The organism is Acidicapsa borealis, from assembly GCF_059115245.1.
The window spans coordinates 400,842-458,512 of sequence record NZ_JCACNY010000001.1 but is presented as its reverse complement, the minus strand read 5'-3'; the positions used below and the strand labels follow the sequence as shown (position 1 = coordinate 458,512).

At 56.0% G+C, this 57,671-nt stretch carries 37 protein-coding genes and 2 pseudogenes (2 of these 39 cut by a window edge); 18 read left to right on the top strand and 21 right to left on the bottom strand.

All coding sequences use genetic code 11. The annotated features are described in order from the left end of the window. The 3 genes in view from hisD to AC5S27_RS01785 are tightly spaced (at most 39 nt apart) and all read left to right on the top strand, a layout consistent with a single transcriptional unit that may run on beyond the window. Positions 1-873 carry the 3' portion of a histidinol dehydrogenase gene (hisD, locus tag AC5S27_RS01795; RefSeq protein ID WP_493932870.1) on the top strand. Its footprint begins 402 nt before the window's first position, so only the last 873 of its 1,275 coding nucleotides appear in the window; its start codon lies beyond the left edge, outside the window; it ends in the stop codon at positions 871-873. Between the two features lie 39 nt (positions 874-912). Further along, on the top strand, positions 913-2,076 hold the full coding sequence (locus AC5S27_RS01790) for a nuclear transport factor 2 family protein (protein ID WP_493932869.1): 1,164 nt from the start codon (positions 913-915) through the stop codon (positions 2,074-2,076). Between the two features lie 2 nt (positions 2,077-2,078). Beyond that, on the top strand, positions 2,079-3,329 hold the full coding sequence (locus AC5S27_RS01785) for an MFS transporter (protein WP_493932868.1): 1,251 nt from the start codon (positions 2,079-2,081) through the stop codon (positions 3,327-3,329). A gap of 53 nt (positions 3,330-3,382) precedes the next feature. Here the strand turns inward: AC5S27_RS01785 and AC5S27_RS01780 are convergent, their stop codons facing one another. Continuing rightward, positions 3,383-4,987: an amidase gene (locus tag AC5S27_RS01780; RefSeq protein WP_493932867.1), complete on the bottom strand. Its 1,605-nt coding sequence runs from the start codon at positions 4,985-4,987 to the stop codon at positions 3,383-3,385. A 286-nt stretch (positions 4,988-5,273) separates the two neighbouring features. On the opposite strand from AC5S27_RS01780, the pseudogene AC5S27_RS01775 reads away from it, so the two are divergent. The 6 genes and pseudogenes from AC5S27_RS01775 to AC5S27_RS01750 form a co-directional block, all read left to right on the top strand. Then, a pseudogene (locus AC5S27_RS01775) lies at positions 5,274-5,432 on the top strand (transposase); the annotation flags it as partial. 575 nt (positions 5,433-6,007) lie between these two features. Next, positions 6,008-7,345 carry an epoxide hydrolase family protein gene (locus AC5S27_RS01770; RefSeq protein ID WP_493932866.1) on the top strand — a complete coding sequence of 446 codons (1,338 nt, stop codon included), beginning with the start codon at positions 6,008-6,010 and terminating at the stop codon, positions 7,343-7,345. A gap of 103 nt (positions 7,346-7,448) precedes the next feature. Further along, a complete protein-coding gene (locus AC5S27_RS01765; protein WP_493932865.1) occupies positions 7,449-7,874 on the top strand; it encodes a hypothetical protein in 426 nt (141 codons plus the stop codon). A 211-nt stretch (positions 7,875-8,085) separates the two neighbouring features. Continuing rightward, positions 8,086-8,607 carry a cytochrome P460 family protein gene (locus AC5S27_RS01760; RefSeq protein ID WP_493932864.1) on the top strand — a complete coding sequence of 174 codons (522 nt, stop codon included), beginning with the start codon at positions 8,086-8,088 and terminating at the stop codon, positions 8,605-8,607. Positions 8,608-8,705: 98 nt separating this feature from the next. Beyond that, the gene (locus tag AC5S27_RS01755; RefSeq protein ID WP_493932863.1) at positions 8,706-8,996 is read left to right on the top strand and encodes a hypothetical protein; all 291 of its coding nucleotides are present in this window, start codon (positions 8,706-8,708) and stop codon (positions 8,994-8,996) included. A 46-nt stretch (positions 8,997-9,042) separates the two neighbouring features. Continuing rightward, positions 9,043-9,444, top strand: coding sequence for a response regulator (locus tag AC5S27_RS01750; RefSeq protein ID WP_493932862.1), 402 nt, complete (start codon positions 9,043-9,045; stop codon positions 9,442-9,444). Positions 9,445-10,057: 613 nt separating this feature from the next. Here the strand turns inward: AC5S27_RS01750 and AC5S27_RS01745 are convergent. The 8 genes from AC5S27_RS01745 to AC5S27_RS01710 form a co-directional block, all read right to left on the bottom strand. Next, a complete protein-coding gene (locus tag AC5S27_RS01745) occupies positions 10,058-10,855 on the bottom strand; it encodes a hypothetical protein (RefSeq protein WP_493932861.1) in 798 nt (265 codons plus the stop codon). Further along, positions 10,852-11,556: a class D sortase, LPxTATN-specific gene (srtD, locus tag AC5S27_RS01740; protein ID WP_493932860.1), complete on the bottom strand. Its 705-nt coding sequence runs from the start codon at positions 11,554-11,556 to the stop codon at positions 10,852-10,854. Before srtD ends, AC5S27_RS01745 begins: the two co-directional genes overlap by 4 nt. A gap of 28 nt (positions 11,557-11,584) precedes the next feature. Continuing rightward, the gene (locus AC5S27_RS01735; protein ID WP_493932859.1) at positions 11,585-12,541 is read right to left on the bottom strand and encodes a vWA domain-containing protein; all 957 of its coding nucleotides are present in this window, start codon (positions 12,539-12,541) and stop codon (positions 11,585-11,587) included. Positions 12,542-12,663: 122 nt separating this feature from the next. Beyond that, on the bottom strand, positions 12,664-13,338 hold the full coding sequence (locus AC5S27_RS01730) for a response regulator transcription factor (protein ID WP_493932858.1): 675 nt from the start codon (positions 13,336-13,338) through the stop codon (positions 12,664-12,666). A gap of 31 nt (positions 13,339-13,369) precedes the next feature. Then, positions 13,370-13,750, bottom strand: coding sequence for a response regulator (locus AC5S27_RS01725; RefSeq protein ID WP_493932857.1), 381 nt, complete (start codon positions 13,748-13,750; stop codon positions 13,370-13,372). Then, the gene (locus AC5S27_RS01720) at positions 13,750-15,702 is read right to left on the bottom strand and encodes a PAS domain-containing sensor histidine kinase (RefSeq protein WP_493932856.1); all 1,953 of its coding nucleotides are present in this window, start codon (positions 15,700-15,702) and stop codon (positions 13,750-13,752) included. The genes AC5S27_RS01725 and AC5S27_RS01720 overlap by 1 nt, the downstream gene beginning before the upstream one ends. A 6-nt stretch (positions 15,703-15,708) precedes the next feature. Then, positions 15,709-16,164: a response regulator gene (locus AC5S27_RS01715; RefSeq protein WP_493932855.1), complete on the bottom strand. Its 456-nt coding sequence runs from the start codon at positions 16,162-16,164 to the stop codon at positions 15,709-15,711. 12 nt (positions 16,165-16,176) lie between these two features. Continuing rightward, complete coding sequence (locus AC5S27_RS01710; protein ID WP_493932854.1) at positions 16,177-17,814, bottom strand: sensor histidine kinase; 1,638 nt, start codon at positions 17,812-17,814, stop codon at positions 16,177-16,179. A gap of 246 nt (positions 17,815-18,060) precedes the next feature. Here AC5S27_RS01710 and AC5S27_RS01705 point away from each other — a divergent pair, with 246 nt between their 5' ends. After that, positions 18,061-18,243 (top strand): hypothetical protein, encoded by a 183-nt coding sequence (locus tag AC5S27_RS01705; protein WP_493932853.1) that lies wholly within the window; start codon positions 18,061-18,063, stop codon positions 18,241-18,243. 230 nt (positions 18,244-18,473) lie between these two features. Here AC5S27_RS01705 and AC5S27_RS01700 read toward each other — a convergent pair whose 3' ends face one another. The 7 genes and pseudogenes from AC5S27_RS01700 to AC5S27_RS01670 form a co-directional block, all read right to left on the bottom strand. Then, on the bottom strand, positions 18,474-19,946 hold the full coding sequence (locus AC5S27_RS01700) for a hypothetical protein (protein WP_493932852.1): 1,473 nt from the start codon (positions 19,944-19,946) through the stop codon (positions 18,474-18,476). Positions 19,947-20,097: 151 nt separating this feature from the next. Further along, entirely contained in the window at positions 20,098-21,117 is a 1,020-nt protein-coding gene (locus AC5S27_RS01695) for a DUF6807 domain-containing protein (protein ID WP_493932851.1), read from the bottom strand. Beyond that, on the bottom strand, positions 21,110-22,453 hold the full coding sequence (locus AC5S27_RS01690; protein ID WP_493932850.1) for a Gfo/Idh/MocA family protein: 1,344 nt from the start codon (positions 22,451-22,453) through the stop codon (positions 21,110-21,112). The genes AC5S27_RS01695 and AC5S27_RS01690 overlap by 8 nt, the downstream gene beginning before the upstream one ends. Before the next feature lie 949 nt (positions 22,454-23,402). Beyond that, a complete protein-coding gene (gene dnaE, locus AC5S27_RS01685) occupies positions 23,403-26,729 on the bottom strand; it encodes a DNA polymerase III subunit alpha (protein WP_493932849.1) in 3,327 nt (1,108 codons plus the stop codon). Then, the gene (locus AC5S27_RS01680) at positions 26,722-27,498 is read right to left on the bottom strand and encodes a hypothetical protein (protein ID WP_493937357.1); all 777 of its coding nucleotides are present in this window, start codon (positions 27,496-27,498) and stop codon (positions 26,722-26,724) included. Before AC5S27_RS01680 ends, dnaE begins: the two co-directional genes overlap by 8 nt. A 351-nt stretch (positions 27,499-27,849) precedes the next feature. Further along, positions 27,850-28,170: pseudogene (locus AC5S27_RS01675) on the bottom strand (Y-family DNA polymerase); the annotation flags it as partial. An 82-nt stretch (positions 28,171-28,252) separates the two neighbouring features. Further along, on the bottom strand, positions 28,253-29,302 hold the full coding sequence (locus AC5S27_RS01670; RefSeq protein ID WP_493932848.1) for an ImuA'/RecA-like NTPase: 1,050 nt from the start codon (positions 29,300-29,302) through the stop codon (positions 28,253-28,255). A 384-nt stretch (positions 29,303-29,686) separates the two neighbouring features. Here AC5S27_RS01670 and AC5S27_RS01665 point away from each other — a divergent pair, with 384 nt between their 5' ends. From AC5S27_RS01665 to AC5S27_RS01640, 6 genes are read left to right on the top strand one after another with little or no spacing between them, the layout of a single operon-like run. Beyond that, entirely contained in the window at positions 29,687-30,256 is a 570-nt protein-coding gene (locus tag AC5S27_RS01665; RefSeq protein ID WP_493932847.1) for an RNA polymerase sigma factor, read from the top strand. Further along, a complete protein-coding gene (locus tag AC5S27_RS01660) occupies positions 30,253-32,862 on the top strand; it encodes a FecR domain-containing protein (RefSeq protein WP_493932846.1) in 2,610 nt (869 codons plus the stop codon). Before AC5S27_RS01665 ends, AC5S27_RS01660 begins: the two co-directional genes overlap by 4 nt. Positions 32,863-32,902: 40 nt before the next feature. Then, the gene (locus tag AC5S27_RS01655) at positions 32,903-33,844 is read left to right on the top strand and encodes an ABC transporter ATP-binding protein (protein WP_493932845.1); all 942 of its coding nucleotides are present in this window, start codon (positions 32,903-32,905) and stop codon (positions 33,842-33,844) included. Beyond that, complete coding sequence (locus tag AC5S27_RS01650; RefSeq protein ID WP_493932844.1) at positions 33,831-34,706, top strand: ABC transporter permease; 876 nt, start codon at positions 33,831-33,833, stop codon at positions 34,704-34,706. The genes AC5S27_RS01655 and AC5S27_RS01650 overlap by 14 nt, the downstream gene beginning before the upstream one ends. Continuing rightward, positions 34,703-35,653, top strand: coding sequence for an ABC transporter ATP-binding protein (locus tag AC5S27_RS01645; RefSeq protein WP_493932843.1), 951 nt, complete (start codon positions 34,703-34,705; stop codon positions 35,651-35,653). Before AC5S27_RS01650 ends, AC5S27_RS01645 begins: the two co-directional genes overlap by 4 nt. Next, a complete protein-coding gene (locus AC5S27_RS01640; RefSeq protein WP_493932842.1) occupies positions 35,650-36,516 on the top strand; it encodes an ABC transporter permease in 867 nt (288 codons plus the stop codon). Before AC5S27_RS01645 ends, AC5S27_RS01640 begins: the two co-directional genes overlap by 4 nt. Positions 36,517-36,550: 34 nt before the next feature. Here AC5S27_RS01640 and AC5S27_RS01635 read toward each other — a convergent pair whose 3' ends face one another. Both AC5S27_RS01635 and AC5S27_RS01630 read right to left on the bottom strand, forming a co-directional pair. Continuing rightward, positions 36,551-36,985, bottom strand: coding sequence for a thioredoxin family protein (locus AC5S27_RS01635; protein ID WP_493932841.1), 435 nt, complete (start codon positions 36,983-36,985; stop codon positions 36,551-36,553). Positions 36,986-36,997: 12 nt separating this feature from the next. Then, positions 36,998-38,149: an NADH:flavin oxidoreductase/NADH oxidase gene (locus tag AC5S27_RS01630; RefSeq protein WP_493932840.1), complete on the bottom strand. Its 1,152-nt coding sequence runs from the start codon at positions 38,147-38,149 to the stop codon at positions 36,998-37,000. A gap of 84 nt (positions 38,150-38,233) precedes the next feature. Between AC5S27_RS01630 and AC5S27_RS01625 the strand changes: the two genes are divergently transcribed. Continuing rightward, the gene (locus tag AC5S27_RS01625) at positions 38,234-39,325 is read left to right on the top strand and encodes an alpha/beta fold hydrolase (RefSeq protein ID WP_493932839.1); all 1,092 of its coding nucleotides are present in this window, start codon (positions 38,234-38,236) and stop codon (positions 39,323-39,325) included. Positions 39,326-39,383: 58 nt separating this feature from the next. Here AC5S27_RS01625 and AC5S27_RS01620 read toward each other — a convergent pair whose 3' ends face one another. Then, positions 39,384-41,351, bottom strand: coding sequence for a winged helix-turn-helix domain-containing protein (locus AC5S27_RS01620; RefSeq protein ID WP_493932838.1), 1,968 nt, complete (start codon positions 41,349-41,351; stop codon positions 39,384-39,386). 406 nt (positions 41,352-41,757) lie between these two features. Between AC5S27_RS01620 and AC5S27_RS01615 the strand changes: the two genes are divergently transcribed. Continuing rightward, entirely contained in the window at positions 41,758-46,173 is a 4,416-nt protein-coding gene (locus tag AC5S27_RS01615; protein ID WP_493932837.1) for an Ig-like domain repeat protein, read from the top strand. 105 nt (positions 46,174-46,278) lie between these two features. On the opposite strand, the gene AC5S27_RS01610 is transcribed toward AC5S27_RS01615, so the two are convergent. Continuing rightward, positions 46,279-52,401: an MG2 domain-containing protein gene (locus AC5S27_RS01610; protein WP_493932836.1), complete on the bottom strand. Its 6,123-nt coding sequence runs from the start codon at positions 52,399-52,401 to the stop codon at positions 46,279-46,281. 165 nt (positions 52,402-52,566) lie between these two features. Further along, positions 52,567-57,671: the 3' portion of a beta strand repeat-containing protein gene (locus tag AC5S27_RS01605; RefSeq protein WP_493932835.1), read on the bottom strand. It continues 343 nt past the right edge of the window; 5,105 of the gene's 5,448 nt are visible here — the last part of the coding sequence; its start codon lies off the right edge, out of view; its stop codon occupies positions 52,567-52,569.

Genomic DNA, 57,671 nt, shown 5'->3' with positions numbered 1-57,671 from the left:
GCACCCATTATGACCATTGTTCCAGGCAAGGTTGCGGGTTGCGATCAGGTTGTCGCTTGCCTTCCCCCAAATGCACATCCAGCCATGATCGCGGGCTGCCATCTATCGGGCGCGGACCGAATCTTTCGCATTGGCGGGGCACAGGCCATCGCAGCCATGGCTTTCGGGACGGAGAGCGTTCCAAAAGTGGACAAGATCGTCGGCCCCGGAAACGCTTTCGTCAATGAAGCAAAGCGACAGGTCTTCGGTACGGTGGGCATTGATCAGCTAGCCGGCCCATCCGAGATCTTCGTTCTGGCCGATGCGACTGGCGATGCCGAACTGATCGCGACCGATCTCCTGGCCCAGGCGGAGCACGACGTCCGCACACGTGTTGGCCTGATTACGACCGACCGGCGGCTGGCAGAGGAGACCGCGCGTGAAGTTACTCGGCAGTTGAGCTCACTTTCCACAGCTGCGACCGCCGGCGAAAGCTGGGCCAATTATGGTGAGATTGTACTCTGCTCCGACGAAGCTGCGATGTTCCGCTACTCAGACCACGTGGCAGCCGAGCACCTGCAAGTGCACACCGCCGATCCCCATTCAACTGCGACAAAACTGCGCAATTACGGCTCGCTATTCATCGGAGAGAATGCCAGCGTCGTCTACTCCGACAAGTGCGTCGGTACCAACCATACGCTGCCAACGCTTGGCGCCGGACGCTACACAGGCGGCCTTTGGGTCGGTTCCTTTGTGAAGATTGCCACCCATCAATGGCTGGAAGATTCCGCGATCGACCTCGTTGCGCCCGCGGCGACCCGCCAAAGCAAGAGTGAGGGACTCGAAGGACATCGGCGCGCCGCGTCCATCCGCTTCCAGCGCAGGCATGCATAGGTTCCGGCCAGTGATAGATAAGGGGCATCAGGAGTGACTATGAGTGAAGAACACAGCAGGTTAATCAAGGTGAGTCGATCGGAATCCGGGCACGATGCGCAGCAAAAGACGGAGGCTGGTGCTGCCGAGGTGCTACAGGTGGAACGCCGCGACTTCACCGAGCTCGTGCCCACCAATCGAGCGCGCGTGCAAAGCATGCGCGGTTTCGATGAATGCTACACCGATATCGTCGACTACATCGTGCGTTGCACGCACAAGATTTGGGATGAGCGCGATGTGGGCCTGATCTACACACATTACACTCACAACTGTGTGCTCTATGGGGTGCTTGGCACCATGTACGATCGTGAGTCGGTGGTCCGTGAGACCGTTCAGCGAATCGTTGAATTTCCTGATCGCCGCGGCATGGCCATCGGCGTAATCTGGCGCGGCAATGACGTCGATGGGTTTTACACCTCACATATGACGCACGGAACCGGCCGCCACACGGAGTACGGGTCGCTAGGCAAACCGACGGGCCGCACCTATGTCACTCGGACTCTGGTTGACTGCATGATTATTAACAACAAGATCTACCGCGAGTGGGTCGTTCGCGACAACATGGCGCAGCTCCAGCAGCTAAGAATCGATGTGCATGAGTATGCCGCCACGCTGGCGCGCCAGAAGTTTGAACGCGGCGAATCAGTGGTCGAAATCTCCGAGAACAGACGTCTTCTCGGACAGTACCCGCCTGAGACAGAACCCGATCTCACCCTCGCACACAACGATAGCGAGGCCCAGGTCCTTCGCTGGCTGCACCACATCTATAACAAGCGCATGTTCGGCAAGATCCATGAGATCTATGCGTCGAATTGTCATTGGCACGGCCCGCTCATGCGCGATTTAAACGGCATCGCCGCAGTGCTGCAGCAGACGATGCGTCTGGTAGCCCTGATACCCGACGGTGCCTTTGTCCCGCAGCATATTTGTTCCAATGTGAGCGAGGAAGGCGGTGAGAAGATCGCCATCCGCTGGATTCTCGAAGGGCATCATCTTGGCTACAGTTCCGGCGCACTCGGCACACCCACCGGACACAAACTCGTGGTCATGGGGATCACGCACCTGCACCTTCGCAATGGGAAGATCGTCGAAGAGTGGGTGCTCTACGACGAGCTCTCCATGCTCGTTCAGTTGAAGCTTGCCGCGATGCAGCAGGTGGCGTAGCTTTGCCGCCCCCGGCCGGTGAAGATCCGAATGCCTCTTCGGGGATGCAGCGCGGCTTGCAACTCAGTCTGGCGCGTCGTGTGTTTGCCTTCGGGTTTCTGTTGTCCGCGGAATTCTTCTACAGCTGGGCCTGGAATACCGTAGACATTCTCCGGCCCTACCTGCGCGAAAGTTTGAGACTCACCCTAACCCAGGCTGGATCTGCTTATTCAGCGCAGGGTGCGGGCGCGCTCGCCGGCGCAATGCTGATCGGTCAGCTTGCTGATCGGCTAGGACGCAGGAACATGCTGGTGGCTGTGATGCTCGGCTACGGCAGCTTGCTGCTTGCCGGTGTCTTCGTCTCCAGCTACTGGGAACTTCTGCTGCAACGGCTTTGTCTCGGGGTCTTCCTCGGCGGAAGCTTCCCGGTCGTGGTGGGGATCTATGTGGGCCTCTTCGAGCCTGGAGTGCGAGGCCGGCTCGCAAGCATGGTGAGTGCGGTATTCAGCGCATCGATCATCACCCAGGGATACGCCTTTGGGCATCTCGCGGGTCACGATTGGCGGTTGCTTTTGTGGCTTGGCGGCGTTCCGCCCATCCTCTTGGCGTTGTTCGCCTACGCGGTTGTGCCTGCGGGGGTTCGTCAAACGTTCGGACCCGGCAAACAGCGTCTGCCCATGGGCGAGCTCTTCGCCCCATCCCTGCGGCGTCAGACGCTCCTGCTCGCCTCGTTGACGGGACTCAACTTCTTTGCCTATCAGGCCTTCAGCGGGTGGCTCACCGTATATCTCAAAGACGACCGTCATCTGGCGGCATCGGTGATCGGCCAACTCGTCTCAGGGCAATTCGCCGGAAACATGCTGGGATGCTTCTTCTGGGGTTGGGTCGGAGACCGTTTTGGCCGGCGGGCCAGTGCTGTCGGTTTCTTCGTGGCTGCGGCGGCAATCGCGGTGTTCCTTGGTGTGCCATCCAAACCTCTCGTACTCATCGCAGTTGGCTCCCTCTACGGCTTCTGCCTTTCGGCGAGCGTAGTCTGGGGCCCTTGGCTGGCAGAGCTTTACCCTGAACATCTGCGTTCGACCGCGGCCTCCATCTTCAACTGGGGAAGGCTGATCAGCTTCTTCGCTCCGTTGATTACGGGTGCCATGGCGGGAATGTTTGGCTTACGCCTCAGCATGCTCTCGTCAAGCCTTGCGTTCTGCGCAGCCGCTGCAATCTGGCTGAGTCTGCCGGAGACACTGCGCCGGAATAAAACAGTTTCAGCGATTTCTTGAGTTACAGCGATTCCTAGACTTGATCCTCGTGCATGTTGCAAAGAAACAACGGTTCAGGACTTCTTGGGCTCCTCGATCTCATCCTCCACGATCGGCGGCACCGGCATACCGGGTGTGAGGTTCGGCCTGCGCTTGTGCCAATCAGTCGCCTGCTGGAAAGCGTAGGCAAGTGCCAGCACTTTACCCTCGGAAAAGTGCGGTCCGGCGATCATCAGACCAATAGGCAGACCGCTCTTCGAGAAGCCACATGGCAAGGTAAGCGCCGGAAGGCCATAAACGTCGAACGCCGAGGTGTTGCTGCAGCCCGACGTTGGATCGAAGAAGTCATAAGCCTTCCTCGGCTTGCGATCGCTCATTTCGACTTTGAGAGCATCCCTAATGGGCTTCGGGAGGCTGGTCGTCGTAGGAACCACCACCAGATCCATATCCTTGAAAGCCGCGTCAATCTGACGCCGGATCATCACGAGGGTATCACGAGACCTGGCGCTGTCGGCCGCAGTGGCCGGCGTCATAATCGCTTTCATATCGTTGATCGTGGGCGGCATGTAGTCCATGCCGGATTGTTTGATCAGCGGCTCATGGTAAGCAGCAGTATCCCCGAGTGCATTAAAAAAGTTCTCGCCTTCAGGGATCGCAGGCAGAGTAGCCCGTGAGGTTACGCCTTGGGTTAGGCGGCTAAGAACCGTTGTCGCCGCGGCCACTAACTCGGCAACTTCGGGCTCCAGGTGGTCGTAGAACTCCACTGGTGCGCCCAGCCTGAAATCAGAGACGGGCTGTTTCATCAGCTTGAAGTAGTCCTGCGGCGGATGTTCAACGCTGAAGATATCCAGATTGTCGTAGCCAGCAAGTTGCGTCAACATGAGAGCCACATCTTCCACGGTGCGGGCCATCGGTCCGCAGTGGTCGAGCGATGCCAGGCAGGGAATGATGCCGCGGATGGACACCAGCCCAGTGGTCGGCTTGATTCCAACGATACCGCACCATGAGGAAGGGACTCGGATGCTGCCGCCAGTATCCGTGCCCAGCGCTCCGTAGCAAAGGTTCGCCGCAACCGCTGCACCCGAGCCGCCCGAGCTTCCACCGGTCACGAGTTGCAGATCCCAGGGGTTGCGCGAAGGGCCAAAATAGGAGACGTCGCCCGTACAGCCAAGCGCAAACTCGTGAAGGTTGACCTTGCCAAGGATCACCGCGCCCGAGGCCTTGAGCCTCTTCACCACCTCCGCGTCCTCCGTTGGCACACGAGTCTTAAACATGGGGCTTGCGGCCGTGGTGCGAGTGCCGGCGGTGTCGATGTTATCCTTCAGCGCAATCGGAATACCATGCAGCGGGCTGCGAAACTTGCCGGCCTTTGCCTCTTGGTCCAGCTGCGCCGCCTGCTTGAGCGCCTCCGTTGCCATCACGGTAATGTACGAGTTCAGCTTCGGGTCATAGACACCAATGCGGTTCAACAGAGCCTTGGTTAACTGAACGGAAGTGACGGATCGATTCTGGATACGGTTCGACGCTTCCAGCAAGGTCAGCCCGGCAAGTTCGTCGTCATTGGCATTGGCCGTAGTCGGCGACGCCGCCAACACAATTGGCCAACCGGCTGTAAGCCCACCCGCGGTAAGTGCAGCACCGCACATCGTCGTAAAGTCACGCCTGGAGATTTTTCCCATCAGAAGCCTCGGAGGAATCTACCTAAGAGTCGCCGCTCTACCCTAGAAAAGACAAGCGAAATTCAGCGAGATTGGCTTTCGGCGAACATTCTTCAAAGCCACCGCGCAGCCATCGGCAGAGCAGGAACTCGCCAGAACGCAGCGTCTACTATCCTTGAAGCGATGACAGCAGATGTCCGGTTGAATGACACGTAACACAGATCACTTGTAGCGGGGCTCTGCACTGGCATGCCCGGCAGCTTTTGTACAGCATCAATGAGACAAACTGGCATGAGAGGAACCGTTGATGGCGCGAGAAAAGAAACATAGTCCGGAGCAGATCGTAAGCTTGCCGCGGCAGATTGAAGTAGCGGTGGCAAACGGAAAGACGACGGCACAAGTGAGCAAAGATGCGTTGGTCAAGGAGCAGACCTACTATGGCTGGCGCAGGGAGTTCGGCTATCTGGCGAATGTTCGGACGCTGGAAGACATACTCCAATTCCGGCAGATTTAGCGAAGTCAGTTACCGTGTCAACTGAAGCCGAAGCGGTAACTAACAGAACATAAAGGGCAAGGACGGCTACCGAAGTTCCTTTTAGAGCCCAGAGGAGTCGTTATTGGACCCAATGGAACCCCAATTCGACCTCCGCTCATGCGTCTTTATTCCCACCTTGCGATAGATCTGTACCCATCCTGTCGTTGGAAATGCACACCGCAGCCTCCACGCAAATCCGGCGCGTCAGGATTCGATGAATGCGTTGGCCTGAAGTCGTCACGCCATGATCAGGCTGTTGTCGTATCCAATTCCGAGGGGAACTGATGCACATGAACTGTCCTATCTTGATAATTCATAATCCAGAGGCCTAGCCGTCTACTCGTTAATCTTGCCCTCGATTCGAAGTTCGCCCATTCTGATGCGAAGGTATCGATCGATACGTTGGTCGAATAGCTTCGTCTCCATGCTTCTGGTGTGATCGCAACTGTGCCACACGTCCGGGGAGCCGGATATATGCTGCACAGTCTTTTTGAGGAGAACACACCATGACACACTACGATCAATCGTTATCGTCCACCCGCAGAAGCTTTCTTGCCACCACGGCGGCAGGAGCAATCGGCCTCCTGGGGCTCTCTGCCTCCGGTTACGCGGAGGCACCTGATATGAGTCCAGTTGCTAAAGAGCCGCTCACAACGGGAGAAGGCGATGGGATTCGACGGTTCAGCTTCCATGCCTCGAAGTCGGAACTCGTTGACCTGCGCCTGCGCATCCTTGCGACACGATGGCCTGACCGTGAGACGGTCAGCGACGCAACGCAGGGCGTTCAACTGGCGACGATGCGGAAGCTCGCTCACTATTGGGCGAACGATTATGACTGGCGTAAGGTGGAGGCGCGACTGAACGCTCTGCCGCAATTTGTCACGACGATCGATGGGCTCGATATCCATTTCATTCACGTCCGTTCGAAACATGCGAACGCGTTGCCAGTCATCATCACGCACGGCTGGCCAGGATCGATCATTGAGCAGTTGAAGATCATTGGCCCACTTACCGACCCTGTGGCCTACGGCGGATCAGCCGAAGACGCATTTGATGTGGTCATTCCTTCGCTGCCCGGCTACGGGTTTTCAGGAAAGCCGGCTACGACCGGGTGGGATCCCGCACGAATCGCGCTCTGCTGGACCGTGCTGATGAAGCGTCTGGGATACACCAAGTTTGTAGCTCAAGGCGGCGACTGGGGAAACGCTATTACCGAGCAGATGGCTCTGCAGGCACCTCCTGAATTGATAGGCATGCATACCAACATGGCGGCCACGGTTCCGGCAGACATTCAGAAGGCTGTCCAATTCGGCGAAGAGCCTCCCTATGTTCTGTCCGGAGATGAAAAGGGCGCGTGGGATCAGCTCGAGTTCTTCTATAAGCACGGGCTTGGTTACGCTACGGAGATGGGGAGCCGCCCGCAGTCGCTCTATGCGCTTGAGGATTCGCCCATCGGCCTGGCAGCCTGGATGCTTGACCACGACGAGCGTAGTCGGGTGCTCATCGAACGAGTCTTCGACGGTCAGACCGAGGGCCTGACACGCGACGACATCCTGGACAACATCACGCTCTACTGGTTGACGAAGACTGCGGTCTCTTCGGGTCGTCTTTTCTGGGAGAGCAAGCTCGCCTTCTTCGCTGTTAAAGGCGTTGCGATCCCAATTGCTGTGAGTGCCTTTCCCGACGAAATCTACGCTGCTCCGAAAAGCTGGGCAGAGAAGGCTTATCCCAAGCTGATCTATTACAACCGGCCCCCAAAGGGTGGTCACTTTGCAGCCTGGGAGCAGCCTGCAGTCTTCTCTGAGGAGATTCGCGCGGCTTTCAAATCTCTACGCAATTCCTAGGCCGGTGTGGGTTGCCATCGAGTGCCAGCCCTTGAGGCGAGACATGCTCAGCCATCGCCAAGAGGTCTGGCACATTGTTATCCATTCAGAAAGGAAATGAGAGATGAAGAAAGCAGGAGAGGCTATCGTAGTCAAGGACAAATCCGGATCTCCGACCGCACTGTCAGAGTTATTCAGTAGGGCTAGGTTTGTGTCGACCACACTGGGACTGACCAATATCCTGTTGCTCTTGATTGCACTGTCATTGCTTGCGATCGCTCTGCAACCCATCTTTCATCCTGTGTCTGTGGGCGCGGAGCCGATTTCGGAGCACAGATTCTTCGTTGAACCCGGAGTGAAGGTGTTGCAGACTCCAGATCTTAGTAGAAGTGTCTACGGCAGAGTGGTTGTCGATCTTCGGACAGGCAATGTCTGGGGATTCCCTACATCCAGAGAAACTCCTTATCCATTCCATCCAACTAGTAACAAGCCCGAAACGTCCCATCCTTTCTTGCTCGGGCGCTTCGCTCTGGAAGAGATGTACAAGTAAGAAGCGTGTGAAAGGGCTTTGCTTTGGATAGGTTCACTACCCGGCTTAGTCACACTCAAGAGCCCTCTGGAACGCTGCTGACACGCTCCAACAGCTGCGGACTGTGTACAGTCCGCATTGCAGAAAGAGGAGAAGATTCAATGGACACGAATGTCGCAATGGATAGAACGCGGACCCTCTCGGGAGAACGCATCCTTGATGGAGGTGCAATTTGAAGCGGATCACCTTGTTACTGGTTGCAGTTGCAGCGGTGGCAGCTGTCGTTGCCCTGACAGCAAACGCTAACGGCAATATCGATGAAAAGGCTGCCCCCGTCTTCGGAGTCAAGCTTCCATCGGGCTACCGCGACTGGAAGCTAATCTCCATAGCCCACGAAGCAGGCGACCTCAACGATCTTCGCGCTATTCTCGGCAACGAGACGGCGATCAAAGCTTATCGGGACAGAGTACTGCCTTTCCCGGACGGAACAATCATTGCCCGGCTGTCCTGGAGTCATATCTCATCTGAGGTAAACAATAAAGCGTTTGGCCGTTTCCAATCCTTCGTCGCCGGGCCACCTATTAATGTTCAGTTCATGGTCAAGGACTCGCGAAAATACGCAGAAACGGGGGGCTGGGGATTTGCCCAATTCAAAGAAGGCAAATCTGCAGACGAGGATGTGCATAAGACTTGCTTTGCTTGCCACCAATCGAACAAAGCTCAGGACTATCTCTTCACCCATTACGCACCTTGAAGCCAAGAGCCCTAAACTCACGCACATGTTGTATACGGCAGTACAGCAGCCTTCATGTTGGCCATCTCACCATACGCTGAAAGACAGGAGACAATGCTATGACCGCGCTCGACCAGTTTCCCGCACGGTGCGCCGGAGATCCAAGCCACGTTACCAGCTGTCAGGAATGTGGACTACAGTTCATCACCGCCGAGATCGAAATGTGCGCGTTTGTCAAAGCGGTAGACCTCTTGTTTGGAAGGCTTGAGTCGTTGAGAGCCGAGGAGTATTGGCTCGCGCTTGCGGAAAGCGGAGATGTGCCCTTGGTCGCTGGATACCCGGTCTGGAGGGATATCACGATTCGCGCCGCGGACCGGTTCGCATCGACGATCGTTCAGGCCGCCCGTTAGGGCCGGCCCAAGGAGGACAGCTCTGTCTCCTAATGTAAGCGACGTTGTGATCGTCTACGATAGTACTGCCATCCTTACCGTGCTTCCACTGATCTTCAGGCAGCGCAGCTATTCCGTCCGTACCGCATCCGACGGATTGGCGGCGCTTGTGCTGCTGCACGATCGCGTGTTGGATGTTCTGCTTTCGGAACTCAACATTCCAGGCATCTCGGCGGTCGGACTTATGTCACTAGTACACGCCCAATTCGCAGTGATCTTCGTCATCGCAATCAGCGGAGCGGACTACGGCACCGCAGTGCCTCACGGCATAGCAGCGGATGGATTTTGCGCAAAGGGGTCAGGTTCAATCAGCCGTCTCTTTGAAATTCTGACTGGGATCGCTGAGACCGGGCATTGGCCTGCCCCGCGTGTGGATGCCAGCTATCTTGATGCCGAGGGCACCCACTGAGCAGGGAGATATCCTGACTGTTTCGGGTGCTTGTCCAGATTCATTCGCTCGTCCATCTTGTGGCGTGCCTTTGATTCTGATGCGTGAATCCCGTGCGGGTGACCGTCATACAGGTGACTGAAGAGAGGGTTGCGGTGCGATCCCCCATCTTCCAGAGCGTGGTCCGTCGCTCCCTCGCAGGCCGCAGCCTATGACCTCGAAGAAGTCGCGAAGTTGTGCCCACCCACGAGTGAGGATTCGACCCTATCGAGAACATCTGTGGGACGGAGCCTACCTCAGATGACGTCTTGAAGTTATAAAGCCACGTTAGGGCAATCGGATCAGTAAGATCTCAGTCTAGTAGGGCTCGCTGCTCTGTTGCCCGGGATAGGCCCCGAGATCGGGGGTAGCTAAAGAACCCGGACTACGAACTGTCCCACTAGCGCGGTCACGAGGATTTACGACAGACCGAGGAACAAGATACGCACCGCTTCCATGCCGGCCGGGGCAGATATCGGTCAGTGGCTGGAATGCTTCATTTGCAATTCATTGCGGAATAGCTGGAGCCCTGTAAGCATTAACGAAAAAAAGTAAGGGTCCGTCCCAGCGATGCTATCCGGACAGACCCGATGAATCATGCCGTGAGTGTTTTGCGAACTGCCCTTACTCCCAGCGAAAGGCCGATCGCAAAGACACCGAGAATACCAAGAAGAGGGAGAGGGCTACCTGTCTTCGGCAACACGGGTGCTATCGTTTCCGCGCTGGCGACAGTGACGGGTTCGGGTGAAGCCTCTCGTCCTGGCGTGGGCGTAGCTGCCTCGAACAGCAGGACACCCGCCACTGGAGGGGCAGGCGCCTGACCGACCACTGTCTTGCTGTGTGCGACTACGGTTTGTGGTTCATCGGTGACGATCGTCGCCTGCACCATCTGGCCCTTCCTCAGGTCGAACACGGTCGCCGGCTTCCCACCGATGATGAACTTCGCATGCTTAGGAATGGTGTAGGAGTGGTTGGTGCCGTCAGGCAGCGTAAGGATTACCGTATGTGGCTTGTTGATATGCCATACCTTGCCCTTGAGCACTCTGACGGTGTTCACTACGCGCGGAGTAGTGACGGTTGTGATGGTCTGTGTGAGCGTCGTCCCAGGCGTCAACTCACTCACTGCTAGACTCTTGCCTTCGATGTCGAATCGGTCGCTGTCGGGAACGATGAGGTGTTCGAGAGTGCCGTTCTCAAGCCGGAGCACGAGGTCGTTTCCTTCCACGTAGACAACCTTTGCGTTGCGGACTTTGGTTTCATACGACGGAGGATGGTGTCGTACGGACTCCGTGGTGGTGTCCTGAGCCAAAAGCAGGGCAGAGCACGCGACGAAGACGAGGTTTGGAACGACGGAGCGGAATGTAAACCGCGAGATATTCCTGATGAAATTCATTTGTTCTCCTTATTGAGTGGGTTAACTGATGTGGTGGGTCTGACATCTCTTGCGGCTTGTCTAAGTCCAGATTCTGTCGCGAGAGACGCCGTAACGACGAAACGATTGGGTGCGCTACCGACAAAGTAAAAGGGGTAGCAGGTGACCAGAGTGAGCGTAGGAACTGTGGTCGGACGCAGAACGCTAACATCGCTTGGCATAACGATCTGGACTCGATCCACTTGATAGGTCTCAACACCCGTCTCATGTCTTAGCTCGATGACGTCGCCGAGCCTTATATTTCTTAGTCCGCGAAAATAGGTATCCCGATGACCCGCGATCCCAATATTCCCCTGCTCTCCAGGACGAGCTGTTCCGAGGATGCGTCCCACGCCATGATTGAGCGTTGCCAAGTCCGTTCCATCGAGCAATGGAACCGACATATTGAGTCTCGGAATATCAAGCATTGCGAGAGTTGATGCTTTCGCAGTTGGATCGTTAGGCTTACTGGAATCGGTTTCTTTCTTCAGATGAAGTCCTGCGTCGGGCATGGGTTGGAGGCCGGCGCGCCGGGAGTACAAAGCACTATCAGCCAAAGCAACAGCAACGGCTGCGAGTAAGACGAGACCCGCAACCAGGAAGAAGTACTCGATCCAAGTCGCGATCCTCTCGCCCACTGTCTGAAGTAGATTCGAACCTCGCAGCCTAAGTCTGGCCATCATCGTTTCTGCTCCTGTGTGACCTGTCGGACTACTTTCCTTCAACCCACACAGCATCGGCGGATCCTAGTTCAACACCTGCGACAGGCGTGTTGAGGCTGATGGACTGAATACCCGGCTTCTTACTCGGAATTGCTTCGAACTCCAGCAGGTATTGATTCGCGAGAGAATTGTGGATTTCATCGAGGTAAGGCCGGAACGACACTGCGTTATGCGTACCAAGGAAATAAGATCCGCCACCGGTGGCACCCGACAATTTCGCCAAGTTGTTCTGCCCGTTGACGATCTGCCAGTAGTTCCTACTCCATCGGCCGACACCGTGCGCATAGATGGTGTCGATGACTGTCCCGGTGCGCTGAGCCGCATTGCTGGCCGTATACACATCGGGACTAATGAAGTTGAAGCCGCGTCTGTGGGGGTCGCCGTGGCGCCGGTCGACTCCGTCGGTGATCATCACAATCTCACGTCGATTCCCATTGGCGGGCCAGCGGTTGATCAGGTCGGCCACGGCAAGATAGGGACTTCGGAATGCACCGCTGTTTGCGAAGGGTAGCCTCAAAGCATTGGCGGCCTCATCGTGGTTGGGGGTAAAGTTCTGCGCAATCGTGACGCTGCCATTGCGCATATACCCTACGCCTACTGCAGTCGACGCCGGTTGCGCCTTGATGAATGCGCGCAGATCGTCGAACTGCAACGCGATGCTGGAGTGGGAAGCGTCGTCCAGCAAGATGAATAGATCAAGTCCTGCGCGCTCCCCACGAGCGGGCGTCCAGTCTGTCACGGGAAGAACAGTCTTCCCTTGCTTGACGATCACGTCAGTGCGATTGACTTCGGGGGTTTGCTTGTTTTTCCCCTGCACGCGAAGTGTGACTGTCATGCGTGCTTTAGCGTTGCGCGATGGCTCTACCTCTTGCGCCCGCAACCCCTGGATGCTCGAGACTGCAAAGGCGAGAAGCAGCGGTACGGTAAGGTAAGTGAGTCTTCTCATAAGTCCTCCTGATCGGAAGTGTCCGACTAACAAGAGGTTGACATGAAGAAGAAGGCGATTCTATTCAACCAAGGTATCGATCAATACTGAGGTATGAGTTATCCGGCTGACGATACCAGAGACTATGGCTTAGCTGCGGGCGCGATCCGGAGTCTAGCCGCCATCTTCACCAGGTCGGGCAGGGAGTCAGCCTTCATTTTACGCATGACGTTACCGCGGTGTGTCTTGACAGTAATTTCGCTTATTCCCAACTCTCCACCTACTTGCTTATTTAATAGTCCAGTTACTACCAAGGCCATCACTTCGCGTTCGCGGGGTGTAAGGGATGCATAGCACTGTTTCAGTGCTCGCAATACGGTCTCATGCCCAAGCGCGGTCTGACTTCGTTCTATGGCGCTCTGAATAGCGGTCAACAGTACGTCGTCGCTAAATGGTTTCGTCAAGAACTCGACGGCTCCCGCCTTCATTGCTCTCACCGTCATCGGCACGTCCCCATATCCTGTAATGAAGATGACCGGCATATTGCTGCGGTCTGCGGCGACACGCTTCTGCAACTCAAGGCCATTGAGGTCGGGAAGGGATACATCGAGTACGAGGCAACTTGGAACAAGCGCTCGCGGTTGTGCGAGGAATTCCTGTGCAGAGGCGAACACTTGCGGTTGCCAGCCCGCCACGCGAATGAGCGATTCGAGCGACTCCCGCACCGAGATGTCGTCGTCTACAACAAAGACGATGGGCGCGATCTGGTGCATAGACGATGATAATAATGCAGTGTTAGGCACGCTCGCCAGGTTCATATGATTCCTCCCATGTGCATTGCGCATGGATTTAGGTCAATTCGGTCGATCCGAGCGCCGCATTCAGGGCCCGAAGCAGGTCACTCTCACTGAATGGTTTCAACAGACACTCCACTGCACCGCGTTGGAGCATGCGTGGGCGCAGGTTACTCTCGCCGTGAGCCGTCATAAAGACGATCGGAATCGCTTGGCGGCGCCGAATCAATTCACTGTGCAGGTCTGGTCCGCTCATTCCTGGCATGGCGATGTCAAGGATCAGACACTTAGTTTGGGCGATGGAATGGGACGCAAGGAATGCTTCCGCGGAAGAAAAGACCTCGACTGCAAATCCGCACTGTCGCAATAGGTCAGGGAGTGACTCCCGGAGCGACTCATCGTCATCTACGACTGACACAAGTGAACGTGCTTCCATTACAGACTCCCTCTGGCCCGCACCGCATTGGTATTTGAAAAGTTCCGAGTCGCGTCCACGGGCGTTGATGCAAGCGTCAGAGGGATACTAAACGCAAATGTGGCCCCGGGTCCGTCGTTAGGTTGTGCCCATAACCGGCCATGGTGTCTTTCGATAATGGAGCGGCTCACCGAAAGCCCGATTCCCATACCGTCCGGCTTCGTGGTGTAGAAAGCTTCAAAAAGCTTATCGACGCGATGAGGTTCCACACCTACTCCTGTATCCTGCACGGTTAGTCGTACATGGTCGTCGGGAGCCCGCTCCGTCCGGATCACTAACAGCTTCGGACGGTCCGTGACGGCTTTCATTGCATCAGCCGAATTCAGAAGCAGATTGAGGATCACCTGCTGAAGCTGAACGCGATCGCCTTTGATGGGCGGCAGATCCTTTGCAAGTTCCTGCCTCAGAATGACGCTGCCCTTCTGAAGCTCACTCAATGCCAGGGCAATCACCTCGCGTGTCGCTTCATTCAGATCTAACGATTCCGTGATCGCATCTTGTTTGCTGAACATTGCGCGCAGCCGCTTAATGACATCCGAAGCTCGATTCCCGTCACGAATTGTCCGCCTCGCTGTTTCCAGCGCGCCATCGATGTTAGGTGGACTGGCTGCCAGCATCCGTAGACATGTACTTGCGTTTGTAATGATGCCCGATAAGGGTTGGTTGACTTCGTGCGCGATCGAAGCGGTCAGCGCGCCAAGACTCGTCACGCGCGATGCATATGCAAGCTCCGATCTAAGACTATTCAGAGCCTGCTCCGCGAGTTCACGCTCGGTGACATCCTGAATCGCAGCGATATATTCGAGGTTCCCATCTCCGTTGCGGGTAAAGTGAGCGACAAGATCGATGTATTTGAGCCGGCCATCTGACATGAGCACACGGTGGGGTAGTTCAAAGTCCGCCTCAAGAGTGTGAGACCTGTCCATGGCATCCTTCACCCTCGACCTGTCTTCCGGGTGCAGTTTGTTGAGAAGTACCTCGACTTTTGATGGTTCCGAGGGGTCAATCTCGTAGATGCTGTAAACCTCTTCAGACCATATGCTCTCGCCTGTAACCGCATTCCGCCAGATTCCGCCGGTCAGACTCAAGCGCCTGGTCTCCGCGAGAAAACACTCGCTGCGCTTCAGAGCATCCTCGCTTCGCTTCCGGTCGTCGATATCGGTGTTCAAGCCGTACCACTTGGCAATCTGCCCTGCTCCGTCGCGAATTGGCACGGCCCGAATGAGAAACCAGCGAAACACACCATCGATGCGACGGAATCGCGCCTCGAACTCCCCTGGTTGCCCCGAACGCAGGAGAGAAGCCCAGTAGGGCGCCAACGCACTGGCATCCTCAGGATGGAGAGCCTGTATCCAGCCCGAGCCCATAACGTCCTCAAGGCGTAAACCGGTGTAATCAAACCAGCGTTGATTCAAGAAGTCCACGCTTCCACTTGAATCAGCGCTCCAGATGAAGCCTTCGAGGCAGTCGATGATGGTGCGAAGCTGCTCTTCGCTTGCCCTAAGCGCGTCTTCACTGCGCTTAAGCTCATTTCGCTCCTCGGCCTCCCGTAATGCCCGCTTTACCGAAGGCACCAATCGGGAAAGACGAGTCTTGAAGACATAGTCCGTCGCACCCAGTTTGAGCGCCTCAATGGCTGGCTCCTCACCTAGGGTCCCGGTAACAAAGATGAAAGGCACTTTGGGTAGCCTCTGCTGCACGATAGCCAAGGCTGACATACCATCGAAGGAAGGCAGGGTATAGTCGGCGAAGATCAAATCGAAGCTGCCGCTCTCAATCGCTGCGACAAATCCTTCTCGAGTATCGACGCGAGTCGCATCGCTGGCGATGCCACCAGCGGCGAGAGTCTCCCGCACTAAGTCGGCATCTGTGTAATCATCTTCGAGATGTAGAATCCTAAGTAGCGGTTTCATTCCGGGTTACCTCCTTTGCATGCTCCCTGGCGGCGGCTCGTTGATAATTGCCCAGAAGATCCCAAGCTCCTTAATGGCATTCACGAATTCATGGAAATCGACCGGCTTGACCACGTAGGCGTTCACGCCGAGCTTGTAACTCGTCACCAGGTCCCGCTCCTCGCGTGAGGACGTCAGAACTACAACCGGGATCATCTTCAATCGCTCGTCTGACTTGATCTGCTGCAGTACTTCCAACCCGTCGATCTTGGGCAGCTTCAAATCGAGCAGGAGTACCGCTGGATTATCAGTCGTCCGTCCCTGGAATGCTCCGCGGCAATAGAGATAATCGAGGGCCTCCTCGCCGTCCCTGGTAACGACGACTTCGTTGCCCAGGTTGTACTCCTCAAGTGCCGACAAGGTAAGTTCAATGTCCCGTGGATCGTCCTCGACCATCAAAATCCGTCCGAGAGTCGCGCTCATTCTCTGTGTCTCCTAAAGACTAGGTAATGCAATGAAAAACGTGGCACCGCCATCAACCACCGCGTCTGCCCAGACCTGGCCTCCATGGCGATGGATGACCCGCTGCACTGTAGCCAGCCCAATGCCGGTTCCCTCAAACTCCTCGCTCCGGTGAAGTCGTTGGAAGACGCCAAACAGCTTATTGACGTACTTCATATCGAAGCCGACACCATTGTCCCTTACAAGGATGACTATGCTGTCCGCCGGTCCCTCGGCGCGGCGAATCTCGATTTTGGCTTGAGGCCGCGTGCGCGTGAACTTAACTGCGTTGGAGATGAGGTTCAGCAGGGCGAGTTTCAGCATCGACCGATCGCCATAGAACTCCGGCAAATCGCCAATGGTCCAGATGACATTGCGTTCGGCAATCTCTTCGGCGATCTCGCCCTGCACCTCCCGGACAAGTTGATTCAAGCTCACCCTCGAATTGCGAGTTTCAGCGCGCCCGATCCGCGAAAAGGCCAGCAGATCGTCGATCAGGTTGCCCATCCTCTTAGCCGATTCGAGAATCATCCTCACATATTTCTTGCCTTGATCGTCAAGCACTGAGACTCCGTTCTTCTGAAGCAGCTCGGCATATCCGGCCACATGTCGCAGGGGAGCACGCAGATCGTGCGACGTGGAATAGGCGAAGGACTCGAGTTCTTTGTTGATTATCTCCAGTTCGACCGTCCGCTTCCCGAGTTCGCGGTTGAGCTCGCGGATCTTTTGTTCGCCGCGTTTGCGCTGCGTAATGTCGTTGTTCGTTTCGAGGATCGCTACAGGAGTACCCTCTTCGTTTCGTTGCAACGACCATCGGCTCGCCACAACCACGGAAGAGCCATCTGCTTTGGCGTGTTCGAGTTCTCCTTCCCAACGCCCGGTGAGCAGCAGCTCCTTCTGGATTTCGTCGAGAGAATTAGAAAACACCGTCTGTAGAAGTTCATGGGCACGCTTTCCAACTGCCTGATCGGCGCTCAGCCCGTAGAGTTCCTGCGCGCCACGATTCCAATAGGTGATCAGGTCTTTCATGTCCCGTACGAAGATCGTGTCATGAGTCAGATTCAGCAAGTTCGCCTGCTGAGTCCGGATCACAACTTCTTTCTGCAGCGCGTCGCGGGATTCCACCAGGTCGCGCTCGATTCGCCGGCGAACAGTACTAAACCAGGTAAGCAGCAAAGCGAACAACAGGAAAACAACATAGTAGGGAAAATCTTCCCGGGTGATGTAAAGCGTGTGGAAGGGATGAGTAAAAAAGTAGTTGAAAGCGATTCCGGAAAGCACAAGCGCAACAATGGCCGGTCCAATACCCGCGTACCAGACTGTCAGCGCGATCGCCATCAGGAAGAGCGGAAACTCTACACCCCTGAAGTTGTGCGCTGCCACCAGCAGGGTTACTCCCAGAGCAACGGCCACAGAGGAAACTGCGAGACCATATGCTCGCAATTTGCCCTGAGTGTAGGACTGGGGGTGAGGCATCGTCTCGACGACGCCTCCGATTGAGTGCTGGCCCTCCATACGCTGCCGCTGATGCCCCATATCTTTCAAGGATGCTCTCGCGGCGAGCGCAAGTCCATCCTCCTTTGGTATCGGATTAGTGATTCGAGATTCGCGAAGTTCTTTGGCCGCTTCCATTGGAGCTCGAATCCTGAAATTTAGTAGCCATCTGCTGGACGAGATCGGACGGCGTGACCTATTTGGTGCCACGTCTACGACCAATGACCGGATGATACAGAACTCGGCGTTGTCGGTTGTGCATGCTTCAACTCTGGTCCTGACAAATTGGGCCTGCGGTTCACCTTAGACTCAAATGGCTTGAACCCAAGACGCTGACATCGTCTTGGGTGAATCTGAGTCGAGTCTATGCAGGCAAGGAGCGGTATGTACGAACGCGAAAAGATGACGGTTGCGCTTGGCGGGCTTTCGTGGAATGGAGTTATTGAGATCCTCGGCACGGATCAGGAGCCATCTGCAGAAACGCACGAAACCCTACCTCGGCGAATTCCCCTCCGTCGGCAACGGATCATGATCTTCGTGCTGCGTGTCCCAATCGATGTCCAGTAAGTGACGGATGAGATCACTTCGTGTAGGTGTTGGTTGCGGCACACGACTGTAAGTTATTGAGACTACTTGAGGACGGCAGGAGGGAGAGATTTGCTAAACCGTTATAGGGTCAAAAGCTCTATCGGAGTTCGAATCCCCCTTCTCCCGCCATGTAACACTTAAATCATTGATCTCAAGAGAGTTAACGTAGATTCGGAATTGTGCTACTAGTCCACATCTAATTTTGATCTTCACCTTGGATTCGAAATAGAGGGAAAAGCGGACACAGTGGCTTTATTTTTTGCTCCTATCTGCACATCTATCCAACTAATAAAAACTCCTTCGGGTGTGGTGGAGTGGCTGGCAGGAAGGGCTTTCCCTGCAACAACCAGATGAGCAAATCTTCCCGGGAATTCGGCTCGCCATCGTAGTGGCGGACCATCCAGGTTCGAGAGGCTCGTTACGAGGTTGCCGGTGTGGTTTACTTCGATCTGGTTTTGCTTGATCGGGAGAGCAGTTAACTTGGCGCTTTCGTCCTTCTTCAGGAGTCCTGATAGCGTGCTGACGTCGTAGCCATCTCCTTGGCTGCCGGGCGCGATGCCCATCACGCCGCCAACGATCGTTGCAATCACGGAGTAAGAAACTTCTGGATATTCTCTTCGCTGCTTCTGAGGGTCACTGATGTTCGCGAGAACCTCATAGGCGACTTGATTACGGCCATACCGGAAGAGTGTCAGAGGAATATAGCTCTCTTCCTCGATATTGATTTGTTTCCAGTAGCCTGGCGAGGAGACATAGTTAAGTGCTCCCTGGATATGCTGGGGATTGCTCGCAGCGTTGAAGTACAAGATCATGGTGTCTGCGGAGCCATACCCGCTCAGGTCACTGTGGATTGCGCTGAAGTAGTGGTGCTCTTTGTCCGACCATCCGACACGTTCGAGAATCCCTTGGATTTCGGCCGCTTTTCGTTTGCTTGACTGAGCGATTGCATGGTCGTCAGTCACTTGTGAGTAGGAGGTCATAGCGCGGTATTCGGCAGCCAACAGATCGGTTCCGAGAATGAAATCTTTTGTTCCTTCGGAGTAGCTTGGGATTCCGCGCGAGTCTACAAATTGGCCTTTGGCGAGTTTTCGATTGGCAATGCGTGGCCGCTTCAAGATCGTGCCAGGCTCTAGTTGCCACGTGGTGAGGTAATCCGTCATGGTGATGCGTGAAAATCGCTGAAAAGCGGGATCGGTTCGATACGTGTCGTCGCCCGTCCATCTGCCCATGCGTATCGAGGCGTCGAGCACATCGAAATTTGCTGGGAGATTGAACCAGAAGTCGTCATCGGACAGGTAGTCTGCCGAAGACGGCTTGCCTTGGTTATCTATTTCCCAGAAGGCAGCCCAGTCCCGTGACTTTGCCGCTGATTTGGCGAAGAGTGTGAGCATGTTCTTGTTGGCCGCATAGAGGCCCAGCGCTGCGGCGCCTTCGGTCTGATGCGAAACGTCTCGCATGCAAAAAGCATTTCGTCCGGGAAGGGCTGCTTCGTACCATGGCCCCATGGAACCGGAGCCCGGATTGCTGTATTGAAGCGCTTGCTCCTTAGCCCAAATGAAGGACTGATTGAGCCAGGGAATCGATGAAGTGAATTTCAGCGGTGATTGTGTGACTGGCTGCTGTGCCAGAACCAGGTGACCTGCAAAGAAAATAGCTGTAATTAGAAGCTGTCGATACCTCACTGAACATCTCCGATCGATAACGCAGACCACTGCAAAGAGATAACAAAACCCGTTGAGAATAGGTCACCGATTCGCTGGCTCCTTATGGAGTCCCTTGCGGAACAAGCTTCGCTGTCGTGCGCGGTGTAGGCGAACTCGAATGTAAGCCAAGCTACTTTGCAAAATCGTCTGCTTCGGCATTCATTGCTGCGGCATTCAGCGATTTGTTCGAAAGCAGCACGCGGTACCGGAAGGTCGTAGAATCGCCTTTCGCAATTTTGAAATCCATCTGCGGTGCTTTTGGATCGAAGATGTGAGCGCCGAGTGGATTCGCGGCAAAGAGGCCATACCCTCGCGCATGCCAGTAGGTCGGATATCCCGGATTTCCCGGCCTATCAATGATGGCAATGGCTGCTGTTCGGCCGGAAGGATCATGACCATTGAGCACGCACCAGCGCCCGCGCGTGCTCCAGGCCGCGTCGCCCTCTTTGCCTTCACTTGTCAGATAGACGCCGGTCGCGCCCGCGCCTGTTGATCCCTCCACTTTCGTCTCAACTCCGGAGGCATCTTTGAAGATGCCGCCTTTCTCGTTGGGAGACTCCAGCCAACGTGCGACGCGAATGCCGAGCAAGCCCTCTTTGTCATCGTGAAAGACGACGTCCTGGAGCGCTGTAAGGGTTGTCGTTCGGGTGATCTCGCGTATGGAGCCGCGATGCGCAAACTCAAGTATCGTCCGTTCACGGAGGAGCGGCTTCTGATCGCCGCCTATCCATGTGGCCTCCACGACCAGCTTGCCTACCTTGCCGCTTGTCGCGGAGACGATGCGTTCTTCGCGCACGATGCCCATCTTCGATTTGTTCGCTTCAGGGATCGCGGTCGAGTTGTTCCAAAGATCAAAGCCATTCACATTGCCGTAGTTGAACCACATGCCGGCGTGGTGTGGATGGTCCGTACGCTCTCCGTCGCGGGGCTTCAGAGGGTAGCCGCGCGATACTTCGAGGTCTCCATCCGCGATAAGCGGATAGAGCACCGGTTTCATTAGCGAGGTGGGCCATTGATAGGAGGTAAATGTCTGTCCGTCGATCGTGACATCCACGCGTCGTTCCGCATCATGAACTACCAGCTTCACATCCGCTTCTGCCCACAAAGGCGTAATCATCAGCATTGCCGCAAGGAGGGCCAGCTTACGCATAGACTTCACCTCCGGCGAGCACGAGTTGCCTTGCATCGTCGAAGGTGACCTTCTTGCCTGTCTTCATCGCGGCGATACACATGCACAGCGCTATCGAGTGCGAGTAGCCGGCTTCAATGCTCGCATTCGGCGTTTTGCGCGACCGCACGCACTCCATCCAGTTCAGCATGTTGGCTGTCGTCATTGGATCTCCTCCCGTGTTGGCATCAGTGGATACAGCATCCGATGCACCAAGGGAGTAGGGCTCAAGTAAGTTGGCGGACATTTTCATCTCCGCAGCCGACTTGTCCGTCAGGCCGCCTTCCGGCGTCACCTTCTGCGTATCCATGTTGAGCGAACCGCCGTTGGAGTAGTAGATCTCTTTCACGCCACCTGCTGAGTTGGTCTGGCGCGATGAGTACACTACCTGGAAACCCTTATTCAGATCATTCAGCGGACCGTAGTCGAAGACGGCTGTCAGCGTGTCCCAGTTCCGTCGTCCATCGTGCCACTGGTAGATGCCGCCGTTTGCGACAACAGAGCGAGGGTGTGGATAGCCGGTGAACCAATGCACAGTGTCGATCTGATGGACGAGCCACTGATCGGGAATGCCTGAAGAGTACGGCCAGAAGAGGCGAAACTCCAGGTACTTGCGCGCGTCGAAGGGCTCGTATGGCCGGTTGAGCAGGTAGCGCTTCCAGTCTGTGTCCTGCTCTTTGAGCAGCGGCACGGCATCCGGCCGTCGCCAGCGTCCCGGCTGGTTGACATTCCAGGACATCTCCACCATATTGATCTCACCGAACTTGCCGGATTGTATGTACTCATATGCCCGCTGATAGGCAGGTGTGGAGCGCCGCTGGGTACCAACCTGCACGATCTTGCCGGTTTTCTTCACTGCTGCGAGAAACACTTTGCCATCTTCCAGCCGATCCGCCGTCGGCTTCTCGACATACGCATCGCGCCCGGCGTTGACAGCTTCAGCGCCGTGAATTGCATGCTGAAAGTCAGCCGTTGCAATGAGGACGGCATCTACGTCTTTCCGGGCGTACAGTTCTTCGTTGTTGCGGCATGCTTCAATCTTTTTTCCGGAAACCTTCTGCACATACTCCACGGCCTCGTCGCGACGACGATTCCAGAGATCGGAGACAGCAACGAATTCGAAATTCATCTTTTGCGCATTGGACTGGAACGCCGGAATTAAAGCACTTTTCATGCGGTCGCCAGCACCGATGATTCCGGTGCGAACGCGGTCGTTTGACCCCAGGATAGCGGCATAACTTTTAGCAGTCCACGAACCCACGGCGGCTGCGGCCGAGAGCTGAATGAATTTGCGTCGCGAGGAGGTGTTCTGAGGCATGATGATTTCGACTCCGGAAAATGGTGGGAAGTGCCACCACAAAACTATAGAACCACTGAGCGCTGCTGCGAAACATTTGTCCATGACAGGGCTCCTGCAACGCCACATTTTGGCCTAGTTGGAGATCGGGCTTTTTCCACTGCAACATTTCCGTAATGCCTCCGCCAAAGCAACGCTCAGTGGAAGAGCCGGTCCTCGGTCCACGAAAAGATGTAGATCGAGAAAAGCGCTCCGACTCAAGAAGCGCCTGCTGGGCCATGCGTGCTTCCGTGATATTGCGGAAGGTCCCAAAGGAGTCCGCGTGACTTCCCGTCAGAACCATACAGTGGTGCTGAATGGCGCTCGATGACTCTGCCGTCTTTCAAAGGCAATTCGTCATAGCTTCTCCCGGCAGGATCCAGATACAGCTGCTGAACCTTCTCGGCAAATGCATCCGGCCGAGCAAATTTGGGCGTGGTATACGCGAGAATTTACTTGTGATCTCTGCAGTCCACCACATCCTGAGGAAGTCCCCACATCTCTGCAAACCGTAAGTTCATAGAACTGATCGAGAAGTCGGGATTGACGACGAGTATTCCGTCGATCGACGCTTCCTGCTGCGCAAAGAGTAGTTCGGTCTTATATGAAGAGCTTCATCCGCAATCTTCCGATCTATTACTTAAGTTTTCCTAAAGGATATCTCTGACTTTGACTCTAATAGTTTGTCTACGTTACACCAAAGAAGACTGTTTGTACGCTTGGAATGGTAAGCTTTCCCTACTGTTGACTACCCAGATCTCCTATGAAACAACACGTCGGACGAACGTCACGCTTTTTCCATTTTCGCTAATGGGCCTTGCTGGATAAAGCGAACTCCGGGTGCGGATGTATCTTGCGGTAATGTTTTCTTGAACAGTCGATTTGCACGGTGCTACGATGCCGGTGCACGCCCACGATTGCGCTTTTAGAGTTAGTGAAAATCATGCGATTGCATTTCGATTGCGCCATCGGAAAGCTCTGACAGTCGAGTTGCTTTGACATGAATCACCCTGTCTTGATTTTGCAGAATTCCTTCTACCAGGATGAATTTACTGCGCGTGACGACCAGGCGGCCGCGATCGTAAAGATCCGGGGTGACGATAATATTGGCTATACCAGTTTCGTCTTCCATCGAGATAAAGATGAACCCCTTGGCTGTACCTGGCCGCTGTCGTGCAATGACGCAACCTGCGGCGCGGACAAATTCTCCATTGTTACACTCCTTCAATTCCATCGCCGATAGGACACCATGGCGACGCAGCGCTTGCCGCCGATAAAACATGGGATGCTGGCCGGTTGTTAGTCCTGTACCAGCGTAGTCTGCAACCAGACGCTCTTCAGTGTTCATTTGCTGCAGCGGCTGCGTCTCTGAGTCATCGAGCAACCATTTGCTATGTTGTCTCAACAGAGGACCCTCGGCTTTTCCAGCACGCTCGACTTTCCAGAGCGCATCGCGACGGTGGCCGATTCCATTCACACGATTGAGGGCTCCTATCCTAGCCAGAAGGGTAAGCTCCTTCCTGTCGAGTGATGGTACGCGCTGCGCTAGGTCTTCTGTCGAGCGGAACAGACCATCGCGCGCGCGGGCTGCAACAAGGGCATCTGCAGACTGCTTTCGCATACGTTTGGCATAGCGTAAGCCCAGCCGGAGGGATAAGGACTGGTCAGTTTCGTGTTCGATCGTACATGACCAATCGGACACCTGAACGTCCACTGGCTTTATACGTAAGCCATGCCGTTGCGCGTCCTTGATGAGCACCGCTGGCGAGTAAAATCCCATTGGCTGGTTGTTCAGGATGGCGCAAGTGAAGGCAGCAAGATACTTCACTTTGAAATAAGCTGAGGCATACGCAATCAATGCGAACGAAGCTGCGTGCGACTCGGGAAATCCATAGAGGGCAAAGGAACTGATGTTCTGAACAATGTTGTCCTGAGTGGCTATATCGATTCCATTTGCGGTCATGCCTGTGCGTAGTTTTCCTTCAAGGCTCTTCATGCGTTCCCAGGATCTGCGCATGCCTACGGCTCGACGCAGTTCTTCTGCCTCTGCACCTGTGAAATTCGCGACAGTCATGGCGATGCGCAGTAATTGCTCCTGAAAGAGCGGTACTCCCAGCGTTCGCTTCAATACCTTTTCCAGGGAAGGATGCGGATAGGTGATTGCTTCCTTTCCTTGTCTTCTTCGCATGTAGGGATGCATCATCTGGCCTACAATCGGGCCGGGACGAATGATCGCGACCTGCACAACAAGGTCGTAAAATTTTGTTGGATTGTTGCGCGGAAGAGATGCCATCTGAGCGCGACTCTCCACCTGGAACATTCCCACGGTGTCTGCGTCCCGAAGAACCCGATACACCTCATCATCTTCGGGCAGTTGAGCCAGGTCGATCTTATGTTCCTGTGGCTTGCGGTTTGAATTATGCAGCATTCCTATGATTTCAGGCTGCTGGGCTGTTCGATAGGCCTCGTCATTCTCAGGTAGCTGCGCTAGATCAATCTTGCTGCCATAGTGTGTTGGTATCAACTCCAGACAATCTTTCAAGACTGCCATCATGCCTAGCCCGAGCAGATCTACTTTGATGATGCCGAGATCAGCGCAATCTTCTTTATCCCACTGCACTACGGTGCGGCCTGGCATCGATGCTCGCTCAATCGGGACGATGCGATTCAATTGTCCCTGGCAGATCACCATACCGCCGGAATGCTGGCTAAGATTGCGTGGCAGATCCTGAATGCGCATGGATAGCTCAAGATGCTTGGCGATGCGAGGATCTTGAACATCAAATCCGGCATAAAGGAAGGAGTGCGCCAGAGTGTCGGTCTTGCCGCGCCATTCCCATTGTCCGGAGAGACTCGCGAGCCGACTCAACGAGTCTTCTTTCAAGCCAAGCGCTTTACCAGTTTCCCGAGCTGCTGACTTCTGTCGATATGTCGTGACATTGGCAGTCATAGCAGCGCCGAGTTCGCCGAATCGTTTGTAAACATATTGGATAGCCTGTTCGCGTTTTTCTTCGGAAGGAAGATCGAGATCAATGTCTGGCCATTCATTCCGGCTTTCGCTCAGGAAGCGTTCAAAGAGCAATTCCATACCGACTGGATCGACGGCCGTAATTTCAAGGACATAACAGACTGCAGAATTGGCCGCGCTTCCACGACCCTGGATGAGAATGTCGTTGCTCTTGCAGTATTGGACAATGTCCCAGACGATCAAGAAATAGCCTGCGAAGCCAAGCTTTGCAATGAGGGCAAGTTCATGTTCTACCTGCTTCTTTGCACGCTCAAGCAAACTTCGATCATTCTTGGGAGCGTACCGGCGCAACACACCTTCCTCGACGCGCTTGCGTAGAAAACTGTCCATTGTTTCCCCATCGGGTACGGGATATTGCGGAAACTCGTAGCCTAGGTCATTCAATTCGAATTTGAGGCGTTGGGAAAGTTCGATTGTGTTTTCAATTCCGCCGGGAACGTCTCTGAAGAGTGCCACCATCTCCCGCGCAGGGCGCAGATGACGCTGGCTATTCAACGCAAGCAGTCTTCCGGCGTGATTGAGTTCGACATGATTACGGATCGCCGTGAAGAGATCGAGAATTTCGCGATCGTATGCGGTCGCATATCGAACCCCATTCGTGGCGATAACCGGAAGCTTCAGTGATTTGGCGATGCGAATGGCAGCCTGATTGCGCCACTCTTCCTCGCGTTCACGATGACGCTGCAGTTCGACGTAGACGTTGTTTGGACCGAAGATGCGTGTCAGTTTTTGGACTGTTTTGCATCCTTCCTGTTCTCCTCCTCGCGTAAGGGCTGCAGCCAGAGGACCTTCATTTCCGCCGGTCAAGCACACAAGCCCTGATGCGTATTCCTCGAGATCGTGAAAGGTTGCTGCTCCTTCTTTCTTAGTCGTCTCACGCATTTTGAACCGGGTGATCAACTGACAGAGATTTTGATAGCCTTCTCTTGATTTGCAAAGCAGGGGCAAGCGCGCTGGCTCTGATTGATACTGGTTTGGCAGCCATGCATGAGGCGCCAGACGTTCCCCAAAACTTGAGATAGCGATCTCTGCGCCGACATGCGCACGGATGTTATTGCGCTTTGCACTCGTGTGAAAGCGCACGGAGCCATACACTCCATTGCGGTCGAGTAGTGCCATTGCCGGCATCTCCAGCTCGAACGCCCGTTCGATGAGTTGTTCCGGCGTTGAGGCTCCCTCAAGAAAGCTGAAAGCGCTGGCGGCATGCAGCTCTACATAGCGTTCAGTCATAGAGAGCTGCCATCTGCCAGCAGTCTGTGACTTGGTTTCGCATCAGGCAACAGTGGAGCAGCACGTCGTCCTGCGCTCGCGCCTCAACGTCCCATTGTTCGATGCCCCATAGCGTCGGCTTCCACCAGTCTCCGCTGATGATCCATGGCCCGTAAAGACGCTCGATGCTATAGCGCTTATTTCGAAAGATAAAACCTCTTGGCCGCTTACCCTGCTCTGTGACCGCAATCTCTTCTGGTGGACGCAATCTCCTGATTGCAGAATGGGACTTGTTAGAGAGAGTGGCTGATACAGAACCCGATGGAACCATGAATGGCTCCATTGTGAATCCATCTGGTTGATGCGTATCCCTGAGTACGGCGCGACCTACATTGGCCTCGCCCACAAGAGCACGAATGCGGGCGAGCGTCACATCAAGCCTCCCCGGTTCTGGCAACTGTGGAGAAAACAGTCCCAGTTGTATCTTGTTTGTGATGCCATGATCGGCTGTCAACGATAACGCTAGGATCGCAGCCTGCGGCGGATGAGCTTCGAGATCAAGCTGAATCAGCTTGATCCAGAGCTGCCTGTTATTGGTAGGAAGTGCTGGCCGTACCGTACGTGAGTGGGTCATTGCAACGTCGAGATACGAGCTTTCAAGGTACAGGACGATTTGGACCGAGGCTAAAGCGAGCACGCGGGCGGCTGCCCGGAAGATTAGCTGCTCGAGCATCATGTTGATCACGAAGAGCAATGCTTCGCGGTCCTGCACAGGTGTATCCAGTGCCATGTGCTCTTCGAGTGTGAAGACTGGCTCTACAGGTTGGAATAGATGCGGCATCTGGCCACTTGCTAGCTGACGAAGGCGTTTGCCAGGCTGTCCCATCCTTGCAATGAGCTCTTTCTCCGGTAGAGCCGCGAGCATACCCAGATTGCGGATACCCCAAAGATTGAAGGTTTCTGTCTGCCCTTCTGTTAGATCGAGCACTGAGAGCGGTAGAGGCGCCAATGCTGTGCTTTCCTGGCCGGCAGGAATAACTTTGATTTGGGTTCGCGGGGGTAGCCCTTTGACGAGAGATACAGCTGCGTGGAAGTTGTGACTGATGGCGATGCGAACAGCGAAGCCAAGCGCTCCGGCACGAGTGATGATATTCCGGGCCAATGCATCTGGCGGCCCGAAGAGACTTTCCGTCCCGGCTATATCGACGGCACACAGGAATGCTCCAGCTTCGAACTTCTCTTCCACACGAGGTGAGAATGCGCCAGCGCATTGGAGAAGAGCCGCTCTTGCGACAGCTTCTTCTTTCATGGAACGTGGCAGTAAGATGACGCCACGAAAAGTCTCGACCTCCGCCTGGGTCATACCGTGAACGAGTCCCTGAGCACGTGCCATCCGGGTGAGTGAGCATACATGCAGAGAGGGCGGCTGACCATCCATGACAACGCATGATTGATCCCGCATCTCCGGTCGTAAGCGTAAGAGAGCCTGCGCTGGAAATTCTTTGACATAGAGACAGGCATACAGTTCAGCTGGCTTTGTCATCCTAATCCAGTCCGGGACCTGCCCAGGTCGTTCTGCTCTGCCAGCACGCTATCGTTGCGCGTTGCGGTGGTTTGCGAAGTGGGATGACGTTCGTTGGCGCCTGCGTGAAGCGCCGGCGTGTCACTTCGATCTCATGCTCGATTCCTGTGAATACGGTGGCCTCATCGCGCATTGCATTGCCTGGCTGCAGGCGCAGCAGCAGCTCTGCGCTACTCTTGGCGCAAGGGTGCTGGGTGAGGAGAAGAATGCTGGCCTGGTTCTTTTCAGCCGCGGCGCGAAACCGGAACCACATCGACAGCGCCACGTGCGAGGCATGCTCTGGCGCAATGCTGGCCATGTCGAGAATGATTGCGCTGAATCCGCCTCCCTGCAGAAGTAAATCAGTTGCTTGAAGCGCCTGCTCGATTCGAGTCCAGGGCTTGGTGAATGAATTGGATGCTCTGTTGTGGGTTACGGCAACCCGTTGTTTATTGGGCTTAAAAGATTCCTTTTCTGGCCCCTCTCGGTGCTGTGACTCGCCGCTGCACGGTGCAACTGGGTCTGGCATGAACAGGTTGCTGATAGCGGTGGAGAGTCCCTTCACCTCATTGCGCGGATGCGAGCCGAATCCTCCTCCATGCAGTCCTTTTCTTGACGGCGGCGCGACCATGTATTTCTCAGGAAGGACGAACGTTTGTTGCACTGTGGGTCTTGCCCGCGATTCGGTTGGGGCTCCACAACGCACCCATAGGAGCCGGGTGAGATCGACACCTGTCGCTGCCGCAGACTCCGGATCGAGGGTGTCAGAGGTATCGATCCAAGCACACACCTTTTCTGCCTGGGTCATTTGCGCGAGAAAGGAGAGAGCGAAAGAGGTACGCCCGGAGCATTCCGGCCCCACTACTTCAGTGATTGCTCCCAGCGGCAGGCCGCCTTCCAGCAACTTATCCACAGCAGGTATTCCCGTAGCAGCAAGTGGACGTAGAATCCGCCGCGCAGGCGTGAGCGCTGAAGGAATCCGGTTGGCGAGTGTGGCCTCGATCTGGCGACGAAGTGTGGAGGCAGAAGGCATAGGAACTATCTTCGCCTTATATTCGCCTTCCGCCAACGGACTGTCAATGCCTCGCTGCCTCGATTACAGTGCATAAGATTTCATTCTTGCTTGAAACGATGGGGCTTATTTCTTTCAAAAAAAGTGTGTTCGTATCAGAGCCAATACAAAAATCAGCGCCCACCTACTTTGATCTCGTCGTGCTCCCTACTCTCCGCATTACCCCGCAAAGCTCAGCTATGTTCCGCGAATCTCTGTCCTGCGTTTACATAGCTAACTCTTCCAATTCCAACAACCTCCAGCAGCAATTTCTGCAACATTTCGTGCCCTGCTGAACAATAATGCTGCTTTCGCCGTATTTCTTCAGACTGGGATTAAGAATTTCCTGATCGGGGCGTCATCTCTATGAACAGTCAAGAAGGTGAACCATTGGCCGCCGCCAGCCTGACCATGCCGCTCATAGAATCCGGCGAGACGCTTTCGCAGTTGTTTGCCGAGCATCATCGGCGCGTACTCACTGCCGCCTACCGCATCACGGGAAGCATGGCAGACGCTGAGGATGTCGCACAGGCTGTCTTTCTTCGTCTCGCAACTGGGAGTGGACTACCGCCGGCGAATGTCGGCAGTTATCTCTACCGGGCAGCGATCAATGGAGCGCTAGACACGCTCCGGCGCAGGAAGGCAGCAGCACTTGAACCGATTGAGGATGCTGCGCACGTCGCCTCCGTGGGGCAGGGCAGTTCGCCTGAGCGAGATGCTTCGAGTAAAGAACTGGGAGATTTGCTCCGCGCGGCGATTGGTGAGTTGGCTCCGCGTGCGGCTGAGATGTTCACCTTGCGGTACGTAGAAGAACTGGGGAATCGCGATATCGCTGTATTGATGAGCACTTCACAGGCGGTTGTGGCTGTGACCCTGCACAATGCACGGTCCAGGTTGAAAAAGCGACTTCGGGAAATGACAGAGGGAAGACGATGACACGAGACGACGAAACACGGTTGAACGCGGCGATAGAAGCGCTGCAGTCCACGAATCCGGATGGCGAGCAGCTTGCTGCTTCGGCGAACCGGGTAGCAGAACGCCTGGGCATGGAAGCGGGTGGGGTCATGAGAATTGACACGATCGAGAACTGCAATGATGTGCAGCAGCTGTTCCGGGCTTATCGTGCTGGGATTCTTCCCGCACCTCGGGCGTTGGTCATTGAAGCGCATATGCGCGATTGCGGCGATTGCCTTCGTCAGTTCAAGAGTGGCTCTACGACATTGGATTGGTCGAGACCGGAATCTGCTCGTGCATCTGCGTGGCGTCCCAAATTTGGCTGGGCAATGCGCTGGGCGCTTGCCCCCACGCTCGCTCTTCTGGCCGGATCATTCTTCGTATACCGGACTTACTGGCAGGTACCTCCTGGAGTGCGTGCAGAGGTAGAGTCGATCGATGGTTTTGCCTATCGGATCTCTGCTGCCGGTGACCGCCAGCTTGCAGCAGGAGACAAGCTCGGAGAGGGAGATCACCTGCGGACGGGTGGAGGCGGGCATGCTGTCATTCGGCTCTCCGATGGATCGAAGGTTGAGGTGAATGAGCGAAGCCTCCTGGGCGTAGGCGCACGGGGGCGGAATATAACCGTTTCGCTTGAGAACGGCGCGGTCATCGTAGACGCCGCCAAGCGTACATCTGGTCACCTATATGTCAAGACCCCGGATTGCCGCGCGGCTGTTACGGGCACCGTATTTTCCGTTGACTCTGGTATCAAGGGTTCGCGACTGGCGGTGCTGGAAGGCTCGGTCAACGTGACGCATGCCGGCGTGGAGACAGTTGTACCTGCGGGTGGACAAATGACGACAAGCGACAACCTGCAGCCCGCTTTACCGGCTCAGCAGATTGCCTGGAGTCACGACCGCGACAAGTACCTGCCGCTGCTGGCGCAATTCGCCATTCTTCAACACAAGATCGAACAGATTCCTTTTCCTCAGTCGCGCTATAACAGTGATTTGCTGCAGCGCGTGCCGGCGAATACCTTGCTGTATGTCAGCATTCCGAACCTCGGCGACTTTCTGAGCGATGCGAACAAGATTTTCCATGATCAACTACACCAGAGCCCGGAACTTCAGCAGTGGTGGAGCCATGGGCAGGGACAGAATACGGCAGAGCTGGATGCAATGGTCGACAAGCTTCATCAGATGAGCCAGTTCATCGGCGACGAAGTAGTCATTCTCGGCGTAAAGGAAACCGAGCATCCGGGCTTTGCCATTGTTGCGGATGTAAAGAAGAGTGGCCTGGATGATTTTCTCCGGCAACAGTTCCCTGTCTCGAATTCGTCACCCGGCTTCACTTTGTTCGACACAACAACGCTAGCGACTGCTGATGATGGATCGAAGACGAAGGATGGCGCTTACGGTGTTGTCCGCGAACACGAGGTGGTCTTCTCGAACTCGATCGCGACGTTAAAGCTGGTCAATGCACAGTTGAACAGTGGTTCCAGTGGATTTGCTTCTGGGGACTTCGGACAACAGATAACAGCAGCGTATGGTCGTGGTGCGGGAGTGATCCTTGCTGCGGATTTACATCAGATGGTGGGCGACCAGGTAATGGTGGCACACAGCGGCAAGAAAGGCGCAAAGGTCCTGGATGAAAGCGGCCTGGAGAGCGTTCGCTACTTGATCGCGGAGCATCGAGAGACGAACGGACAGCCTGAGAACCATTTGAATCTACAGTTCTCCGGAACACGGCAGCGCGTGGCGTCATGGCTTGCGGCTCCTGCTCCGATCGGCTCACTGGACTTTGTTACGCCCAATGCTGCAATTGCCGTTGCGCTGCTCTCCAAAGACCCAAAGGCGATTGCAGACGACATCATGGCAATGACCTCTGCGGGTAACAGCTCTGGGAATCATGATTGGAACGAAGCGGAGCAGAAGCTGCACATCAGCTTCCGGGATGATCTGGCGGCGAATTTCGGGGGAGACTTTCTACTTGCGCTCGATGGACCAGTTCTGCCCACGCCCTCATGGAAAGCCGTTGTCGAGGTACGCGACTCGCAGCGGCTTGAAAATACGCTCGAGCAGGTGATCCAGTCAGTTCATGATATGTCCCAAGGCAAGGACGTTCATAACATCGTCATCGCTCCGAGCGATGTGGATGGACAGCGATTCTATGCCATAACCGATCTAACCGCCGGTAACACTGTTGCTCAATACACGTTTGAAGATGGTTATATGATCATTGCTCCCAACCGCGCACTACTGATGGAAGCAATACGGACACATGCGAGTGGAGACTCTCTGGCGCGTTCTACAGCGTTCAAAGCTACGTTGCCGAAAGATGATCACAGTAACTACTCAGCTGTTGCTTACCAGAACTTGAGTCCAGTTCTGACGCCACTTCTGTCGCAACTTGGCGGAGAGTCGGCCAAGGCTCTTCAGCAGCTCGCGTCCGATGCTCGCCCTACGACAATATGCGCGTGGGGGAAGGACAATCGCATCGAAGTAGCAAGCGATAGTCATCTTTTCGGATTCGATTTTTTGACTCTTGGGGCATTGATCAATCCAGGAAAACATGGCGCGACAAAATCTGGCCCATTCGTAAACTAAACCGGGAACAACGGCATAGCTTTCTACGTAAGAGAGTGACATGGGAATAATCGATCTCGATGGGTTAGAGGTCCGGCTTGGACACCGCACCGTGCTCAATGGACTAACGGGCACGTTGAAGGGGCAGGCCATTGGCCTGCTTGGTCCGAACGGTGCGGGTAAGTCTACGCTCATCAACACACTCCTGGGTTTTCATCGTCCCCTGAAAGGCACAGCCAGAGTTTTTGGCTTGGATGTCCATCGAGACAGGGCGCAGATCCGTGGAGCCATTGGCTACATGCCGGAAAATGATTCGTTCATCGGCAATATGAGCGGTGTGCGCTTTGTTCGCTACATGGCTGAACTCGCGGGTCTGCCTCCAGCAGAGGCGCTGGAGCGAGCTCACGAAGCGCTCTTCTACGTGGGACTAGGCGAGGTTCGATATCGCAAGGTGAACAGCTATTCACTGGGCATGAAGCAACTGATCAAGCTGGCCCAGGCGCTTGCGCACGGGCCTCGGCTATTGGTGCTCGACGAGCCTACCAACGGCCTTGATCCAATGGCACGCCAGCGCATGATCCAGCTCATCAAGGAGATTCGCAAAGAAGGAAGCGTACGATTGCTGATTTCCTCTCATTTATTGCGCGACATCGACGAAGTTTGTGACGAAGTGCTGATCTTGAAAGGTGGGCGCATCGCGGCGCTCTGCAACATTGAAGAGGAGCGGCGTTCAAATCGTAGCTTTATGGAGCTCGAAACTGTCGGTGCGACGGAGAAGTTTTCTGTGAGCATCCGCGGCCTTGGATGTGAGTGCGCGGTGTTTCCCGGAGGCCGCATCAAACTCGTCATTCCAGATCATATTGAAGCACGAGATCTCTATGTCATCGCATCGGAGCAGGGAGTCCAGATTCGCCGTATGCATCAGCGGCGCGACTCTCTGGAGGATATCTTCCTTCGCGCGATGGACAATGAAGTGGGGCGACCGGCCAATGTCAATCTATAAACATAACTACCGCGCCTATACTGGCAAAGTCACACCGCTATGGATGCGCATTCTGGTCCTTGCCCGCTACGGACTCGCTGAAGCGTGGTCGTCGAAGATCACGATTGGGCTCCTGGTCTTCAGCCTGCTGCCTCCGATTGTTTTCCTCGTAATCATTTACTTTGCCAACAACCCAATCGCGCGGGCGTTGCTGGGAAATGGCGGAGCGCGGGCATTGACCATTGATGCCGGCTTCTTCTCTATTATGCTGCAGGTTCAGGGTTGGATAGCATTAGCCATGGCATCCTGGGTTGCGCCGCGCTTGATCACGTTTGATCTTGCCGACAATGTGATGCCCATACTGCTGAGCCATCCGATCACACGCGTCGGTTATGTGCTGGGTAAGTTTATTGCGCTGTTCTCGGTGCTTTCTCTCATCACCTGGATTCCCACTGTACTGCTTTTTGCTTACGAGGGATATACGTCGCCAGTGCCTTGGTTCGCTGCGAATCTTCGCATTGGTGTAGGGCTGTTCGCAGGCTCAATCATCTGGATTACGTTTCTCTCTGTGCTTGGGCTGGCGCTTTCTTCGTGGGTGAAGTGGCGAGTGGTGGCCACAGGAATGATCTTTGCGGCAGTGTTTGTTCCCGCTGGGGTTGGGGCGATCGTGAGTGGGGTTCTGCGTACCAAATGGGGTCTGCTACTCAATCTCCCTGTCCTGATGTCGCTTCTTTGGAGGCGCATCTTGGGTGCACCGGACAATTTGCCCCCTGATTTCAACTTGCCGACGGAGTCGATCATCTTAATGCTCCTGCTTGCCTGCCTGCTTTTCCTCACCATGCTGAATGCACGGATTCGCGCGCGCGAGGTGGTGAAGGGATGAGCGCGATCAACGACAAAATTATCTTTGATGACGTCTCGAAGTTCTACGGGGAAGTGCTCGGGGTGAATCGCATTTCGCTTACGATTCCGCCGGGAATTACGACTCTTGTCGGACCCAATGGATCGGGCAAGACAACGCTGATGAACCTGATGACGGGCCTCGTGAAGCCATCCAGCGGCAGGATTTCCGTGATGGGGCTGAGTCCCGACGATGCGACAGAGTTCTTTCGCAATGTTGGCTATTGCACACAGTTTGACTACTTTCCCCGGGGCATATCCGGATGGCAGTTTGTGATGGATGGACTGATGCTGCACGGCATGCCCGAGCCTGCCGCGTTCCAATTGACGATGGAGGCTCTTGAGCGCGTACAGCTTGGGGATGCCGCGGGCCGAAACATTGCGGGATACAGCAAGGGGATGCGGCAGAAGATTCGGTTGGCGCAGGCAATCGCCCATAGGCCTCGAGTGCTGGTTCTTGACGAGCCACTGAATGGCCTGGATCCAATGGCGCGTGCGGAGTCGATCGCGCTCTTTGAAGAGCTTGGCCGTCAAGGGATGCACCTGCTGATTTCGAGCCATATTCTCGATGAGGTGGATCGTATCTCCGACCGGGTTGTTCTGATCACCGGGGGATACCTGATCGCTGAAGGAAATATTCATCAGGTCCGGCAGGAGGTGCGCGAGAAACCGATGCAGGTGCTGATTCGCTGCGATCATCCGGAGCTTCTGGCTTCGAGAATGTTTTCCCTCAACCATTGCGTCGAGGCAAGGATCCATGCCGATGGTGGGGGTGTCTTTCTTCGTACCGGAGATGTCGATCAGTTCTACAGGATGCTCAATGACATTGCAGCTGAGGGATTGATCAAGATCGACGCGGTCGCACCCGCGGACGATGATGCCAATGCTATTTACCAATACCTGATCGGTTCCGACGGAGCAGCATCATGACAGAGACGAACGCAACCAGTCTTGGAAAGACGCTCGCTCAACAACCGTGGGGCCTGTGGTGGACACAAGGCCTGCGTATGACTCGAATCGAGGTGAGACGAAATCTCTTCTCGTGGCGAGCCAGCTGGATTTATTTTCTCGCGTTCATTCCCACGTTGATCATTTTCATTCACTTCCTCTTTGATAAGCATCCGCTTGATTCAATGAGCGAAGACGGCAGCATATTGGCAGGCATCGTGCAGCTGTATTACATCCGTCTCGGCGTCTTCTTCGGATGCCTGGGAATCTTCTCGCGCCTGATTCGCGGCGAGATGATCGAGCGAAGTCTCCACTTCTATCTGCTTGCACCCGTGAGGCGCGAGATACTTCTGCTATCCAAGTTCGCGGCTGGATCGATTAGTGCTCTTTTGCTGTTCGGCAGCGCCATGATTGCCGATTTTGCGCTTATGTATGCCGGCTTCGGAGCAGCAGGTCGCGACTACATATTCAATGGTCCAGGGCTTGGCCAGTTAGAGGCTTATCTCTCCATCATCACGCTGGCCTGCCTCGGCTATGGAGCGGTGTTCCTGCTGCTGAGCATGATGTTTCGTAACCCCACGCCTGCGGCAATGCTGGTGCTCGGCTGGGAGGCGATCAATCCAGTGTTGCCTTCGCTGCTGCAGAAGCTGAGCGTAGCCTCGTACCTTCGCCATCTCATGCCGGTGAAGGTTGCAGCCGAGGGGGTTTTCGCGCTGCTTACGGTCGAGACAGAACCGGTATCCGCGTGGGCCGCAACTCTGGGACTGATTGCGCTTACGGTAGCTGTGTTGATCTATTCCTGCTATCGCATTCGGAGCCTGGAGATCCGATACACGACGGAATGATTTGCGCTGGTGCGTTCAGGATACGCGAGAAGCTTTACACGGCAGCAGCTCGCAGCCATTTCTCCATCTCTTGATGGCCCACGAGTCCCGACTGCTGAAACACGATGCGGCCACCAGCGAGCACAACGAAGTTGGGAATGCTCTGCACCTGAAACCGCGCCGAAAGCTGCGGGTTGGCCTCGGTATCGACCTTGAGAACAATTGCTTTCCCTGCCATGTTGGCAGCGGTACGCGCGACCTCGGGAGCGGCTGTCCGACATGGGCCGCACCAGCCTGCCCAGAAGTCAACCAGGACCGGGACTGTGGCGTTTTGCACGACATCCTCGAACGATGCGGAGTCGACCGCGAGCGGCTCGGCCAGCGGCGGCAGCTCCGCCTTGCAGGCGCCGCATTTGCCGGTTGCACTGAGGTGTTTCGCTGAGACTCGATTCTTTTGCTGGCAATGAACACACGTACGAATGACTGGCATGATGGACCTCGATTACTGCTTTGACTTGATTGTCTGAGGTAACGGTTTGCGACGTTCTACCTTACCATGGGCTGCGCGCTCATACTGTACAGGCCATACACCTGGCTTATGAAGAGTCTCGGCGGCATGAAGCGGCCAGTATGGGTCGCGCAGGAGCTCTCGCGCCAGAAGAACAAAATCCGCCTGCCCGGTGCGGATGATCTGGTCTGCCTGCTCTGCAGCGGTGATCATGCCCACTGCTCCTGTCGGGATATCAGCTTCGCGGCGAATACGATCCGCAAACGCAACCTGGTATCCGGCACCAATGGGGATCTGCTGTCGCGGGTCATTTCCACCGGAGGAGCAATCAATCAGGTCGATGCCTTCGGCCTTCAGGAGTTTGGCGAATGCGATGGAGTCCTCAACAGTTAAGCCGCCGCCAGGAACTTCGCTCGAGGAATCCACCCAATCCGTCACGGACAAGCGGACCCAGACTGGAAGTTCAGCAGGGAAACTTGCTCGGACTGCACGAACAACTTCCAGAGGAAATCTGGTGCGATTCTCAAGGCCGCCACCGTATTCGTCGGTACGCTCATTCGACAGGGGTGAAAGGAATTCATGCAGAAGATATCCATGAGCACAGTGAACCTCGGCAACGAGAAATCCCGCCGTTGCCGCACGCTTAGCTGTTGCCGCGAAGTCAGCGACGACTTTATCCATGGCGGCACGGTCCATCGCCTGAGGGGTCGAATACACTTCAGAGAATTTGTTCGCCGATGGCCCTACCGTCTCCCAGCCGCCTTCGCTGACCGGGATGGCTTGCTGTACGTCCGCCCATGGCTTCTCCATGCTCGCCTTGCGGCCTGCATGCGCCAGCTGAATCGCGGGCACCGCGCCCTGTTCTCGAATAAAAGCCGCAACCCGAGCCAGAGGCGCGATATGCGCATCCGACCACAGGCCAAGGTCTCCAGGCGTGATGCGTCCCTCCGGGCTGACAGCGGTCGCCTCGACGAAAACCGTGCCCGCGCCACCCACTGCGCGGCTGCCAAGATGGACGAACTGCCAATCGTTCGAGAACCCGTCGGTATAGCTGTACTGGCACATGGGAGAGACTGCGATACGGTTTGGGAAAGTGATAGAACGTTGAGTATAAGAAGAGAAGAGATGGTCCGGCGCAGTCGACATGCTTTATAGATGATGCTAATCAGCAAGAAGGTTCGAGTCGCGATTTAAGATTCCCCTAGAATGGCTTCAGTATAGGGAGATCCCATGCGCGTCGCAACTCTGCTCTGCACCCTGCTTGCGTGGATTGGAACTGCGTGCTGTCAGGCTCCACCTTCTCGATGGGCTGCAGCCGACCACGAGTATGTTGTAAAGAACTTCCGCTTTGGAAGCGGTGAGGTTCTGCCACAGCTCAATCTGCACTATTTGACGCTCGGCCAGCCGCATCACGGGCAGGATGGTCACGTGGACAACGCCATCCTTCTACTGCACGGCACAGGTGGCAACCGAAATACACTGCTCAATCCCCTCTTTGCCGACGTGCTCTTCGGCCCCGGCCAGCCCTTCGATATCACCAAATACTTCCTGATTCTTCCCGATGACATCGGACACGGAGATTCCTCCAAGCCCTCCGACGGTCTTCATATGAAGTTTCCGCAATACGATTACGACGACATGGTTCGCTCGCAATCCACGATGCTCACGGACGGCCTACACGTTGACCATCTGCGTCTGATTCTTGGCACTTCGATGGGTTGCATGCAGTCGTGGGTGTGGGGTGAAACTTACCCTCAATTCATGGACGCCCTGGCACCGTTTGCGTGTTATCCCGTTGAGCTTGCCGGTCGCAACCGCATGACGCGCTACATCGCTATCGAAAGCATTGAGCACGATCCCGTCTGGAATCATGGCGAGTACATCACTCCTCCCGTCGAAGGGCTACGCGGCGCCGAAGCGATGCTGCTTGTCATGGGCTCCGCGCCCCTGCAGATGCAGATACACAATCCCACGCGTGCGCAGGCAGAAAAATTCGTCGACGATTACATGGCGCGGACCATTCCGCACACGGACGCGAACGATCTTATTTACTACGTCAATGCTTCCCGCAACTATAACCCTGAGCCTAAGTTGTCATCGATCGCGGCGCCTGCACTTTGGATCAACTCGGCTGATGACTTTATCAATCCTCCGGAGCTCGGCGAACAGTTAATCAACGCCCGGGTTCTACCCAAAATGCACAGGACTCGATTCGTCCTTATCCCAATCAGCGAAGCTACGCGCGGCCATGGCACCCACACGATGGCTGCTATCTGGAAGGACGAACTCGCTAGATTTATGAGGGAAACCGAAAAGAAGTGAGTGGGTCAACCTAAGCAACGAACACACCAGAACATCGATCTACTTCTAAGTTTTGGCTTCAAGGTTGTGGCAAACCGACCTGCTTAAGGAGTTCATTGAACTCGGGGTCGCCGTGGAGCTTCAGATACGCAGGGCTGGCGGCAAACTGCAACGACTCCGGGTCGTGCGCCTTTACCATCTCCTTCAGGGATACCAGTGCTTCCTTGGTCATACCAGCATTAATCTGCCATTCCGCAGTCTGAAAGTCGTTGGGGTGGTTCCACTTCTGATTGCGGTTGATGGCATCCAGCTTGTATCGCGAGTAAGCCACGGTTCCTTGCTTGTGCAGGATGGCGAGTCCGTGCTGCTCGAGCGCCAGGCGAGGCTGGTCCTGCTCGAGCGTGGCCATGCGTATCCATTCCTGCACAGCTTGTTCGTGACGGCCGGCGTACCAGTAGGCCCAAGCACTCTGATCGTAGGCGAGGGGCCAGGTGGGCATCATCTGGACAAGGGTATGCGCTACTTCGAGCGCGTGATCGCTTTGGTGTGCCGCGCTGGCTACATAGATTTCGGTGATGTAGACCGGTGGCCAGAGCGGGTCAGCGGCGTGAGCGGCGGCGATCTGCTCGAAGGCCGCGTCGGTACGGCCGGTGTTGCAGAGTAGCAGGGCGTACAGGATGCGATGCATGGCTTGGTTGGGGTCAAGCTCGATGGCGCGGCGGAACTCGACTTCCGATGCGGCCGCGTTCCAGTCATGGCGAAAGGCGAGGAAGCCGAGCGTGGCGTGAGCCTCGCCCAGATTTGGATTCAAGCTGATGGCCTTCGTTGCAGCATCGTGCGATGCCTTGTAAGCCTCTTCACGCCCCTGCGAGGCATGTTCGCCGACCAGCAGATAGGCGCTGCCGAGGCCTGCGTAGGCTTGCGCGAAGGTGGGATCGATCTTCACTGCCTGCTCGAAATCAGTTACCGCCTGATGAATCGCGGCATCATCGTGCCGGATCAGTTGGGCACGGCCTGAAAGATAAGCACCATAGGCTTCCGGATTGTCGGTGCTGTGTATTGGCGTGAGCCGCCGTGGAACTGCCGAGTTCAGATGGAGAAACAGATCGCGCTGGATGTGGTCACGCGTGGCGCCAAGTTGGGCGGCGGTGCCGCTGTAGTGCATGGATGCCAGGTGAACCGTATCCGATCCCCGGACCAGTTCGAAAACGAAATCAAAGTGGTTTGCGTCAACAGCCGAGATACGCCCCAGGAGAAGCGCGTCCAACTGCAGCTTCTGGGCAAGCTCATGCAGGTCGCCCAGCGACGTGGCCGCGGGGAAGGAGTGAGTGGCGCGCACTTCGACCCCGGGGAGCTGCGAAGCTGCGTCCATCAGTTCGGAACGAAATGGCTCGGCGAGCTGCTCGGCGGCGCTACCAGTGGATTCGATGGGGGCGATGCCGAGGGTGATCACGCCGGGTGCAGCATGGTTGGGCGTCGACCTGGTGGTCCATTGGAAGACTGCGAAGGCTGCCAGCAGGAGGATGACGGACAGGGCAAGCCAGAGGGATTTCTTCCTGGAGAAGTGGGGTTGTGGAGGAAGGGACTCGATTGCTTCAGTTATTTCCGTATGCGTCTCTGCAAGAGCCGGCTCTCGTTCCTGGATCGGCGACGCAGGAAGTGGTGCAATGGCTTGCACGGCGACTGGCTCGGTCGCAGGGTCTGGGGTCGCGAAGATTTCTTCGACCTTGGCCACGAACCGGTATCCTCGCTTGGGCAGGGTCTCGATGAAGCGGGGCTTTTGCGGCGAGTCGCGCAGAACTGCCCGAAGCTGGTTGATGGCGTTGCGAATCGCGTGATCGTGGTCGAGATAATCGCCATCTGGCCAGAGCTGTTCGCGCAGGTCCTGGCGAGTGAGCACCTCTCCGTGCTTTTCGAGCAAAGCGATAAGCAGCCGGGCCTGCTGGTCCGACATCCGCAACCTGTGTCCCTGCCGGAGCAGTTCGCCCGTTGAGACGATGAACTCGAATACATCGAATCGATAGCGCATCGGAGCGCGAGGTTGCATGGACTTACTTTACACACGACGCCAGCATATCGAACTTTCCGCAGCTATTTTCATTTCCTAGAGACGCCGTAAACCAATGATTAAATGAGAGATGATCACGGACATTTCCGCGATGTTTTCGTGGTTTTGTTTCGCCGTTCAATATCCGTATAGTCAAGGCCATTCGCACTCATTCGCTTCATTCACTCGTCTCGAACCGACCAGAACCAGATCTGAATTCTCCGGAGACCGGATGCGCTCTGCTCTACCGATCCACCGCCGAGAGATATTGATGTCACCAGACGAAGTTTTCTACTTGAACCGCTGCCGTTCGATCGTGCGGCCGATGAACTGAGACTCTCCGACCGCCGCCGCTTCTCTTCCTACCTGACTTCTCTCTCGACCTTATTTTGCCTGGAGGACCTCAATGAATTTCCGCTTTCTTCGTCCAGTATGGAACGCGCTTCTCTTCGTGATGGCTGCCGCTTCCCTGGCTCACGGACAGAGTTTTGTGACCACTCCCAATCTCGTGACTGCCGCGATCAATGAGCAGCAGCGTACGATGATGCACGGCTCCGTGACGCCGCAAATCAAAGCTGCTACGGACCTCGGTGCGTTGCCATCCAACCAGGCGCTGAACCGCATGGTTCTGGTGCTGAAGCCTTCCGACGCCCAGCAGACGGCGCTGCGTGCCCTGATTGAGGCGCAGCAGATGAAGGGATCGGCGCAATATCACAAGTGGCTCACGCCGGCTCAGTTCAGCGCGCAGTTCTCGCCGTCCCCTTCGGACATCGCGAAGGTCGCCGGATGGCTCCAGTCGCGCGGATTCACAAGCGTGACGCCGAACGTGAGCGGTCAGCGAATCGAGTTCTCTGGCACGACGGCGACGGTCGAGAGCGCCTTCCAGACCTCCATGCACAAGTACCAGGTGAAGACGACGAACGGCTTGGAAACGCACGTAGCGAATGCAAAAGAGCTGTCGATTCCTGCGGCTCTGGCTCCGGTCGTCTCGGGTGTGCTCTCACTGAACGACTTCCGCTCCAAGCCGATGCATGTGGACTTTGGCAAAGCGCAGAAGAATGCTGACGGCAAGCTGGTTCGGGTAAAGGGCAATACCACCTTTACCGATGGCAACGGCAACTTCGAGTACTTTCTGTCGCCCGGCGACATTCACAAGATCTACGGCGCGACCTCGCTGCCGGCCTCGGTCGATGGAACAGGTGTGTCAGTGGCGATCATCGGCCGCTCCAACATTCAGTTGACGGATCTGCAGGTCTTCCGCAAGATTTTCCAGATTCCCGCCAAAGATCCCAACATCGTCATCAGCGGTCCCGACCCAGGCACCTCTTCTTACGGCGATGCCGGCGAGTCGACCCTTGATCTGGAGTGGATGGGCGCAATGGCTCCCAACGCCGATATCAATTTCATTACGGCATCCAGCACAGGCACGACAGACGGCATTTCACTTGCCGCGGTGTATGCGGTTGAGAATGTTTCAGCGCCGATCATCTCGCTCAGTTACGGGCAGTGCGAGCAGCACCTCGGGCCATCCGGAAATCTCTTCTGGAACCTCGTATGGGAGCAGGCTGCAGCGGAAGGCATCAGCGTTTTCGTTTCCTCCGGGGACGGCGGCGCCGGGATGTGCGACTCGGACGAACAGGAATCCCCGGCGACCCTGGGCGACTCGGTCAGCGGTCTCTCTTCGACGCCCTACAACGTATCCGTTGGCGGTACGCAGTTTGCCGAGAACGGGCAGTTCATGAACTATTGGGATTCGAACAACCAGACAGACTTTGCGTCTGCGCTGGGCTATATCCCTGAAGCGGCTTGGAACGAGAGCTGCGACCCAACTCTTCCTGTCGAAGGCTACAACTGCGCCTACGGCCAGACCTATTACATGAGCGCCGGCGGCGGCGGCGGGCGTAGCAGTTGCTCGCAAGGCACAGTGGACGCGAGTGGCGACGTCACCTGCACAGCAGGCTACAAGAAACCGTCGTGGCAAACAGGCACAGGAGTGCCGGCGGACGGCGTTCGCGATATACCCGACGTTGCCCTGAATGCATCTTCGGTGGATGACCCGTACATCCTCTGCTTCCTCGGCGGCTGCCAATATACCGTGTCGGATTCAGGTTCGATCTCGCTGAACCAGGTTGGCCTGGCGGGCGGCACGTCCATCTCGACGCCTGTGATGGCCGGAATCATGGCACTGGTCGAGCAGCAAAATGGGCAGTGGCAAGGATTGCCCAACCCCGTCCTCTATCAACTGGCAGCCCAGCAGGACGCTTCATGCTCCTCAACCAACAGGACTGACCCGACAGCCCCTGCAACCTGCATCTTCAACGACGTGACTGCGGGGAATAACAGCGTTCCGGGATTGCCCGGCTACGGCACGGACACGGCCGACTTTACGGCTGGCGCGGGCTACGACCTGGCGACCGGGCTTGGGTCGGTGAACATCGCTAATCTCGTCAGCGGCTGGAAGAATGTTGGCGCAGGCAGCACTACGACTACCGCACTCACAGTCGGAGCTGCGACGGCCAAGCATGGTACGCCGATCAATGTGAAGGTTGCAGTTTCGGCTGCTTCCGGTACGCCGAGCGGCGATGTAGTACTGCTGACCGACAAGTACGGCTCTGGAGATCAGTACACTCTCGCCTCGGACGGAACATGGTCCGGCGCGGTGAAAGATCTGCCTGGCGGAACCTACACGCTCATGGCTCGTTACGCCGGCGACGGCACGTATGCCAACAGCACTTCACCCGGTACACCGCTGACGATCACCCCCGAGGCCAGCGTTTCATCCCTGGCGATCGAGCAGTATGACTTCGCAACCAGCTCACTGAAGCCCATTAGTACTTCTCCATATCTCGGCTTCGATCTTTACTTCAAGGGCTATATCGCCGGCGCCTCCGGACAGGGAACGCCCACCGGAACCGTCAACATTCTTGTGGACGGCAAGACCAGCTTAGTCTCCACCACACTTACCGCAGACGGCGGATTCCTGCTCGACTCGGGCAGCATTCCAGTCGGACAGCACACCGTAACGCTGCAATACAGCGGCGATAACAGCTTTAGCGCGAGTTCCTCCTCCGCAACTCCCATCTCGGTAGGAAAGGGACAGACGGTCACCTTCCCCAGCAGCATCGGTGGGCCGAACAACCTGATGGCTGTCCTCGTCAGCTCGTCGGGCTCAAATGTAGTGATCCCTACCGGAACCGTCCAGGTCTTCGACAATGGCGTTGCGATTTCTTCGCAGCTCCCCATCGTTTACACCGGTCCTCTGGGAGACGGAGCGCCGCAGGTCGTCTTCAGCCACGCACCGTTTGCCAACGGGGTGCACGTTATCACCGCAACCTATAGCGGCGATTCGAACTACCTCGGTATCGCTCTCGGTTCTGACAACGCCTACCCGATCACGCTGCATATCGGCAGCCCATCCGGGACTACGCCGACCACTACAACGTTCAAGATGACATCTGCCACAACGCTTCAGATGGGCCAGATCGCCACCTTCAACTTCGCAGTTGCGCCGAAGACGGCCAACGCGCAGACGCCGACGGGGACAGTCTTCCTGTTCAACAGTGATGGCAGTCTGTTTACCGGCAACACCCTCACCAATGGACAAGGTTCGAGTATCTACTATGCAGACGGTGCGGGAACTTTCACTTTCACGGCACAGTACCAGGGAGATTCGACTTATGCTCCCTCGACCTCGGCAAACACCATTACTTTCACCGTGCCTAAGCTCACGCCTGTTACCACCTTCACTACGAGTGCTGGGTATGTAGCGTCAGGTGCTCAGACCACACTTAACTTTACTGCCACCGGCGTACAGATCAACCCTTATATCGAGCAAGACCCGCAAGGCACTGTCACCTTCACCGACTCAGTAAACGGCGGCCCTGTGACCTCGCTGGGAACCTTCCCGCTTGTCTTCATCAATGGCAAGGTCGGTGGATACAGTGGGCGGTTCACGCTGCCGACCGGTACGAATATTGTGACTGCAAACTATTCGGGCAATCCAAATTTCAACTCGACCAGCTCGACAGCCCAGGTCGTCGTCGGATCTCCCGACTTCGTCTTCACCAGCGCTCAGACGGGCCTCACTGTCCCTGACGGATCGTCTGCCTCAACCACGCTAACCCTCACACCGGAACTCGACTATACAGGCCCGGTTTCCCTGACCTGCTCGGGTGTTCCTGCGGGCTCAACCTGCACGCTGACGCCGTCTTCCTTCACTCTCGCAACGGAGCAAACTGTGACCGCCACCATCGCAACGCCTGCCGCTTCTCCCTCGGCGACAGCTTCTAACAGCTCCTCAACTACCCACAACATCATCGCGGCAAGCACTGGACTTGCGGGAGCTATTCTTACCGGACTGCTTCTATTCGTTCCAGGCTTCCGCCGCCGCTCTGCAACGTGGATGATTCTGTTAACTATGATCCTGCCGATTGGCATTGGTTGCGGAGGCTCCAGCACGCCGAAGGCAACACTGCTGGCGATATCCTCGAGCAGCATCAAGTCAGCCTCGGGATCGCAGGTGACGCTGACAGCGACGCTCAGCGCGCTTACCAGCAATCCAACCGGAACGGTGACGTTCTACGACGGAACCACAGCGATCGGCTCGCCGGTCTCTGTTTCGGATGGCACGGCTACTCTGCAAACCTCCGCCCTCAGCGTGGGCGCGCATACCATTACCGCTGTTTACAGTGGCGATAAACACAACGGCAAGAGTACTTCGATCGCGATCACCCAGGTGATCACGGGATCGGTAACAGTCAGCGTTACCGCCACCAGCGGCACTCTCGTTCACGTGCTGGCTCTGCCCGTTGCCATCGAGTGATCAGAATCGACTTTCAGCCAGGCGGCGTCCATGTGACGCCGCCTTTTTTTTGCGACGAACGAATACACAAATACACAGATGCATTCCATCCACAAGCCACTCTACTCAGCGTGTCGTAAAGCGTTGCGGAGCAAGATCAAAACGAGCATCGGGATTATAGTAGTCGTAAACCGTGGATGGAGCTGTGAGAGCATCGATCCCATAGCGCAGCGTAAACCGGAAGCGCAGAGAGACACCTCCGGCACGCGGCCAGAGATAGAGCAGTACCTTATCCGGCAGAACTTCGTAATGATTGATCTGATAGCCACTGGCCGTAACTGCAGACTCAAGCGAAGCGCGATCCACATCCGAACCCGGCGGCAGTCCGATCTCCGCAATCATCATGCCGTATCCACGGAAACCCACGCGCTCAATCCTCGCGGATACTTCGATAGGTTTCCCCGGTTGTGGCTTGGTAGTACGAAAGGCAACCGCAAGGCGAAGCTGCTCATGGTTGACAGTTTTCGAAGGAATCTGCTTCAGCCAAGGCTGATAGAAGGACGAGACGATCTGTGCCGTAGCTGACTGAGACCCAGTTGGAAGATTGAAAGTAACCTGGTGTGTGCCTGAAAGCAAGCCCGACCCGAGCGGCACAAAGATTGGCCCGGCATCCTGTCTCGCTGCAGGCAATTTCACAGTAATCATAGGTTGATCGTCCACATGGAGCCTGAGGACACCGGGGCTGCCTGCACTTGTCGAAGAAGGCGTACGCAAAGCGATTTCGGCGAGCACGTCTAACACTCGCGCCGTCGCCTGTGTCGAATACCAAAGTGTATGCCGATCCTGCTCATGATCGAGATAGATCAATCCCCTCGCTATCAAGTCATCCTGTGGAGCGGCTCCGGAAGCAAGCAGAGCTCGCAGCACCTGCGCCGTCGCCTCTACCCGTCCGGCCCGGCCCCAGCCGAAGAACGGAGTATTGTTCTCTAAGGACCAGTAAGATCCTCCATTCTCACTAAGAGCCATCGCCTTCAACCGTTTGATCACAGGCTCGCTCCGCGCCGTGTCCTTGACCGACAATGCAGCCAGAACGTAGTTTGCCAGCGTGTAAGGTTCGTCAAACTCTTCCACGAATGCCTGAATAGCGAGAATAGCTCTATGCACGACGGCTTCAGAGTCAGGCGCACCCGCAATCATCGCTGCGATTGAAGCAGTAAGCATCGCATTCCCGTGCGTGTCTTCCGGATGTGCCTTATCGTCTCGATCCACGCGAACCCACAGACCAGATGCACCCACAGCCTGCGACTGCTGCTTCGAAAGGTACCCCATAGCTCGCCGAAGAACACCGTCGTCTATCGTAATGAAAGCTCGCGCCTGGGTCAGAAACTCTACTGCATACGCTGTAAGAGCAAGATCTGCGCGCGAATCCCGCGGCCAGTAAGCGAAGCCGCCGCTGGCAAGTTGATTCGCCAGCAGATTCTCGTATGCCTCTTCCAGATGAAGCCGAGTCTCATGCTGCAGTTTTTCGTCTCTCTGCGGCAGCGCCGCTGAGTACCTTTGCAACAGCAGACTAGGCCAGGCAGTCGACAAGATCTGTTCCGCACAGCCATTGGGATACGTTGCCATCGCCGATAAAGCATCTCTCAAATGCGCTGCCAGATTCGGATAGAGCTTGAGCGTCGTATCCGTACTTCCGGGCAGAGTCGCCGGCGGCAGGGTAATCGTAAGCGTGTTATTTCCTGGCCCAAGAATACCCGCAGTTGCGACCGCACTTTCCTGGCCATCCGGGTGGACAGTGGCAGGGCGCGAGATCCGGTCTCCTGTCTCGCCAGCCCGCGCGTCAAACTCCTGTTGCGCATTGACAACAGGCGAGAGAGCAGTAAAAAGAAACACTGGCGATGCCGATTGCTGAGAGCGCACCAAGGACACATTCGGCGTATTCTCACGATTCTCCCCACTCAACTGGAACCACGGTGCCGCCGTTAGCGAACTACGCATAGTAAGGTCATGATCCAAATAGTTGCGGAGGGTTACCGGAAGAGCGATCGTGTCACCGACTGTCAGCACGGAAGGCGGATCGAATGCGGCAAAGAACGGCTGAAACGCACGAAAATCCACACTGCCTGAGCCAACATTTCCCCTCAGAGTTGAGGCTGCCGCAGAGAGCCTCCAGGTCGTAATGTTGTCCGCCAACGGAAAATGGATCATAGCCGTGCCATCCGGAGCGGTGATAACCTCAGGCCGCCAGAGCAGCGTCTCAGGAAAATAGTTCCGCAGCCGGGGCGTCGACGTAGCTCCGCCACGCGCATCCATTGAAGTGAGCCCGGGCGCGATCTTCGCTAGCTTGCCTAGGTTCGATACTTGCGCTGTCGCGACCGAGGCGCTCTCTGTATTGAGCGCAAGTGGCGACGCACTGACCTCAACCGTTTCGCTCGCGCTGCCAAGATTGAGCTTAGCGTCGAGCATCATCGTTTGCCCGGCAGAAACCTGTACCTGGTCGTACCGCAGATCCATGAAGCCGCTGGCGGTGATGCGCAGCTTGTAGATTCCCACCGGAATCGGTCCAATCAGATAGCGGCCCTCAGAGTTAGACTTCTGCTCATACTCGTTACCGGTTAAGACGTTCCTTGCTACGATCACTGCTCCTGGAATGACCGCGCCAGATGGATCTTCGATGACGCCTGCAATATCTCCCGTGTCGGCAGTATTAACCGTCTTACGTCGGGAATGAACCGCCTCTGGCTCCTGTGCACTTTGCGTGGAGCGCGTGTGAGAGAAGCTGGCAATCGTAAAATCATCCAGCGTATTTCGCCTACCGTCCTCACCCATGCTTCTTAGTTCAATCATGTCCGAGATGGCCGCGACTGGCGTGATGGTAGTGTGCTTCTGAGGAACGCTGCCCGGCGTGCCAAGCGCCTCGGTATGTATACGATCCGTATAGAAAGAATGTGTACGAAACGTTGCATAGAGCCGCCTCTGCGATGGATCAACGAGCCCATTCGGATCGATACCAGAAAGGCGCAGCGCGGAGTTCAACTGGTCAATGTTGACTGGATACGGATGTGTCGCAACGTACCGGTTGAGAGCCACATCCACGCTCTGTCGCAACCCGGCAGTGTAGTCAATGCTGGCGCTCCCCACCGCATACGGACCGCGCTCCGACCCGGAACGATACTGGTACTCAGAATTCCCGGACGAGAGGATACGCACCACGAAGTTGGTCTGCTCAACCAAAAAGGAATAGGTAAAAGGCTGCCCCCACGGATCACGCCACCGGTCGAAATCAATGGCCTCACTCTGCATTTCTTCACGAAGATCAGCCCTGTTGCGAATGAACCGCCCTGTGCGCTCGTGAAACGCGCCTAAGGCATGGGCAATCTGACGCTGGCGTCCTGCAAACCAGTTCCAGCTCGCGATTGGAACCTGAAAGTCATCCATCGTCCCAGGCAACTTGTCAGGACCATCACTCATCAGCGCGAGAGTGTACGTGCCTTGGCTCTCCGGAGTGGATATGAGCGAGTAGGGAATGCCCCAAGGATCGCGTAGTGCAAGGAAATGGATTTGCTTCACTTCCAGAATCGCAGTCAACTCCTCCGTACTCGTAGGCAGTTCCGTATGAGTTCCGAGGTATTGCGACAGCGCCAGACGGACCGGCAGGAGCTGGCCATCAAGCACCGTACGAAACTCCCTAGCAAGATCCGGACTGACCGCGTTATTCTGTGCATCGACCGAGGCGCTGAACCCAGCGAGCAGCACTTCCGCGGCCAACTGCGCACCCTCAGGGATAGGCTTCCACATGTCAAGCTCACCAAGGTCCCGCAGCGTGAATCCGCCGGCAACGTCCGAGCCTCCGTACTCTGATCGCCATTGGAAGAAAAACGGATCGGGATTGCCGCCTCCGAAGTCGTTATCAGCACGATTTCGCTCCTCCACAGCCTGGTCCACCGCGACAATTCCAAGGGCGCTGGGAGCAGGAGCAGTATCCTCGCCATCAGCATCCTGTGGTCCTCTCACCGTCAGCGCGGCCGTCGCTTCCGAGCCTGGAGCGTATGTCTCAGCCGACATCTGGATACCGACATGGAGCGAGTTGTCGCGCGGAAAGAAGATAGCGTGAGAACCGATGCTGGTTTGAGCGTCCATGGAGTTGTAATTGCCGTGTCGAGCGGACCCGGTTGAAGGCACACCGACACCGAGAACATGAATCAGTACTAACCCAGTGAATCGCATGTCGGATGGAACCGAGAGCAATGCGCGCCCATTCCCCAGGGTGAGTTCGCGAGTGGCGAGTGTGATATCCCCTTGAAGCGTGTGGCGCAGGAGTTGAACTGTCAGAGGTAGTTGCGCACGAGCTGAATCGATATCGATATCAATGACATCTCCAGGATGATAGATGGCGTTGTTGGTCCTGATTCGAAACTCCTCTGTTGGAGGTGGCATAGGTTGGCTGTTAGACCCCGTGCGCCCTTCCTTATCGATGCCTGAAACATACAGAGTTGGCTGGTCTCCGTAATCCAGGTTGTCAATATCGAGAGCCTCGCCTGACTTCTTGCCGGAAATCTCCGCGACCTGCTTCAGCAGCTCGGCATAGTCAGGAATACTGATTCGTGCAAGGCCGTGAATATCCGTGCGCACATGCTGAAGCAGCCGCGCCCTCCTTAAGCGATGAGCGATTGTTTCATCGTTCTCTGCATGAGGTAGCAGGGAAAGCGTAAGATCGCACTCGACAGGCCTGCCGTCAGCAGTCGTAGCTGAAACATATTCCATCTGCTCTAAACCGCGCGGCTGCGCTTCACCCGTAAAGTAAAGCTGGATTGCCTGCGCAGCAATACGAATGTCAAAGCGGCGTTGCTCCGTTCGCCCACTCGATGCGTCCGTCACATAGGCTGCAAAATGCAAGTCCTCGAATGCATTCAAGGTATCTTCGTGCTGGTATTGCTTCAGGTAGGAACCAAGCGGAATCCGCGCGGCAAACTTCCCCCTTCCATCCAGCTCACCGGAGATCGTCTGGCCTTCCTTGGTGTCGTATCGCTGCTCCGCGAAATTCCACGTACGATCGTCCTCGCGAACCACGCGCACGTGACCATGGAGGACGGGTTTGCCAAAAAGATAATTGGCGCGAACATCCACAACCGCATTGCTACCCGGCAAATAGAAGGGCCTGTCCGGCTGCGGGGAAACGACGAAGGTAGGGAGGTCGTAACGGCTCAAGAGCAGCGTCGCCATTGCACTCTGCTGCGCGTCCCGGTCGCCCAGGACTTCCGCCTGAAGGGTGTATTCGCCGAGGCGCATACGGTCGGGAACAGGCCAGTCGACGGCAGCGATACCGAAGCTGGACGTCGTAGCCTCGGCACGATACACAAGCGTGCTGTCCGGATCAGTCACGTCTACTCTAATCCTCTTCCCGCTTTCGACAAGGCCGTTGCGGTCAAGCAACAATAGGCGAGCGTGTACCGTTTGTCCCGGCTGATACAGCGGCTTATCCGTAGTCAGATCGAATCGCGGCGTCTCTGGGACCGTGAGAGTCTGAGTAGTGCCGAAATGCAGATTGGCAAGCGTTCCCTGAATGTTGAGTTCAGCAGAGGAGACATCAGCGTCCACAGACACAGTGAATGAAACGGAGGCAAACCCATCGTTGTCCGTCACGACATCCTCTCCGGATGCCACAGCGTCTGCCTTGTCCTTCTTGCCATAGCTGACACCCAAGGTTGCTCTCAAGGCCACACCTGTTCTAGGCAAATGTGTCAGCGGATGCAGCGCTCGAATCCGAGCCACATAACTCCCTCCATGACGCATGCTCTTAGGCACAACCGTGTGCAGCTCAACGAGATCCGGCGCGATACGTTCAAGCGCTAGGAAGCCCGTGACGGGAGACGCTCCGGTTGAAGATACCTCATAACGAATACGATAGTGCGGCAGCTCATCTCCATCCGTGTCGCGGGATCGGGAGATAAGAGTCGCTGGTGACATCTCGACCTCGCACTGATTCGCTCCTGCACGTAATTCACAAGCCACTTCTCCTGTGGAACGAATGCCATCCTCCGGGTCAAGCAATTCGACCCGCACCCGCACGGAAAGTGGGGAAGAGTCGTCTGTGATCTCCAAGGCAAAATGGAAATGATTTCCTGGAAAGCTGAGTCGCGCCGAAGACTCCTCCACATGGACAGTACCCATCGTCTGGGCATGGTTCGACGGACAAAGAAACAGCGACACAGCGGCGGCGTAGAGCGAGAGTACGCGACGGGATACCATGCCGGAATTCTCCTGTTCGGCGGATCGAATTGAGAATACGCCCATGCGGGTGCTTCAAGAGAGATAATCCACAACACGATCGACAGTGGCAGTTCGCAAATAGCACAAAACCCGCCTTCACAGGCGGGTTTTGTGGATTTTGATTCTTACGGTTACGTGGAAAGGCTAGTTGACGCTATAAGTCCAGTTCAGGACGTTCTGGATCGCCGTCAGGCCGCCTGTACCGCCCGTGAATCCGACGTAAGCCGTACTTCCGCCGACCGCCGTCGGAATATTGATGGCCGTGGAAGTCGTGAAGCTTGCGTTGGTGACTGTGTCCGTAATGTTCAGCGTCAGGGTTGTGCCGTCATAGGTGATGTGCGCATGCATTGTATCGCCGCTGTGGAGATTGACCGCAGAGCTGCTCATATCCACCGATGGAACAGTGGGAGTAGCGCCATTCGTATAGAAACCAGTCGAGTCAGAGCCCTCGCCCGCGTTACTATACAGATCGAATTTCACCGCAACGCTGTTCGTAATGCCGCCATAACCCAGCGCAGCCCCATTACCGCCCAGAGCATAGATATTCTTGGGCGCTGCCTGGATGACAAACGCAAAACCATCCGCGGTGGCTGAAGCCTGCAGGAAGTTAAAGTCCGTGGTGAACTTCTGCACGTTCACCGGCGTGGTAAACCAAGCTGAGTGGCCCTCGCCTGCGCCTCCATCCGTCAACTGGAGCACGTTGTTGATGATCCTTGCACCGTTGAAGTTGAGGCCAGTCGTAGTGAACTGTGAAGCAAAGTTCACTACAGGAGCCGCGGTGCTGATAGTGTACGCCGCGGTGGTAACAGGGCTAGTGGAGTAACCCGTCGCCGTGGCAAGAGCCTTGATGGTTTCCGTTGCGCTGACGGTGATCGCACCCGAGTACAGGGTTGAGGACGTGCTCGGTGTCGAGCCATCGGTCGTGTAGTAAATCGACGCGCCAGCTGTGGCATCGGTCAATGTGACCGTTTGGGTCGTGCTGTAGGTCCCTGCGGCAAGCGAGAATACTGGCGCTGCCGCTGGAGACGTGATCGTGTAAACCGCAGAACTAGCGGAGCTGGTTCCAAGCGAAGACGTGACAGCAATCGCCTTGACTGTTTGAGTCGACGAAACCGTAATCGGTCCCGAATAGACTGTGGACGACGTTGTGGGCGTAGTGCCATTGGTCGTGTAGTAGATCGTTGCACCAGACGTCGCGTCGCTGATTGTTACAGTCTGCGCAGAAGTGTAAGTGCCTGCCGCGGGGGAGAACGTCGGAGAAGCTGTCCCCGAGCTAATCACGTAGTAGTTCAGCGATGTAGTGCTGCTGGTGAAGCCGGTTTGCATCGCAATTGCGTTGATATGCGACGTTGTACTCACGGTGAGGGGTGTCGTGTACTTCTTAGAGCTCGGCCCCGGAAGCGTGTTATCTGTGGAGTAGAAAATCGTCGCGTGCGGGGTCGCGGTGGTCAGCGTCACAGTCTGCGTACCCGTATACGTCCCGGACACAGGATTCGCGACGGGCGGACTGCACACAAGCGTGTAAGTAGCCGAAGTGTACGGACTATCCGTCATACCTGGTACTACCGCATAAGCAATCACGGTGCGTGTCTGATTGAAGGTTATCGGCGCGGTATAGACCGGCGAGGTTGCCGTAGGCGTAGCACCCGTAATGAGATAGTGAATCACCGCACCCGGGGTTGCATCACTCATGGCGATCACCGGTTCGGCGTTGTACGTTCCACCGGGAAGACTGAAGACCGGCGCCGCGACCTGATTCGAAGTAGTGATGGTGTAAGTTGCGCTCGCAACAGCACTGGTAGAGTACCCAGTCGCAACCGCAACCGCGTTGATCGTCTGAGTGGACGTTATGGTGATCGGTCCGGAATAGACCGTTGCCGATGTGGTCGGATTAGTACCGTTGGTGGTGTAGTAGATCGTTGCCCCGCTCGTCGTGTCGCTGATCGAAACGGTCTGAGTAGAGGTATAGGAGCCTCCCGCAAGCGAGAAGATCGGAGTCGCAGCAGGCAGGTTAATCACGTAAGCCGCACTTGCTGTCGCGCTGGTCGAATACCCACTCGCCACCGCGATCGCCTTCACCGTCTTACTGGCGTTGACGACAAAAGTCCCGGAATACACGGTTGACGATGTTGTCGGCGTGGTGCCATCTGTGGTGTAGTAAATGGTCGCACCAGCCGTGTTATCACTGATTGCAATCGTCTGAGCACTTGTATAGGTGCCCGCAACAGGGCTGAATGTCGGAGTTGCCGCAGCAGTCAAATTTATGACGTAAGCAGCACTCGCCGTGGCACTGGTTGAGTAACCGCTGGCCACGGCAATAGCCTTGATGGTTTCTGATGATGACACCTTGATTGCCGCCGAGTACACGGCGGATGAGGTTGTTGGCGTCGAGCCGTCCAATGTGTAGTAAATGGTGGCCCCGGTCGTCGTATCGCTAATGGTTACGGTCTGCGCGCTGGTATAGGTGCCACCCGCCACGGAGAAGGTTGGCGTAGCCGCTGCCGTCGCGATGGTATAAGCTGCCGTCGCGACCGCGCTGTTCGTATAGCCGGAGGCTACCGCGATCGCGTTGATGGTCTCTGTCGACGACACCGCGATCGGACCTGAGTAGAGGGTAGATGACGTGGTCGGCGTGCTGCCGTTCGTGGTGTAGTAGATCGACGCTCCGGCTGTGGAATCGGAGAGTGTCACCGACTGTGCGCTGCTGTAAGTGCCGGCCGCCACTGAGAAGGTCGGCGTAGCAGCGACTGTCGAACTCGGCGCACTGCTGACGAAACTCCATGTGAGGATTTTCTGGCTTGAAGAGTAGGCTCCGGTCGATCCGGTAAAGCCAACGTATGCCGTGTTGCCTCCAACAGTCGCGGGAATATTCACAGCCCAACTGGTCGACCACTGGGCTGATGTGACCATATCGGTGATTCGCATCGTCAGCGTTTTACCGTCATAGGTCATGTGCACGGCCATCGCATCGTCACTGTGCAGGTCGATCCCCGTCGATGTCAGATCGATCGCAGGTACTGTCGGATTGGCGCCATTCAAGTAGAGGCCCGTTGAGTCATTGCCCTCGCCGGCAGAGTTATAGAGATCGAACTTCACGGCGATGGAATTTGCAATTGGCGCATATCCGAGGGCATAAGTGTTCCCGCCCAACGAGTTATAGGCATTTGCCCCGTTCTGAATAGAGAAGGTAATTCCGTCGGCTACGGGGTTCGAGAGTTGGAAGGTGAAGTCGTTGGTGAATGCCTGGATGTTCACCGGCGTCTTGTACCAGGCCGTTGCCGCCTGCCCCGAACCGCCATTGGTTAACTGAAGGCGTGAGTCGTTTAACTGCGCGGCACCATTGAGGATCACCTGGCCGGCCGAAGCAGCGAAGCCCTGTCCGTAGCTGATCCCAGTGGCGCCCAGCTGAATTGTATAGGTCTGCGATATCACCGGACCAAAACCAAGCCCCGGAGCATTTGCCACCGCCGTGATGGTCTCGGTCGAACCTACCGTGATCGCGCTGGTGTAGACCGCCGAAGAAGTCGTCGGGGTTGAACCGTCGAGAGTGTAGTAGATAGTCGCATTCGGAGTGGAATCCGTCAGCGTCACAGTCTGTGCGGAGCCGTAAGTGCCCGTCGGCAGGCTGAAGGTTACGGAGGCGGCCTGGGAGACGTTCGTGTAGGTCGCAGAGCTCTGCGCGCTTACCAGTAGGCCGGCAGCGCTCGCCACGGCATTGATCGTCTGAGTAGAACTCACTGTGATCGGACCGGTATACAGCGTAGAGTTAGTTGTCGCTGCAGAACCGTCCGTCGTATAGAAGATGGATGCTCCAGCGGTAGCATCCGTGATCGTGACTGAGACCGTTCCGCTGTAATTCTCCGTTCCGGGAGTGATGACCGGGGCGGTGGTCTGATTGTTGCCGTTGATCAATCCATAGATGTCGAGTTCTGTTGATGTCCCGACGTACACCTTGCCGTTGGCAACCGTGGGCACGGCGAACTTCACCGCAACGCCAGCCGCGTCGCGCGCCGCATTGGTGCTGCTCGAGTAGAGCGTAATCCCAACATTGCTCGCGCTGTGCGCCTGCAGAATCGCAGGAGTGGCAGGCGAGTTCGCATAGCCCGAGGAGTTGATGCTCCAGACAATACCCTGTGAAGTCCCGTTTGCAGAAATTGACGGCGTCGATCCTGGGTACCCGTAAGTCTCAATGGACTTGGTGGGCGTAGTCGACAGCAGCCCCGTGGAGAGCAGCGGGTAGGATCTCAGATAATCGAATCGGCCCCAGTAATAGACATTGCCATTCCAGTAAGCAGGTGTACTCCACACGCCGAGCGTTCCAACCGGCCCCTGCTCCTGCAGTGCCTGATCAGTCGTCGTGTTGTACCCACCCATGTTATCGCGATTGAGCAGATACAGCGTACCGCCCTTGCCCGCCTGGACCGCGAGATGCGCGTAGGGACCCGTCTGGTCCGGCAGCACGATCATACCGCCCGATCCCACGTCACCATCCTGAGAATTCAGTGTTGCCTGCTGGTTGGTAGTGAACTCGTCGACCACCGTAGGCTGACCGTTTGTCAGGTCAAGCACCAGGTGACTATCGCCGTAATCCATGTTATTGGTGTAGGGCTTGGTTGCGTTGTAGTCACCATTGCCGGTCGGAACAAACATGCGCCCGTATGGCTTGCCCGCGGGGACATCGGCGGCAAGACCTTCACCGGACATCCAGAAACCCGAGCCTGTCCCGTTCGGCGAAGCGTTATAAGCGCCGACCTGTTTCAGACTGCTCGCGTTGTAACCGAGAATCCATCCATGCCACGGACCGTTGTCTCCGTGCGCGGCAAAGCCGATATAAACAATTCCATTCAACAGCAGCAGTCCGGGCCGCTGGTTCTCCCAAAGTGGGTCGAAGGTCAAAGAACCCGAAACACTCCCGTTTCCGGTACCGGCAACGGTCGCCGTGATTACCACTGGGCCGCCAAATTTCTCCGCGCCGGAGGTAATGTCCAAGGCGTGCAGACGCTGCACAGCCTTACTGTTCTCCATCGTCTTACCAACGATGTACAGCGTATTCGTTGACGGGTCGATCACCGGTGTTCCGGTGATGCCGACTTCAGGAGCAATATCCGTGCTGACGATGTTTGAGGAGACCGTCGTCGCTCCGGCCGCCGCGCCATGTGCCGCCGATAGGAAAGAAATTTGCCAGAGTGGGCTTGCATCCACGCCACTGTTCAGATCAGCGTCGAAGGCGTAGACCGAATCATGCTCCG

What these genes read in the sequence shown, in the direction of transcription:
- AC5S27_RS01705 (WP_493932853.1), top strand. Translation starts at nt 18,061, where the DNA reads ATGTACGAACGCGAAAAGATGACGGTTGCGCTTGGCGGGCTTTCGTGG.
- AC5S27_RS01720 (WP_493932856.1), bottom strand. Translation starts at nt 15,702, where the DNA reads ATGAAACCGCTACTTAGGATTCTACATCTCGAAGATGATTACACAGAT.
- AC5S27_RS01620 (WP_493932838.1), bottom strand. Translation starts at nt 41,351, where the DNA reads ATGCAACCTCGCGCTCCGATGCGCTATCGATTCGATGTATTCGAGTTC.
- AC5S27_RS01670 (WP_493932848.1), bottom strand. Translation starts at nt 29,302, where the DNA reads ATGCCTTCTGCCTCCACACTTCGTCGCCAGATCGAGGCCACACTCGCC.
- AC5S27_RS01780 (WP_493932867.1), bottom strand. Translation starts at nt 4,987, where the DNA reads ATGGGAAAAATCTCCAGGCGTGACTTTACGACGATGTGCGGTGCTGCA.
- AC5S27_RS01625 (WP_493932839.1), top strand. Translation starts at nt 38,234, where the DNA reads ATGCGCGTCGCAACTCTGCTCTGCACCCTGCTTGCGTGGATTGGAACT.
- AC5S27_RS01735 (WP_493932859.1), bottom strand. Translation starts at nt 12,541, where the DNA reads ATGAGAAGACTCACTTACCTTACCGTACCGCTGCTTCTCGCCTTTGCA.
- AC5S27_RS01610 (WP_493932836.1), bottom strand. Translation starts at nt 52,401, where the DNA reads ATGGTATCCCGTCGCGTACTCTCGCTCTACGCCGCCGCTGTGTCGCTG.
- AC5S27_RS01730 (WP_493932858.1), bottom strand. Translation starts at nt 13,338, where the DNA reads ATGAACCTGGCGAGCGTGCCTAACACTGCATTATTATCATCGTCTATG.
- AC5S27_RS01655 (WP_493932845.1), top strand. Translation starts at nt 32,903, where the DNA reads ATGGGAATAATCGATCTCGATGGGTTAGAGGTCCGGCTTGGACACCGC.
- AC5S27_RS01640 (WP_493932842.1), top strand. Translation starts at nt 35,650, where the DNA reads ATGACAGAGACGAACGCAACCAGTCTTGGAAAGACGCTCGCTCAACAA.
- AC5S27_RS01725 (WP_493932857.1), bottom strand. Translation starts at nt 13,750, where the DNA reads ATGGAAGCACGTTCACTTGTGTCAGTCGTAGATGACGATGAGTCGCTC.
- AC5S27_RS01755 (WP_493932863.1), top strand. Translation starts at nt 8,706, where the DNA reads ATGACCGCGCTCGACCAGTTTCCCGCACGGTGCGCCGGAGATCCAAGC.
- AC5S27_RS01615 (WP_493932837.1), top strand. Translation starts at nt 41,758, where the DNA reads ATGAATTTCCGCTTTCTTCGTCCAGTATGGAACGCGCTTCTCTTCGTG.
- dnaE (WP_493932849.1), bottom strand. Translation starts at nt 26,729, where the DNA reads ATGACTGAACGCTATGTAGAGCTGCATGCCGCCAGCGCTTTCAGCTTT.
- AC5S27_RS01770 (WP_493932866.1), top strand. Translation starts at nt 6,008, where the DNA reads ATGACACACTACGATCAATCGTTATCGTCCACCCGCAGAAGCTTTCTT.
- AC5S27_RS01690 (WP_493932850.1), bottom strand. Translation starts at nt 22,453, where the DNA reads ATGCCTCAGAACACCTCCTCGCGACGCAAATTCATTCAGCTCTCGGCC.
- AC5S27_RS01635 (WP_493932841.1), bottom strand. Translation starts at nt 36,985, where the DNA reads ATGCCAGTCATTCGTACGTGTGTTCATTGCCAGCAAAAGAATCGAGTC.
- AC5S27_RS01630 (WP_493932840.1), bottom strand. Translation starts at nt 38,149, where the DNA reads ATGTCGACTGCGCCGGACCATCTCTTCTCTTCTTATACTCAACGTTCT.
- AC5S27_RS01715 (WP_493932855.1), bottom strand. Translation starts at nt 16,164, where the DNA reads ATGAGCGCGACTCTCGGACGGATTTTGATGGTCGAGGACGATCCACGG.
- AC5S27_RS01650 (WP_493932844.1), top strand. Translation starts at nt 33,831, where the DNA reads ATGTCAATCTATAAACATAACTACCGCGCCTATACTGGCAAAGTCACA.
- srtD (WP_493932860.1), bottom strand. Translation starts at nt 11,556, where the DNA reads ATGATGGCCAGACTTAGGCTGCGAGGTTCGAATCTACTTCAGACAGTG.
- AC5S27_RS01645 (WP_493932843.1), top strand. Translation starts at nt 34,703, where the DNA reads ATGAGCGCGATCAACGACAAAATTATCTTTGATGACGTCTCGAAGTTC.
- AC5S27_RS01695 (WP_493932851.1), bottom strand. Translation starts at nt 21,117, where the DNA reads ATGCGTAAGCTGGCCCTCCTTGCGGCAATGCTGATGATTACGCCTTTG.
- AC5S27_RS01765 (WP_493932865.1), top strand. Translation starts at nt 7,449, where the DNA reads ATGAAGAAAGCAGGAGAGGCTATCGTAGTCAAGGACAAATCCGGATCT.
- AC5S27_RS01680 (WP_493937357.1), bottom strand. Translation starts at nt 27,498, where the DNA reads ATGGCACTGGATACACCTGTGCAGGACCGCGAAGCATTGCTCTTCGTG.
- AC5S27_RS01665 (WP_493932847.1), top strand. Translation starts at nt 29,687, where the DNA reads ATGAACAGTCAAGAAGGTGAACCATTGGCCGCCGCCAGCCTGACCATG.
- AC5S27_RS01710 (WP_493932854.1), bottom strand. Translation starts at nt 17,814, where the DNA reads ATGGAAGCGGCCAAAGAACTTCGCGAATCTCGAATCACTAATCCGATA.
- AC5S27_RS01790 (WP_493932869.1), top strand. Translation starts at nt 913, where the DNA reads ATGAGTGAAGAACACAGCAGGTTAATCAAGGTGAGTCGATCGGAATCC.
- AC5S27_RS01745 (WP_493932861.1), bottom strand. Translation starts at nt 10,855, where the DNA reads ATGAATTTCATCAGGAATATCTCGCGGTTTACATTCCGCTCCGTCGTT.
- AC5S27_RS01660 (WP_493932846.1), top strand. Translation starts at nt 30,253, where the DNA reads ATGACACGAGACGACGAAACACGGTTGAACGCGGCGATAGAAGCGCTG.